Annotated in this window: 50 protein-coding genes; 23 read left to right on the plus strand and 27 right to left on the minus strand. The window is 72.5% G+C overall.

Translation table 11 applies throughout. The features are described from left to right. Window positions 1-93 precede the first annotated feature (93 nt). The 4 genes from ACGFMM_RS29435 to lipB form a co-directional block, all read right to left on the minus strand. Window positions 94-804, minus strand: a complete 711-nt coding sequence (locus tag ACGFMM_RS29435; RefSeq protein WP_393649498.1) for a DUF4191 domain-containing protein — start codon at window positions 802-804, stop codon at window positions 94-96. 10 nt (window positions 805-814) lie between these two features. Continuing rightward, a complete protein-coding gene (locus ACGFMM_RS29440) occupies window positions 815-1027 on the minus strand; it encodes a hypothetical protein (RefSeq protein WP_393649499.1) in 213 nt (70 codons plus the stop codon). Between the two features lie 270 nt (window positions 1028-1297). Next, window positions 1298-2263, minus strand: a complete 966-nt coding sequence (gene lipA, locus ACGFMM_RS29445) for a lipoyl synthase (RefSeq protein WP_393649500.1) — start codon at window positions 2261-2263, stop codon at window positions 1298-1300. Between the two features lie 114 nt (window positions 2264-2377). Continuing rightward, entirely contained in the window at window positions 2378-3193 is an 816-nt protein-coding gene (gene lipB, locus ACGFMM_RS29450) for a lipoyl(octanoyl) transferase LipB (protein WP_393649501.1), read from the minus strand. 382 nt (window positions 3194-3575) lie between these two features. Here lipB and ACGFMM_RS29455 point away from each other — a divergent pair, with 382 nt between their 5' ends. Then, entirely contained in the window at window positions 3576-5036 is a 1461-nt protein-coding gene (locus ACGFMM_RS29455; protein ID WP_393649502.1) for a regulator, read from the plus strand. On the opposite strand, the gene ACGFMM_RS29460 is transcribed toward ACGFMM_RS29455, so the two are convergent. Further along, complete coding sequence (locus ACGFMM_RS29460) at window positions 5033-6379, minus strand: NAD(P)/FAD-dependent oxidoreductase (RefSeq protein ID WP_393649503.1); 1347 nt, start codon at window positions 6377-6379, stop codon at window positions 5033-5035. The genes ACGFMM_RS29455 and ACGFMM_RS29460 overlap by 4 nt on opposite strands. A gap of 167 nt (window positions 6380-6546) precedes the next feature. Continuing rightward, a complete protein-coding gene (locus ACGFMM_RS29465) occupies window positions 6547-7440 on the minus strand; it encodes a TIGR01777 family oxidoreductase (protein WP_393649504.1) in 894 nt (297 codons plus the stop codon). Window positions 7441-7484: 44 nt separating this feature from the next. On the opposite strand from ACGFMM_RS29465, the gene ACGFMM_RS29470 reads away from it, so the two are divergent. Next, window positions 7485-7976 carry a GNAT family N-acetyltransferase gene (locus ACGFMM_RS29470; protein WP_393649505.1) on the plus strand — a complete coding sequence of 164 codons (492 nt, stop codon included), beginning with the start codon at window positions 7485-7487 and terminating at the stop codon, window positions 7974-7976. 42 nt (window positions 7977-8018) lie between these two features. On the opposite strand, the gene ACGFMM_RS29475 is transcribed toward ACGFMM_RS29470, so the two are convergent. Continuing rightward, window positions 8019-8651 (minus strand): TetR/AcrR family transcriptional regulator, encoded by a 633-nt coding sequence (locus ACGFMM_RS29475; RefSeq protein WP_393649506.1) that lies wholly within the window; start codon window positions 8649-8651, stop codon window positions 8019-8021. A 151-nt stretch (window positions 8652-8802) separates the two neighbouring features. Between ACGFMM_RS29475 and ACGFMM_RS29480 the strand changes: the two genes are divergently transcribed. Next, window positions 8803-9588 carry an SDR family NAD(P)-dependent oxidoreductase gene (locus ACGFMM_RS29480; protein ID WP_393649507.1) on the plus strand — a complete coding sequence of 262 codons (786 nt, stop codon included), beginning with the start codon at window positions 8803-8805 and terminating at the stop codon, window positions 9586-9588. 43 nt (window positions 9589-9631) lie between these two features. On the opposite strand, the gene ACGFMM_RS29485 is transcribed toward ACGFMM_RS29480, so the two are convergent. Continuing rightward, the gene (locus ACGFMM_RS29485) at window positions 9632-10150 is read right to left on the minus strand and encodes a DUF4240 domain-containing protein (protein WP_393649600.1); all 519 of its coding nucleotides are present in this window, start codon (window positions 10148-10150) and stop codon (window positions 9632-9634) included. A gap of 99 nt (window positions 10151-10249) precedes the next feature. On the opposite strand from ACGFMM_RS29485, the gene ACGFMM_RS29490 reads away from it, so the two are divergent. After that, window positions 10250-11179 (plus strand): SDR family oxidoreductase, encoded by a 930-nt coding sequence (locus tag ACGFMM_RS29490; RefSeq protein WP_393649508.1) that lies wholly within the window; start codon window positions 10250-10252, stop codon window positions 11177-11179. A 17-nt stretch (window positions 11180-11196) separates the two neighbouring features. Here ACGFMM_RS29490 and ACGFMM_RS29495 read toward each other — a convergent pair whose 3' ends face one another. The 6 genes from ACGFMM_RS29495 to ACGFMM_RS29520 all read right to left on the minus strand — a co-directional run bounded on the left by ACGFMM_RS29495 (window position 11197) and on the right by ACGFMM_RS29520 (window position 20943). Further along, a complete protein-coding gene (locus ACGFMM_RS29495) occupies window positions 11197-12159 on the minus strand; it encodes a helix-turn-helix transcriptional regulator (RefSeq protein WP_393649509.1) in 963 nt (320 codons plus the stop codon). 36 nt (window positions 12160-12195) lie between these two features. Then, complete coding sequence (gene aceE, locus ACGFMM_RS29500) at window positions 12196-14901, minus strand: pyruvate dehydrogenase (acetyl-transferring), homodimeric type (protein WP_393649510.1); 2706 nt, start codon at window positions 14899-14901, stop codon at window positions 12196-12198. 333 nt (window positions 14902-15234) lie between these two features. Beyond that, window positions 15235-15858, minus strand: a complete 624-nt coding sequence (locus ACGFMM_RS29505) for a GntR family transcriptional regulator (RefSeq protein ID WP_393649511.1) — start codon at window positions 15856-15858, stop codon at window positions 15235-15237. Between the two features lie 106 nt (window positions 15859-15964). Further along, the gene (gene sucB / locus ACGFMM_RS29510; RefSeq protein ID WP_393649512.1) at window positions 15965-17740 is read right to left on the minus strand and encodes a 2-oxoglutarate dehydrogenase, E2 component, dihydrolipoamide succinyltransferase; all 1776 of its coding nucleotides are present in this window, start codon (window positions 17738-17740) and stop codon (window positions 15965-15967) included. Window positions 17741-17803: 63 nt separating this feature from the next. Next, on the minus strand, window positions 17804-19192 hold the full coding sequence (gene lpdA, locus ACGFMM_RS29515) for a dihydrolipoyl dehydrogenase (protein ID WP_393649513.1): 1389 nt from the start codon (window positions 19190-19192) through the stop codon (window positions 17804-17806). 236 nt (window positions 19193-19428) lie between these two features. Further along, window positions 19429-20943, minus strand: a complete 1515-nt coding sequence (locus ACGFMM_RS29520) for a leucyl aminopeptidase (RefSeq protein ID WP_393649514.1) — start codon at window positions 20941-20943, stop codon at window positions 19429-19431. A gap of 276 nt (window positions 20944-21219) precedes the next feature. Here ACGFMM_RS29520 and ACGFMM_RS29525 point away from each other — a divergent pair, with 276 nt between their 5' ends. From ACGFMM_RS29525 to ACGFMM_RS29545, 5 genes are read left to right on the plus strand one after another with little or no spacing between them, the layout of a single operon-like run. Further along, complete coding sequence (locus ACGFMM_RS29525) at window positions 21220-23265, plus strand: hypothetical protein (protein WP_393649601.1); 2046 nt, start codon at window positions 21220-21222, stop codon at window positions 23263-23265. A gap of 31 nt (window positions 23266-23296) precedes the next feature. After that, complete coding sequence (gene pelF / locus ACGFMM_RS29530; RefSeq protein WP_393649515.1) at window positions 23297-24817, plus strand: GT4 family glycosyltransferase PelF; 1521 nt, start codon at window positions 23297-23299, stop codon at window positions 24815-24817. Continuing rightward, on the plus strand, window positions 24814-26298 hold the full coding sequence (locus tag ACGFMM_RS29535; protein ID WP_393649516.1) for a hypothetical protein: 1485 nt from the start codon (window positions 24814-24816) through the stop codon (window positions 26296-26298). Before pelF ends, ACGFMM_RS29535 begins: the two co-directional genes overlap by 4 nt. Window positions 26299-26313: 15 nt before the next feature. Continuing rightward, window positions 26314-26928, plus strand: coding sequence for a spherulation-specific family 4 protein (locus ACGFMM_RS29540; protein ID WP_393649602.1), 615 nt, complete (start codon window positions 26314-26316; stop codon window positions 26926-26928). Continuing rightward, window positions 26925-27707 carry an endo alpha-1,4 polygalactosaminidase gene (locus tag ACGFMM_RS29545; RefSeq protein ID WP_393649517.1) on the plus strand — a complete coding sequence of 261 codons (783 nt, stop codon included), beginning with the start codon at window positions 26925-26927 and terminating at the stop codon, window positions 27705-27707. Before ACGFMM_RS29540 ends, ACGFMM_RS29545 begins: the two co-directional genes overlap by 4 nt. A 3-nt stretch (window positions 27708-27710) precedes the next feature. On the opposite strand, the gene ACGFMM_RS29550 is transcribed toward ACGFMM_RS29545, so the two are convergent. Further along, on the minus strand, window positions 27711-28481 hold the full coding sequence (locus ACGFMM_RS29550) for an adenosylcobinamide-GDP ribazoletransferase (protein WP_393649518.1): 771 nt from the start codon (window positions 28479-28481) through the stop codon (window positions 27711-27713). 89 nt (window positions 28482-28570) lie between these two features. On the opposite strand from ACGFMM_RS29550, the gene ACGFMM_RS29555 reads away from it, so the two are divergent. After that, window positions 28571-29368: a hypothetical protein gene (locus ACGFMM_RS29555; protein ID WP_393649519.1), complete on the plus strand. Its 798-nt coding sequence runs from the start codon at window positions 28571-28573 to the stop codon at window positions 29366-29368. Here ACGFMM_RS29555 and ACGFMM_RS29560 read toward each other — a convergent pair. The 4 genes from ACGFMM_RS29560 to ACGFMM_RS29575 all read right to left on the minus strand — a co-directional run bounded on the left by ACGFMM_RS29560 (window position 29278) and on the right by ACGFMM_RS29575 (window position 34211). Then, window positions 29278-30009, minus strand: a complete 732-nt coding sequence (locus ACGFMM_RS29560; RefSeq protein WP_393649520.1) for a hypothetical protein — start codon at window positions 30007-30009, stop codon at window positions 29278-29280. The two genes, ACGFMM_RS29555 and ACGFMM_RS29560, sit on opposite strands and share 91 nt — an antisense overlap. Next, window positions 30006-31766 carry a phosphatidylglycerol lysyltransferase domain-containing protein gene (locus tag ACGFMM_RS29565; protein WP_393649521.1) on the minus strand — a complete coding sequence of 587 codons (1761 nt, stop codon included), beginning with the start codon at window positions 31764-31766 and terminating at the stop codon, window positions 30006-30008. The genes ACGFMM_RS29560 and ACGFMM_RS29565 overlap by 4 nt, the downstream gene beginning before the upstream one ends. Before the next feature lie 106 nt (window positions 31767-31872). After that, entirely contained in the window at window positions 31873-32940 is a 1068-nt protein-coding gene (cobT, locus tag ACGFMM_RS29570) for a nicotinate-nucleotide--dimethylbenzimidazole phosphoribosyltransferase (RefSeq protein WP_393649522.1), read from the minus strand. A 68-nt stretch (window positions 32941-33008) separates the two neighbouring features. Then, on the minus strand, window positions 33009-34211 hold the full coding sequence (locus ACGFMM_RS29575) for a bifunctional adenosylcobinamide kinase/adenosylcobinamide-phosphate guanylyltransferase (protein ID WP_393649523.1): 1203 nt from the start codon (window positions 34209-34211) through the stop codon (window positions 33009-33011). A 92-nt stretch (window positions 34212-34303) separates the two neighbouring features. On the opposite strand from ACGFMM_RS29575, the gene ACGFMM_RS29580 reads away from it, so the two are divergent. After that, a complete protein-coding gene (locus tag ACGFMM_RS29580) occupies window positions 34304-34510 on the plus strand; it encodes a hypothetical protein (protein ID WP_393649524.1) in 207 nt (68 codons plus the stop codon). A gap of 110 nt (window positions 34511-34620) precedes the next feature. Here the strand turns inward: ACGFMM_RS29580 and ACGFMM_RS29585 are convergent, their stop codons facing one another. The 3 genes from ACGFMM_RS29585 to ACGFMM_RS29595 form a co-directional block, all read right to left on the minus strand. After that, the gene (locus tag ACGFMM_RS29585) at window positions 34621-36363 is read right to left on the minus strand and encodes an ABC transporter ATP-binding protein (RefSeq protein ID WP_393649603.1); all 1743 of its coding nucleotides are present in this window, start codon (window positions 36361-36363) and stop codon (window positions 34621-34623) included. 112 nt (window positions 36364-36475) lie between these two features. Then, a complete protein-coding gene (locus ACGFMM_RS29590) occupies window positions 36476-37183 on the minus strand; it encodes a class I SAM-dependent methyltransferase (RefSeq protein ID WP_393649604.1) in 708 nt (235 codons plus the stop codon). An 80-nt stretch (window positions 37184-37263) separates the two neighbouring features. After that, window positions 37264-37860: a DUF3043 domain-containing protein gene (locus tag ACGFMM_RS29595; protein WP_393649525.1), complete on the minus strand. Its 597-nt coding sequence runs from the start codon at window positions 37858-37860 to the stop codon at window positions 37264-37266. Window positions 37861-38128: 268 nt separating this feature from the next. Between ACGFMM_RS29595 and ACGFMM_RS29600 the strand changes: the two genes are divergently transcribed. The 5 genes from ACGFMM_RS29600 (at window position 38129) to ACGFMM_RS29620 (ending at window position 44612) form a co-directional block, all read left to right on the plus strand. Beyond that, window positions 38129-38932, plus strand: a complete 804-nt coding sequence (locus ACGFMM_RS29600) for a PspA/IM30 family protein (RefSeq protein ID WP_393649526.1) — start codon at window positions 38129-38131, stop codon at window positions 38930-38932. A 26-nt stretch (window positions 38933-38958) separates the two neighbouring features. Beyond that, window positions 38959-39237: a hypothetical protein gene (locus tag ACGFMM_RS29605; RefSeq protein ID WP_393649527.1), complete on the plus strand. Its 279-nt coding sequence runs from the start codon at window positions 38959-38961 to the stop codon at window positions 39235-39237. A gap of 97 nt (window positions 39238-39334) precedes the next feature. After that, window positions 39335-40585, plus strand: coding sequence for a sensor histidine kinase (locus tag ACGFMM_RS29610; protein ID WP_393649528.1), 1251 nt, complete (start codon window positions 39335-39337; stop codon window positions 40583-40585). Beyond that, a complete protein-coding gene (locus ACGFMM_RS29615; protein WP_393649529.1) occupies window positions 40582-41268 on the plus strand; it encodes a response regulator in 687 nt (228 codons plus the stop codon). Before ACGFMM_RS29610 ends, ACGFMM_RS29615 begins: the two co-directional genes overlap by 4 nt. 167 nt (window positions 41269-41435) lie before the next feature. Further along, window positions 41436-44612, plus strand: coding sequence for an efflux RND transporter permease subunit (locus tag ACGFMM_RS29620; RefSeq protein ID WP_393649530.1), 3177 nt, complete (start codon window positions 41436-41438; stop codon window positions 44610-44612). Window positions 44613-44709: 97 nt separating this feature from the next. Here ACGFMM_RS29620 and nadA read toward each other — a convergent pair whose 3' ends face one another. Next, window positions 44710-45888, minus strand: a complete 1179-nt coding sequence (nadA, locus tag ACGFMM_RS29625; protein WP_393649531.1) for a quinolinate synthase NadA — start codon at window positions 45886-45888, stop codon at window positions 44710-44712. A gap of 291 nt (window positions 45889-46179) precedes the next feature. On the opposite strand from nadA, the gene ACGFMM_RS29630 reads away from it, so the two are divergent. Then, complete coding sequence (locus tag ACGFMM_RS29630) at window positions 46180-46536, plus strand: HesB/IscA family protein (RefSeq protein ID WP_393649532.1); 357 nt, start codon at window positions 46180-46182, stop codon at window positions 46534-46536. Between the two features lie 78 nt (window positions 46537-46614). On the opposite strand, the gene ACGFMM_RS29635 is transcribed toward ACGFMM_RS29630, so the two are convergent. Both ACGFMM_RS29635 and ACGFMM_RS29640 read right to left on the minus strand, forming a co-directional pair. Continuing rightward, window positions 46615-48078 (minus strand): hypothetical protein, encoded by a 1464-nt coding sequence (locus tag ACGFMM_RS29635; RefSeq protein WP_393649605.1) that lies wholly within the window; start codon window positions 48076-48078, stop codon window positions 46615-46617. Window positions 48079-48220: 142 nt separating this feature from the next. Next, window positions 48221-48421: a hypothetical protein gene (locus ACGFMM_RS29640; protein WP_393649533.1), complete on the minus strand. Its 201-nt coding sequence runs from the start codon at window positions 48419-48421 to the stop codon at window positions 48221-48223. 133 nt (window positions 48422-48554) lie between these two features. Between ACGFMM_RS29640 and ACGFMM_RS29645 the strand changes: the two genes are divergently transcribed. Then, on the plus strand, window positions 48555-49529 hold the full coding sequence (locus tag ACGFMM_RS29645; RefSeq protein WP_393649534.1) for a carbohydrate kinase family protein: 975 nt from the start codon (window positions 48555-48557) through the stop codon (window positions 49527-49529). 78 nt (window positions 49530-49607) lie between these two features. On the opposite strand, the gene ACGFMM_RS29650 is transcribed toward ACGFMM_RS29645, so the two are convergent. After that, complete coding sequence (locus ACGFMM_RS29650; RefSeq protein ID WP_393649535.1) at window positions 49608-50987, minus strand: cysteine desulfurase/sulfurtransferase TusA family protein; 1380 nt, start codon at window positions 50985-50987, stop codon at window positions 49608-49610. A 289-nt stretch (window positions 50988-51276) separates the two neighbouring features. Here ACGFMM_RS29650 and coxB point away from each other — a divergent pair, with 289 nt between their 5' ends. The 4 genes from coxB to ACGFMM_RS29670 all read left to right on the plus strand — a co-directional run bounded on the left by coxB (window position 51277) and on the right by ACGFMM_RS29670 (window position 55752). Beyond that, on the plus strand, window positions 51277-52242 hold the full coding sequence (coxB, locus tag ACGFMM_RS29655) for a cytochrome c oxidase subunit II (RefSeq protein ID WP_393649536.1): 966 nt from the start codon (window positions 51277-51279) through the stop codon (window positions 52240-52242). Then, window positions 52239-53972, plus strand: a complete 1734-nt coding sequence (gene ctaD / locus ACGFMM_RS29660; protein WP_393649537.1) for a cytochrome c oxidase subunit I — start codon at window positions 52239-52241, stop codon at window positions 53970-53972. Before coxB ends, ctaD begins: the two co-directional genes overlap by 4 nt. Beyond that, window positions 53969-54367 carry a cytochrome c oxidase subunit 4 gene (locus tag ACGFMM_RS29665; protein ID WP_393649538.1) on the plus strand — a complete coding sequence of 133 codons (399 nt, stop codon included), beginning with the start codon at window positions 53969-53971 and terminating at the stop codon, window positions 54365-54367. Before ctaD ends, ACGFMM_RS29665 begins: the two co-directional genes overlap by 4 nt. A 131-nt stretch (window positions 54368-54498) precedes the next feature. After that, window positions 54499-55752 carry an Ig-like domain-containing protein gene (locus tag ACGFMM_RS29670; protein ID WP_393649539.1) on the plus strand — a complete coding sequence of 418 codons (1254 nt, stop codon included), beginning with the start codon at window positions 54499-54501 and terminating at the stop codon, window positions 55750-55752. Window positions 55753-55764: 12 nt separating this feature from the next. Here the strand turns inward: ACGFMM_RS29670 and ACGFMM_RS29675 are convergent, their stop codons facing one another. Next, window positions 55765-56166: a hypothetical protein gene (locus ACGFMM_RS29675; RefSeq protein WP_393649540.1), complete on the minus strand. Its 402-nt coding sequence runs from the start codon at window positions 56164-56166 to the stop codon at window positions 55765-55767. Window positions 56167-56343: 177 nt separating this feature from the next. Between ACGFMM_RS29675 and ACGFMM_RS29680 the strand changes: the two genes are divergently transcribed. After that, a complete protein-coding gene (locus ACGFMM_RS29680; protein ID WP_393649541.1) occupies window positions 56344-56964 on the plus strand; it encodes a heme-copper oxidase subunit III in 621 nt (206 codons plus the stop codon). Window positions 56965-56995 lie beyond the last annotated feature (31 nt).

Below are 56995 nucleotides of genomic sequence, written 5' to 3' on the forward strand. Positions count from 1 at the left end.
GTATCCGAGAACTCGCACAATCCCCGGAAACAGGAGACGGGCGCCCCGGCCATCCGGCGGGGGCGCCCTTCTCGTGTTTCCGTGAAGTGTGCGTCAGCGCATCTTGCCGCCGCCGCGCGGCATCTTCATGCCCTTGGGCATCGGGCCCTTGGGTAGCGGCATGTTGCTCATCAGGTCGCCCATCGCGCGCAGCCGGTCGTTGGCCGCGGTGACCTGGGGGCCGGTGAGCACCCGCGGGTACTTGAGCATGGTGGTGCGCAGCTTGCCCAGCGGGACCTGGCCCTCGTCGTTGCCGACGATGATGTCGCGGACGGGGACGTCCACGAGGACCCGGGACATCTTCTTCTTCTCGGCCGCGAGCAGCGGCTTCACCCGGTTCGGGTTGCCCTCCGCGACCAGAACGATGCCCGCCCGGCCGACCGCGCGGTGCACGACGTCCTGGCTGCGGTTCATCGCGACCGCCGGGGTGGTGGTCCACTGCCGGCCGATGTTCTGCAGCACCGCGGCCGCCGCGCCCGGCTGGCCCTCCATCTGCCCGAAGGCCGCCTTCTCGGCGCGCCGGCCGAAGATGATCGCCATCGCCAGGAGCGCCAGGATGAATCCCAGGATGCCCAGATAGACCGGGTGCCCGATCGCGAAACCGATCCCGAGGAGGGCACCGAGAACGACGATGCCCACACCCGCGACGACGAGACCGACCTTCGGGTCGGCCTTCTTGGTCATCTTGTACGTCAGAACGATCTGCTTGAGTCGCCCGGGGTTCTCAGCGGCACCAGCGGTGTTCGTGTTTGCCTTCCTCGCCATGTCCTGAAGTTTACGTGGCGCTGGAAGCGCGCCCCGCCACGGCCTCCAGTACGTGCTCCGCCTCCACCCGGTCCTTGGCGCGGCGGCGGTCCTCCAGGACGGAGGTCCAGGCGTTGCGGCGGGCGGTGCGCTGCCCGCCTCGGAGCACTACGGCCTCCACGGCCCGCAGGGCGTCGGTCAGGGACGGGAACGCGGTGGCACGGACGTGCGTCGCGGCCTGCATGTCGGGGTCCTCCCTCAAAGAGCGGCTGAGGTGGGGGGGGGTGGCGGTGGCGGCGGTGAGTGATGCCAGGCTCACAGATTGGTGTTACCAGCGTGTGAGCCGATGGTCAAACACTGGTGAAACCTTGATGCGGCCGTCCGTACCAGCCCGGGGAACGACGACGCGGCCCGTACCCCGCTCCGACCTGCGGAGGGTGTACGGGCCGCGTCTTCCAAGCCGTTACCCGTCGGTAATCACTTGTGAGTGGATTCACACGACCTGCGGGGATCCTCAGACGACCCCGGGGAGGGTCGTCGCCCCGCGCCGCTCCATCGCCTGCTGGTACAGCCGGCCGGCGCGGTACGAGGAGCGGACCAGGGGGCCGGACATGACGCCGGAGAAGCCGATCTCGTCGGCCTCGTCCTTCAGCTCCACGAACTCCTGCGGCTTCACCCAGCGCTCCACGGGGTGGTGCCGGACGGACGGGCGCAGGTACTGCGTGATGGTGATGAGCTCGCAGCCGGCCGCGTGCAGCTGCTGCAGCGCCTCGCTGATCTCCTCGCGGGTCTCGCCCATGCCGAGGATCAGGTTCGACTTCGTGACCAGACCGTAGTCGCGGGCCTTGGTGATGACCTCGAGGGACCGCTCGTACCGGAAGCCGGGACGGATCCGCTTGAAGATCCGGGGCACGGTCTCGACGTTGTGCGCGAAGACCTCGGGGCGGGAGGCGAAGACCTCGTCCAGGAGCTCCGGCACCGCGTTGAAGTCGGGGGCGAGCAGCTCGACCTTGGTGCGGCCGGCCGCGCGCTCGGCGGTCTGCTGGTGGATCTGGCGGACCGTCTCCGCGTACAGCCAGGCGCCGCCGTCCTCCAGGTCGTCGCGGGCGACGCCGGTGATCGTGGCGTAGTTCAGGTCCATCGTGACGACGGACTCGCCGACGCGGCGGGGCTCGTCGCGGTCCAGCGCCTCGGGCTTGCCCGTGTCGATCTGGCAGAAGTCGCAGCGCCGGGTGCACTGGTCGCCGCCGATGAGGAAGGTCGCCTCGCGGTCCTCCCAGCACTCGAAGATGTTCGGACAGCCGGCTTCCTGGCAGACCGTGTGCAGGCCCTCGCTCTTCACGAGGTTCTGCATCTTCGTGTACTCGGGACCCATTTTCGCCCGGGTCTTGATCCACTCGGGCTTGCGCTCGATGGGGGTCTGGCTGTTGCGGACCTCCAGGCGCAGCATCTTGCGTCCGTCGGGTGCGACTGCGGACACATCGGCTCCCTGTAGCTTCGATTCTTCGGCGCACACCAGAGTACGCCCGTTATTTCGTTTGCCTTGCTTCGCGTGCTTACGTGTGGCCAACCTGTGGCCGACGCAGCTCATTCCCTAGGCGGACGCGGGGGCCGTCTCCGGCTCGCGCTCGATCTCCCGCGGCTTCAGGTCCGCGTGCTCCAGCACGTCACGCAGGTGCTTCTCCACCACCGGCAGGACCTCCTCGATCGTGATGTCCCGGCCCAGCTCGTTCGCGAGCGAGGCCACGCCCGCGTCGCGGATGCCGCACGGGATGATCTTGTCGAACCAGGTGTTGTCCGGGTTCACGTTGAAAGAGAAGCCGTGCATCGTGACGCCCTTGGCGACCCGGATGCCGATCGCCGCCAGTTTCCGGTCCTCGCGGCGCTGGCCGGCGTTGGACGGGGCGTACTCCGGGCCGTTCAGCCGCGGGTCGAACTCGTCGTCGGTCAGCCGCGGGTCGAAGTCCAGGCTCAGTCCGCCGAACGACGGGCGCTGCTCGACCGGGTCGCCCAGGACCCACACGCCGCTGCGGCCCTCGATCCGGGTGGTCTCCAGGCCGAACTCGGCGGACGTGCGGATCAGCGCCTCCTCCAGCCGGCGGACGTGCGCCACCACGTCGACCGGGCGCGGCAGCTTCATGATCGGGTAGCCGACCAGCTGGCCCGGACCGTGCCAGGTGATCTTCCCGCCGCGGTCCACGTCCACGACCGGCGTACCGTCCAGCGGGCGTTCGCTGTCCGCGGTCCGCCGCCCCGCCGTGTACACCGGCGGGTGCTCCAGGAGCAGGCAGGTGTCGGGGATCTCGTCGGCGAACCGGGCTGCGTGCACCTCGCGCTGCTCGTCCCATGCCACCTGGTACTCGACGGCCTTCCCGCCGAAGCCCATGCGGACGAATCGCAGCTCACTCACGGCCAAGCCTCCTCAACTGGTGCCGAGTCCCGGGGATCGGCCCGGGGCCGGCGCGGCACCATGCGTCATTCGCGCCCATGCCACTGTACGGCGGTGCCGCGCGTCCCCGGCGGGCCGGTGCGGACGGACGCCGGGGGTGACGACGGTCCGTGATCGCCGCGCTCCGTCCGGCCACGGAACGTGACGGCGTGTCCCGTCCTGTCCGACGCCCGGGCGCCGGGTTGCCGCTGGTCACCGCCCGGCGGCAACCCTCCCTCCCGTTCCTCACACGATCGGATGAATGTGGGGCGAAGGCGGCGGCGCGGGCGGTACGGGCCGCTACATTCGCGCCGTTCCATGAGGGCTGCCACCCGCGCCCGGAAGGCAGGAGACCGCACAGCTGATGACGGAACGACCCCCGCAGCGCATCCCGAACCGACAGCTCGCCGCCCTGATCGCCGAGGCGGGCTTCTCCAACGCGGGGCTGGCCAGAAGGGTCGACCAGCTCGGCCTGGAACACGGCCTCGACCTGCGGTACGACAAGACCTCCGTGACCCGCTGGCTCCGCGGCCAGCAGCCGCGCGGCACCACGCCCGCGCTGATCGCCGAGGTCTTCACAAGGCGGCTCGGCCGCCGGCTCTCCGCGCAGGACCTCGGGCTCGACGCCTGCGCGCCGGTGTACGCCGGGCTCGAGTTCGCGGCCACCCCCGAGGAGGCCGTCGACATCGTCAGCGGCCTGTGGCGCAAGGACTCCGGCAGCCACGCCGAGCTGCGCAAGATCGCCTTCACCCCGGCCGGGCTCGTCGTGCCCAGCCGCGACTGGCTGATCGGCCGGGCCGACGAACGGGTCGGCCGCGGCGAACCGGTCCCCGCCCCGCAGCCCGGCGCCGCCGGCATCCGTGTGCCGTCCCAGGGCCGCCTCTCGGTGCCCCGCCAGCGCGGCACCGACCGCGGCCCCGGCCAGCGGGTCTCCGCCGGCGACATCGCCGCCCTGCGCTCCGTCGGCGAGCTGTTCCGCACCCTCGACCACGCCTACGGCGGCGGCCACGCCCGCCAGGCCCTGGTCCGCTACCTGGAGCACGAGGCCGAGCCGATGCTGCGCGGCACGTACGGCGAGAACGTCGGCCGCCGGCTGTTCGCGGCCGCCGCGGACCTGACCCGGCTGGCCGGCTGGACCTCGTACGACATCGCCGCGCACGGCCTCGCCCAGCGGTACTTCGTGCAGGCGCTGCGGCTCTCCCAGGCCGCCGGAGACCGCGGCTACGGCTCGTACGTGCTGATCACCATGAGCCGGCAGGCCGTCTACCTCGGCCACGGCCGCGAGGCCGTGCAGCTCGCCCGGGTCGCCCAGCAGGGCGTCGGCAGCTCCGTGCCGCCCGCGGTGCAGGCGCTGCTGCACGCGGTCGAGGCCCGCGGGCACGGCGTCCTCGGCGAGGTACGGGCCTGCAGCGCCGCCCTCGCCCGCGCCGAGCGCGCCCTGGAGACGGCCCGGCCCGGCGACGACGTGCCGTACTGGGCGCGCTCCTTCGACGAGGCGCACCTCGCCGACGAGTCGGGCCACTGCCACCGCGACCTCCAGCAGTACCGGGCCGCCGCCCAGCACGCCGAGCGCTCGCTGCAGCTGCGCGCCCCCGGGTACGCCCGCAGCCGCCTGTTCTGCCGGATCGTCCTCGCCTCCGCCCGGCTCGGCCTCGGCGAGCTCGACCAGGCGTGCGCGCTGGGCGCGGAGGCGGCCCAGCAGGCCTCCGAGATGCGCTCGGCGCGCGCCCTGGAGTACGTGCGCGACTTCGAGCGCCGCCTGGAGCCGTACCGCGACGCGGCCCCCGTCCGCACGTACCGGGACCGCGTCGCGGCGCTCGGCTAGGCCGCCAGCGGCGCCTCCTGCCGGGACGGCTCCGTCTCACGGACGCCGAAGTCCCCGAGCAGGGCGCGCGCCGCTCGGCGGGCGGAGGCCAGGGCGGCCTGCGGGGTGCCGGTGCTGCGGTGGTCGCCGCAGACGTACAGGCCGGACAGGATCCGCACGGTGCGCTGCGGATCGTGCGGCGGCGGCATCGCCGGGATCGCCTCCGGGTCGTGGTGCAGGCCGAGCAGCTCCCAGTCGTCCGTCGAGCAGGAGTACAGCGTCGCCAGGTGCTTGCGCACCCGGCGCTCCACGTCGTCCGGCGGCGGGCCGAGCACCGTCGAGCTGACGAGGACCCGGCCGGCGGGGGCGCGCGAGGGGTCCACCGCGCTCATCACGGCGGTGTGCGCGACCGGGCCGTCCGGGTCGGACTCCAGGAGCAGCGCCGGCTCGGCGAACGGCGGCGGCACCGGCGCGGTGTGGTGCAGCACCGTGACCGTGCGGAAGTCCGGGACCCTGAGCCCGGGCAGCAGCTCCGCCGCGGCCCGGCCGCCGGTGGCCAGGACCACCGCGCGACAGCGGAACACCCCGTGCTCGGCGGTGGCGACCCGGCTGATCGACATGTCGGTGACCCGTACGCCGGTCAGCACCGTGCCCGTCGGCAGCTCGGCCTCCAGGAGTCGGGGCACCGTCACCGCCCCGCCCTCCGGCACGCACAGCCCGCCGCGGGCGAAGGCCCGCAGGGCCAGATCGGCGCAGCGGCTGGAGGTGCCGAGGTCGGGGTCGCCGAGCAGTGCGGCGAGCAGCGGCCGCAGGAAGCCCTGCACGGTACGGGCCGGCAGCCGGGCGCTCAGCGCGTCGAGCGCCGTCCGCTCCGGCCGGGCGAGGAGCCGGGGCACCGGGGTGGCCGCGAGCCGGGCGAGGGCCGCGCCGAGGCGGGCCTGGTCCAGCGAGCGGGGGGCGCTCGCGAGGGCGCGCGCCACGGTGAGCGCGCCCCCTACGCCCCAGAGGCCGTGCGCGGGCCGCTTTCCCCAGCGGCCCTGGTGCGTCCCCACATGCGGTGGCTCCATGGTCCTGACGAGCCGTCCGTCGTGGTGGACCAGCACCCCGGACGAGAACGGACGCAGCGTCAGACCGGCCAGGCCCGGCGTGCCGAGCAGCTCGGGCGCGGACGCCCCGAGCAACTGCCCCACCCGGTCGAGACGGAAGCCGTCCACGACCTCGGTGTCCATCCGTCCGCCCGTCCGGGCCGAGGCCTCCAGGACGGTGACGTTCAGTCCCGCGGCGGTCAGCCGGTGGGCCACGGACAGCCCCCCGATTCCGGCTCCGACGACGACGACGTCCGTGTGGCGTGCGCTACTGAGCACGAGCCCCTCCCCAGGTCGGCGCGACTGGTGGGAAGCTCATGCCCCCAACAGCCCGACGGAATGCCCGAGTTCGGATCGATCCCGGAGATCGAGCCTAGGAGCCGCGTCACCGCGGTGACCCCCAAGCGTCCGGAAAACCCGGAGCACGGGGGTCGCACAGAAAAGTGCTAGGCGGCGCGGATCGACTCGTCGATGGTCGGGAACGCGAAGGAGAAGCCCGAGTCCAGGAGGCGGGAGGGCAGGACGCGCTGGCTGCCGAGGACGTCGGCGGCGAAGTCGCCGAGCACCACGCGCAGCGCGGCCGCCGGGACCGGGAAGGGGGTGGGGCGGCGCAGGACGCGGCCCATCGCGGCGGTGACCTCGCGGTTGGTCACCGGCTCCGGGGCGGTGAGGTTGAACGGGCCGGACAGGCCCTCCGTGTCGAGGAGATGGCGCAGCGCGGCCACCTCGTCGTGCAGCGAGATGAAGCTCCAGTACTGGGCGCCATCGCCCAGCCGGCCCCCGAGCCCGGCCCTGAAGAGCGGGAACAGCCGCCCCCAGGCCCCGCCCCGGCGCGCCACCACCAGGCCGGTGCGGGCGTACGCGACGCGGATCCCGGCCTGCTCCGCCGGGGCCGCGGCGGCCTCCCACTCCACGCACACCGACGGCAGGAAGCCCTCGCCCGCCGGGGCGCTCTCGTCCACCGCGCGCGCCCCGGTGTCGCCGTAGTAGCCGAGCGCGGTGCCGCAGACCAGGACCCGGGGCGGCTGCGCCAGCGAGGCGACGGCCTGCGCGATCGCCCGGGTGCCGAGCACCCGGCTGTCCCGGATCTCCTGCTTGTACGCCGCGGTCAAGCGCCGCTCGCCGACGCCTGCCCCGGCCAGGTGCACGACCGCCTCGCAGCCCACCAGGCCCGCGGTGTCCACGTACAGCCGCTTCGGGTCCCACTCCACCTCGTCCGCGGTCCGCGCGGGGCGGCGCACGAGGCGGCACACCTCGTGGCCGTCGGCGCGCAGGGAGCGCACCAGGGCCTGGCCGATGAGTCCGGACGCGCCGGTGACCGCAATACGGGAACGCTGCATGCGCCCATCCTGCCCCGCCCGTCCCTCGTGGCACAGTTGCGGGCATGGAAACGCCGTCGATACGGATCGCCCGCCCCGCCGACCAGGCCGCCCTCGGGGAACTCGACCGTGCGGTCTGGTCCCCGCTGCACGCCGTGGTGCCCGCTCCGCAGCCGCCGTACGACCCCTTCTTCGACTCCACGCACCGGCCCGAGCACTACCTCGTCGCCGAGGGCGAGCAGGGCGTGATCGACGGCTATCTGCGGCTGGTCCGGCCCACCCCGCTCGCCTGCAACGCGCACGTCCGGCAGATCCAGGGCCTCGCCGTGGCCGGCCACGCCCGCGGCCGGGGCGTCGGCCGGGCGCTGCTGCGGGCCGCGTGCGACGAGGCGCGGCGGCAGGGCGCGCGCCGGATCACCCTGCGGGTCCTCGGCCACAACGCCCCGGCCCGGGCGCTGTACGAGGCGGAGGGCTTCACCGTCGAGGGCGTGCTGCCGGGGGAGTTCTTCCTCGAGGGCGGGTACGTGGACGACGTGCTGATGGGTCGGGCGCTCTAGAGCCCCGCCCCCGCCCGACACGTCAGCGGCTCGCCCCCGCCCTCACGTCAACGGGCGCATGCCGCCCATCAGTTCGCGCAGACAGCGGACCGCCAGCTCGGCCGGCGCCCCCTTCCCGCGTACCGGCGCGTCGGTCTCGGCCCAGGCCTCCAGGGCCACCCGGATCGCGTCCGTGGCCGCCGCCGCGGCGAGCCGTACCGCCAGCGGGTCCGCGTCCGGGCCCGCCAGTCCGGCCACCACGGCCCGCAGCTTCTCCTCCGACTCCTGGTTGACGCGGTACCAGACCGCCCGCAGCGCCGGGTCCGCCGCGGCGGACCGCAGCAGCCCGCGGGTGCGGCGCAGGCCCTCCGCCGCCGCCTCGTCCGCCCCGGCGAGCGCCTCCGCGATGGAGCGCTCCAGCGCCTCCGGCACCGTCGCCCCGGGCCCTTCGGCGGCGAGGGACTCCCGCCAGCGGTCCGCGCCGACCGCGAGGAGCGGCGCGACCGCGTCCTGCTTGGAGCGGAAGTACCGGTAGAAGGTGCGCAGCGCGACCCCCGCCCGCTGGGCGATGTCCTCGGCCGTCGTGCCGTCCGGTCCGTGCTCGGTGAAGAGCTCGGCGGCCGCGCGGGCGATGTCGAGCTGGGTCGCGGCCTTGCGCCGCTCGGTGAGGGAGAGAGAGGGGGTTTTGGTGCTCACCGGGCGAAGCCTACGCCCGTGTCCCGGGATCGTGCCGAAGGTGCACATCATGCAGAGGTGGCAAAACGTGTCACCCAGGCGTACGGTGTCTTGCGTACCGAGACAGGTCCGGGGCACCGGGACACCACGACAGCGAGAGGCGGACAGGGACATGAACCGCTACGAAGGCCGACGCGCACTGATCACCGGCGGCGGTTCCGGCATCGGCCAGGCCACCGTGCTGCGTCTGCTGGCGGAGGGCGGCACCGTCGTCGCCGCCGACGTCAGCGAGGCCGGACTGAAGGACACCGCGGCCAAGGCCGCCGCCGCCGCCGACCGCCTGACCACCCTCGTCGTCGACATCGCCGACGAGAACTCCGTACGCGCCGGCGTCGCCGCCGCCGTCGAGGCGCTCGGCGGCCTGGACGTGCTCGTCAACGCGGCCGGCATCCTGCGCTCCTCGCACACCCACGAGACCGGCCTGGACGCCTTCGAGCAGGTCATCCGGATCAACCTGACCGGCACCTTCCTCGTCATCCGCGAGGCGATCCCGGCGCTGCTGGAGGGCCACGACGCCGCCGTGGTCAACTTCTCCTCCACCTCGGCGATGTTCGCCCACCCCTACATGGCGGCCTACGCGGCCAGCAAGGGCGGCATCCAGTCCATGACGCACGCGCTCGCCGCCGAGTACGCCAAGCAGGGCATCCGCTTCACCGCCGTCCAGCCCGGCTCCATCTCCTCCGGCATGACCGACGGCAGCGGCGCCAGCCGGCAGTCCGCCGGCCCCGGCCTGCCCGAGGACGCCGACATGAGCCTGTTCATGAAGCTCGCCCCCGCCCTCGGCCAGGGCTTCGCCGGGCCGGAGACCGTCGCCGGCGTCGTCGCCATGCTGGCCGGCGTGGACGGCAGGTTCGTCACCGGCACCGAGATCCGCATCGACGGCGGCACGCACTACTGAAGGCCCCCCGTACCGGGACCGCTTCGGGGGACCCGCCCCCTCCTCATCCCCCGAAGCGGTCCCACAGCCGGGGGTACCGCGCCGCCAGCTCCGCGTCGTCCGTCACGTCGAACGCCACGCCCTCCGGCTCTCCCGGCTGCGGCGGGATGCCCAGCTCCGGGGCCTCCGTGCCGGTCAGCCGCTCGTACGCCTCGTCCGCCGCGTACCCCAGCTCCTCGCCGTCCCCGTCCAGCTCCTCGTCGAAGTCGCCGAGCAGCTCCGCGAGCGCGTCCGGATCGTGCACCGCGCCCTCGAACACCTCCCGGCCCTGGCCGATCAGCCAGCAACGGAAGTAGTCGAACGACTCCTCGCCCGCGCCGTCCATCAGCACCGACGCCGCGCCCCACAGATCCCAGCGGTAGGCCCGGTTGTAGCGCGCCTCGAAGTGACGGGCGAAGTCCAGGACGGCGTCCGGGTCCAGCTGCAGGAGCCGCTCGGTGAGCAGGTCCGCATGCTCCTCCGGATCGCCCTCCGCGGCCGACCGGGTGGAGTCGATCATGTCCCAGAACTCCGTCTCGTCCATCACGGGAACCAGCATCGGGCCTCGCCCAGGGCGACGCACCCGGAGCGACCGAAATGAAACCGGACAGCAGATGACGCCATTCGCTGTCACCGTCGAGACATGACTGCAGGAACGAAGCCGCTCAGCGGCAGGATCGCACTGGTCGCCGGCGCCACCCGGGGCGCGGGCCGCGCCATCGCCGTACAGCTCGGGACCGCCGGCGCCACCGTGTACGTGACCGGGCGCACCACCCGCGCGAAGGTCAGCGAGGTCGGGCGGAGCACCGAGACCATCGAGGAGACGGCCGAACTGGTCACGGCCGCCGGCGGCGAGGGCGTCGCCGTGCCCACCGACCATCTGGAGCCCGGCCAGGTCGCGGCGCTCGTCGACCGGATCGACCGGGAGCGGGGCCGGCTCGACGTCCTGGTGAACGACATCTGGGGCGGGGAGCACCTCGTCGCCGCCGGCTTCGGCAAGAAGATCCACGAGGTGAACCTCGCCGACGGGCTGCGGATGCTGGAGCTCGGCGTGAAGAGCCACCTCATCACCAGCGCCGCCGTCGTGCCGCTGCTGATCCGGAACCCGGGCGCCCTGCTAGTGGAGGTCACCGACGGCACCGCCGACTACAACGGCACGCACTACCGCGAGAACGTCTTCTACGACCTCGCCAAGAACGCCCCGATCCGGATGGCGTTCGGGCTCTCCCGCGACCTGGAGCCGTCCGGCGGCACGGCGGTGTCGGTCACGCCGGGCTGGCTGCGCTCGGAGCAGATGCTGGAGACGTTCGGGGTGAGTGAGGAGAACTGGCGCGACGCGACGGAGAAGATCCCCGGCTTCGGGATCTCCGAGTCGCCGGTGTACCTCGGCCGCGGGATCGCCGCGCTGGCCGCGGATCCGGACCGTGCCCGCTGGAACGGGCGGTCGCTGTCCAGCGGGCAGCTGGCGAAGGAGTACGGCTTCACCGACGCGGACGGCTCGCAGCCGGACTGCTGGACGTTCCTGCTGGCGCAGGAGGCGGCCGAGGGCGTGTCGCCGGCGGACTACCGCTGAGCCGGGGCGCCCGACGCCTACCCGTAGAGCTTCGCCCATCTCCTCGCGGCGTCCGTGAAGCGTTCCCGCAGGCTCGCCGGGGTCAGTACCTCCGCCTCGGGGCCCAGGGCCAGCAGTTGGGAGAGCGCCACCTCCTCGCTCTCCACCTTCAGCGTCGCCGTGAGGCGGCCGTCCGCGTCCCGCTCGGCCGTCGCCAGGGCCTCTTCCGCCGCCGCGCGGTCCGTCACGTACGGAAGGCGGCGGGCACCCGCCTCCGACAGGCGCAGCGTCACCTCGGCGCGCAGCAGCGAGCGGGCGAAGTCGGCGGACCGGTCGGACCAGAACGCCGGGAGGTCGAAGTCAGGGGAGCGGTCGAAGCGGTCCCCGGTCGTCGTCACCGCCGTGAAGCGGTCCACGCGGTACGTGCGCCAGGTCGCGCCCGCACGGGCGCAGACGTACCAGACCCCGGCCTTCAGGACGAGGCCGTACGGCTCCAGGTCCCGCGTCACCTCGCCGTCCGGGCGGCGGTAGCGGGCCTCGACGCGGTGGTCGGTCCAGACCGCCTCGGCCAGCGCGGGCAGCAGGTCCGGAGTCCGCGGCTCCTGGTACCAGCCGGGGGCGTCCAGGTGGAAGCGCTGGGCCGCCGAACTCGGGGCGTCCTTCAGGGCGGGGGAGAGCGCGGCCGCCAGCTTCAGCCGGGCCGTCGACGACGCGTCCTCCAGGCCCATGTCGCGCAGCGCGCCGGGCAGTCCGGACAGGAACAGCGCCTCGGCCTCGTCGCGCGCGAGACCTGTGAGCCGGGTGCGGTACCCGCCGATCAGCCGGTAGCCGCCGGCCCGGCCCCGGTCCGCATACACCGGAACCCCCGCCTCCGAGAGGGCGAGGGCATCACGGGTGATGGTCCGTTCGGACACTTCGAGCTCCGCCGCCAGCTCGGCCGCCGTCATCGACGGCCGGGACTGGAGCAGCAGCACCATCTTGATCAGGCGGGCGGCACGCATCCCCCCATGATGCGTGCCGCCACCGACACGGCCGGGTCAGAGGCCGTAGCGCTCCCGCGCCTCCTTGACCGCCGAGGCCGGGACCTCGCCGCGGCGGGCGAGCTGGGCCAGGGCCGCGACGACGATGGACTGCGCGTCCACGCCGAAGTGGCGGCGGGCCGCCTCGCGGGTGTCCGACAGGCCGAAGCCGTCGGCGCCCAGCGAGGACCAGTCCTGCTCGACCCACTGCGCGATCTGGTCCGGGACCTGGCGCATGTAGTCCGACACGGCCAGGACGGGGGACTCCACGCCCTCCAGCGCCTTGCGCACGTACGGCACCCGCTCCTCGCCGCGCAGCAGCGCCGCGTCGGCCTCCAGCGCGTCGCGCCGCAGCTCGGTCCACGAGGTGGCCGACCAGACGTCCGCGCCGACGCCCCACTCCTCGGCGAGCAGCTTCTGGGCCTGCAGGGCCCAGTGGATCGCCGTGCCGGAGCCGAGCAGCTGGATCCGCGAGGCGTTCGCCGGCAGCTCCAGACCGGCGGACTCGGCGGTGTTGAAGCGGTACAGGCCCTTGAGGATGCCCTCGTCGACGCCTGCCGGCTTGGCCGGCTGCGGCATCGGCTCGTTGTAGACGGTGAGGTAGTAGAAGACGTTCTGGTCCTCGCCCTCGGCCGCCTCGCCGTACATCTTGCGCAGACCGTCCTTGACGATCGCCGCGATCTCGTAGGCGAACGCCGGGTCGTAGCTCAGGGCGGCCGGGTTGGTCGCCGCGATCATCGGCGAGTGGCCGTCGGCGTGCTGCAGCCCCTCACCGGTCAGGGTGGTGCGGCCGGCGGTCGCGCCGACGAGGAAGCCGCGGCCGAGCTGGTCGCCGAGCTGCCACATCTGGTCGGCGGTCCGCTGCCAGCCGAACATCGAGTAGAAGATGTAGAAGGGGATCATCGCCTCGCCGTGCGTCGAGTACGACGTCGAGGCGGCGATGAAGTCGGCCATCGAGCCGGCCTCGGTGATGCCCTCGTTCAGGATCTGGCCGTTGACGGCCTCCTTGTAGTACATCAGCTGGTCGCGGTCGACCGGCTCGTACGTCTGGCCCTTCGGCGAGTAGATGCCGAGCGAGGGGAACAGCGACTCCATGCCGAAGGTGCGGGCCTCGTCCGGGACGATCGGGACCCAGCGCTTGCCGGTCTCCTTGTCGCGGACCAGGTCCTTGACCAGGCGCACGAAGGCCATGGTGGTGGCCACGTTCTGCGAGCCGGAGCCCTTGTCGAAGGAGGCGAAGGTCCGGTCGGCCGGGGCCGGCAGCGGGGCCAGCGCGTGGGTGCGGCGGGCCGGGGCCGGGCCGCCGAGGGCCGCGCGGCGCTCCTGCAGGTAGCGGACCTCCGCGGAGTCGGCGCCGGGGTGGCCGTAGGGGACCTGGCCGTCGACGAACTGCGCGTCGGAGATCGGCAGTTCGAGCAGGTCACGCATGTTCTTGAACTCGTCCGTGGACAGCTTCTTCATCTGGTGGTTCGCGTTCTTCGACGCGAAGCCCTCGCCCAGGGTGAAGCCCTTCACGGTCTGCGCCAGGATCACCGTCGGCGCGCCCTTGAACTCCAGTGCGGCCTTGTACGCGGCGTACACCTTGCGGGGCTCGTGACCGCCGCGGGAGAGGTGGAAGCACTCGAGGATCTTGTCGTCGCTCAGCAGCTTCGCCATCGCGGCGAGCGCCGGGTCCTTGCCGAAGAAGTCCTCGCGGATGTAGGCGGCGTCGCGGGTCTGGTACGTCTGGACCTGCGCGTCCGGCACCTCGCGGAGGCGGCGGACCAGGGCGCCGGTGGTGTCGAGCGCGAACAGCTCGTCCCAGGCGTTGCCCCACAGCGACTTCACGACGTTCCAGCCGGCGCCGCGGAACTGGGCCTCCAGCTCCTGCACGATCTTGAAGTTGGCGCGGACCGGGCCGTCGAGGCGCTGCAGGTTGCAGTTGATGACGAAGGTCAGGTTGTCCAGACCCTCGCGGGCCGCGAGCGCGAGGGCCGCGGTCGACTCGGGCTCGTCCATCTCGCCGTCGCCGAGGAAGGCCCACACGTGGGAGGCGGAGACGTCCTTGATGGCGCGGTTGGTCAGGTAGCGGTTGAAGCGTGCCTGGTAGATCGCGGAGAGCGGGCCGAGACCCATGGAGACGGTGGGGAACTCCCACAGCCAGGGGAGGCGCCGCGGGTGCGGGTAGGAGGGCAGGCCTGCGCCGCCGGACTCCTGCCGGAAGTTGTCGAGGTGGCCCTCGTTCAGGCGGCCGTCGAGGAAGGCGCGGGCGTAGATGCCGGGGGAGGCGTGGCCCTGGATGTACAGCTGGTCGCCGGAGCCGTCGGCCTCCTTCCCGCGGAAGAAGTGGTTGAAGCCGGTCTCGTAGAGCCAGGCCGCGGAGGCGAAGGTGGCGATGTGGCCGCCGACGCCGTGCTTGGCGCCGCGGGTGACCATCGCGGCCGCGTTCCAGCGGTTCCAGGCGGTGATCCGGCGCTCCATCTCCTCGTCGCCGCCGAACTCGGCGATCGACGGCTCGGCGGAGGTGGGGATGGTGTTGACGTAGTCGGTCTCCAGCAGCTTGGGCAGGGCCAGGCCCGCGCCCTCGGCGTGCTGGAGCGTGCGGCGCATCAGGTAGGCGGCCCGGTGGGGGCCGGCGGCCTTGGTGACAGCGTCCAGGGAGGCCGCCCACTCGGCGGTCTCCTCGGTGTCACGGTCCGGGAGCTGGTCGAGCTCGCTCGGAATCTTGCCTACGGGATCGGTCATGATCGCCGCCTTCCGGACAGGGGGGGTCGGGGGTGGAGAGGGAGCCTTGTCTGGCAGGACAGGGCGAACGGGCCGGGTGAGGCCCGCCGAAGACTGTAAGCCGTCGATCGATGATCGATCAAAGGGTTGAAGGGGAAAACCTCTCCGGATCGAGAAAGTCGGCACAGGGTGCCGCGAAATCGGGCACCGGGTGCCTTATTTTCGCAGGTGGGGAGCCGGATGAGAGACGGATCACACGCATGAGCGGGCCCGCCGGGGAGGCGGACCCGCTCACGGGACGACGACGATGTTCACGCCCGGAGGTCCGGACGCTCAGGCCTCAGGGCCCGACGCTCAGGCCCTGGGGGCGCAACCGAGGACGTGGGCCTTCACCAGGGCGCCGATCTCCGGGTCGCGGCGGCGGAAGGCCTCCACGAGGTCCTGGTGCTCCTCCGCGTACGACTTCTGGACCGTGCCCAGCCAGCGGATCGACAGCGCCGTGAAGACCTCGATGCCCAGGCCCTCCCAGGTGTGCAGCAGCACCGCGTTCCCGGCCGCCTTCACCAGCTCCCGGTGGAAGGCCACCGTGTGCCGCACCTGGGCCGTCCCGTCGGCCGTGGCGTCCGCCTCGTACAGCGCCGTCACGTGCGGCTCCAGGGCCGAGCAGTCGGCCGCCAGGCGCTCCGCCGCCAGCTCGGCGGCGATCTGCTCCAGACCGGCCCGGACGGGGTAGCTCTCCTCCAGGTCGGCCGCGGTCAGGTTCCGCACCCGGACGCCCTTGTTCGGCGCCGACTCGATCAGCCGCAGCGACTCCAGCTCCCGCAGCGCCTCGCGGACCGGGGTCTGGGAGACCTCCAGCTCCGTCGCGATCCGCCGCTCCACGATCCGCTCGCCCGGCTTCCAGCGACCGCTGACGATGCCCTCCACGATGTGCTCGCGGATCTGCTCGCGCAGCGAATGGACGACGGGCATGGTCATGGAGGCCGCTCCTTAGGAGTCTTCGACTCTTAGACAATACGGCGGTGTCCCCGTCCGGAAACACATCCGGACGGGGACACCGCAGGTGAGGCTCGTTACGTTGCCCTTACAGGCCGAGGTCCACCTCGAACTCGCCGGCCTCAAGGATCGCCTTGACGGCCGTCAGGTAGCGGGCGGCGTCGGCGCCGTCCACCAGACGGTGGTCGTACGACAGCGTCAGGTACGTCATGTCGCGGACGCCGATGACGGTGCCCTCGGCGGTCTCGATGACGGCCGGACGCTTGACCGTGGCGCCGATGCCCAGGATGGCGACCTGGTTCGGCGGCACGATGATCGTGTCGAACAGCGCACCGCGCGAGCCCGTGTTGGAGATGGTGAAGGTCGCGCCGGCCAGCTCGTCCGGGGTGATCTTGTTGCCGCGGACCTTGGCGGCCAGGTCGGCGGTGGCCTTGGAGATGCCGGCGATGTTGAGGTCGCCCGCACCCTTGATGACCGGGGTCATCAGGCCCTTCTCGGAGTCCACCGCGATACCGATGTTCTCGGTGTCGAAGTAGCTGATCGTGCCCTCGTCCTCGTTGATCCGGGCGTTGATGACCGGGTGGGCCTTCAGCGCCTGGGCCGCCGCCTTGACGAAGAACGGCATCGGGGAGAGCTTGACGCCCTCGCGGGCGGCGAACGCGTCCTTGGCGCGGGCGCGCAGCTTCATCAGCTTGGTGATGTCGACCTCGACGACCGAGGACAGCTGGGCCTGGCCGTGCAGCGCCTTCATCATGTTGTCGCCGATGACCTTGCGCATGCGGGTCATCTTGACCGTCTGACCACGCAGCGGGGAGACCTCCAGGGCGGGGGCCTTCGGCGCGGCAGCGGCGGCAGGGCCTGCGGCAGTCACAGCCGGGGCGGCAGCGGCGGCCTTCTTGGCCTCGGCGGCCGCGAGGACGTCCTGCTTGCGGATGCGGCCACCGACGCCGGAGCCCTTGACGCTGGCCAGGTCGACGCCGTTCTCCGAGGCCAGCTTGCGGACCAGCGGGGTCACGTACGCGCCGTCCTCCGCCGGCTCGGCGGCGGCGGGGGCGGGGGCGGCCGGGGCCTGGGCGACCGGGGCGGCGGGTGCGACCGGGGCCGGAGCGGCGACCGGGGCGGCCGGAGCCACCGGGGCGGGCGCCGGAGCCGGAACCGCGGGGGCGGCCGGGGCCGGAGCGGCGGCAGCGGGAGCCGGGGCGGCCGGAGCCGGAGCGGCGGCCGGAGCCGCGCCCGCGGCGCCGATGACGGCCAGCTTCGCGCCGACCTCGGCGGTCTCGTCCTCGGCGACGGTGATCTCCAGGAGAACGCCGGAGACCGGCGCCGGGATCTCGGTGTCGACCTTGTCCGTGGAGACCTCGAGCAGCGGCTCGTCGGCCTCGACGGTCTCGCCGACCGACTTCAGCCAGCGGGTGACGGTGCCCTCGGTGACCGACTCGCCCAGAGCGGGCAGGGTGACCTCGGTGCCGGAGGCGGCGACCCCTGCGGGGACAGAAGGGGCGGGGGCGGCCGGAGCCTCGGCCACGGGGGCCGGGGCGGCGGGGGCCTCGGCGACCGGCGCGGGGGCGGCGGCCGGGGCCGGAGCGGCCGCGGCGGCCGGAGCCGGGGCGGCGGCGGGCGCGCCCGTGCCGTCGTCGATGACCGCCAGCTCGGCGCCGACCTCGACGGTCTCGTCCTCGGCGACCTTGATGGAGGCGAGGATGCCCGACGCCGGGGCGGGGATCTCGGTGTCGACCTTGTCGGTCGAGACCTCGAGCAGCGGCTCGTCGGCCTCGACGCGCTCGCCCTCGGCCTTGAGCCAGCGGGTGACGGTGCCCTCGGTGACGCTCTCGCCGAGCGCCGGCAGGGTTACGGAAACCGACATGGTTTCGGTTGCTCCTAACGAATTGCGGTAAGTGGTCGTCGCGCCCGTGTGATGACGTGAGCGTCAGTCGTGGGAGTGGAGGGGCTTGCCGGCCAGGGCCAGGTGGGCCTCGCCGAGCGCCTCGTTCTGCGTCGGGTGGGCGTGGATGAGCTGCGCGACCTCGGCCGGCAGCGCCTCCCAGTTGTAGATCAGCTGCGCCTCGCCGACCTGCTCGCCCATGCGGTCACCGACCATGTGGACGCCGACCACGGCACCGTCCTTGACCTGGACGAGCTTGATCTCGCCCGCGGTCTTCAGGATCTTGCTCTTGCCGTTGCCCGCGAGGTTGTACTTCAGGGCGACGACCTTGTCCGCGCCGTAGATCTCCTTGGCCTTCGCCTCGGTGACGCCGACGGAGGCGACCTCGGGGTGGCAGTACGTCACCCGCGGCACGCCGTCGTAGTCGATCGGCACCGGCTTCAGACCGGCCAGGCGCTCGGCCACCAGAATGCCCTCGGCGAAGCCGACGTGAGCCAGCTGGAGGGTGGGGACGAGGTCGCCCACGGCCGAGATCGTCGGCACGTTCGTGCGCATGTACTCGTCGACCAGGACGTGACCGCGCTCCATGGCGACGCCCTGCTCCTCGTAGCCGAGACCCGCGGAGACCGGGCCGCGACCGATGGCGACCAGGAGGACCTCGGCCTCGAAGGTCTTGCCGTCGGCCAGCGTGACCTTCACACCGCTGTCGGTGTACTCGGCGGACTGGAAGAAGGTGCCGAGGTTGAACTTGATGCCCCGCTTGCGGAAGGCCCGCTCGAGCAGCTTGGAGCTGTTCTCGTCCTCGACCGGGACGAGGTGCTTCAGGCCCTCGATCACCGTCACGTCGGCGCCGAAGGACTTCCACGCGGAGGCGAACTCGACGCCGATGACGCCGCCGCCCAGGATGATCGCGGACTGCGGGACGCGGTCCAGGGTCAGCGCGTGGTCCGAGGACAGGATGCGGTTGCCGTCGATCTCGAGGCCCGGCAGCGACTTCGGCACGGAACCGGTGGCGAGCAGGATGTGACGGCCCTCGACGCGGCGGCCGTCCACGTCGACCGAGGTCGGGGAGGAGAGCCGGCCGTGGCCCTCGATGTACGTCACCTTGCGGGAGGCGACCAGACCCTGCAGGCCCTTGTACAGGCCCGAGATCACGTCGTCCTTGTACGCGTGCACGGCCTTGATGTCGATGCCCTCGAAGGAGGCCTTGACACCGAACTGCTCCGCCTCGCGCGCCTGGTCGGCGACCTCGCCGGCGTGCAGCAGCGCCTTCGTCGGGATGCAGCCGTTGTGCAGGCAGGTGCCGCCGAGCTTGTTCTTCTCGATCAGTGCGACGTCCAGGCCCAGCTGCGCTCCGCGCAGCGCCGCGGCGTAACCGCCGCTACCGCCGCCGAGGATCACTAGGTCGAAAACGGTGCTGGCGTCGTTCGCCACGTCACGTCCTCCATGCATGTGCGCCGTTCGCCGGTCGTCGACGACCGGGCGGCGGCTGGTGTCCGGCCGCTTTATCTCGGCCCTGTGGTGGGGGCCCTGTCCTGCCGAGAACCCATCTTCGCACTTGTTGCCGGAACACGGGACGCGGGGCCGCGCTCTGAGACCGGTGTGGGCGAAAACACCCCGCCCCCGGCCGTCGGGACCGGGGGCGGAGTGTGTCACCTGTGCGCGGGGACTCAGCCGAGGTCGCCCTCGGCGGTGTGCTCCGCCAGCTTCACCAGGGTGCGCACCGAGGAGCCGGTGCCGCCCTTGGGGGTGTAGCCGTACGGCGCGCCCTCGTGGTAGGCGGGGCCCGCGATGTCCAGGTGGGCCCAGGCGATGCCCTCGCCGACGAACTCCTTCAGGAACAGGCCGGCGACCAGGCCGCCGCCCATCCGCTCGCCCATGTTCGCGATGTCCGCGGTCGGCGAGTCCATGCCCTTGCGCAGGTCGGCCGGGAGCGGCATCGGCCAGGACGCCTCGCCGACCTCCTCCGCGATCTCGTGGATCTCGGTGCGGAAGGCGTCGTCGTTGGCCATGATCCCGAAGGTGCGGTTGCCGAGCGCGAGGACCATCGCGCCGGTCAGCGTCGCGACGTCGACGATCGCGTCCGGGTGCTCCTCGGAGGCCTTGGTCAGCGCGTCGGCCAGGACCAGCCGGCCCTCGGCGTCGGTGTTGAGGACCTCGACGGTCTTGCCGCTGTACATGCGCAGCACGTCGCCCGGGCGGGTGGCCGAGCCGGACGGCATGTTCTCGGCGAGCGCCAGCCAGCCGGTGACGTTCACGGCGAGGCCGAGGCGGGCGGCCGCGACGACGGCGGCGAACACGGCGGCCGCGCCGCTCATGTCGCACTTCATCGTCTCGTTGTGGCCGGCCGGCTTCAGCGAGATGCCGCCCGAGTCGTAGGTGATGCCCTTGCCGACCAGGGCCAGGGTCTTCTCCGCGTCGGGGTGCGTGTACGCGATCCTGACCAGGCGCGGGCCGCGCACGGCGCCCTGGCCGACGCCGAGGATGCCGCCGTAGCCGCCCTTCTCGAGCGCCTTCTCGTCGAGCACCTGGACCTTCAGGCCGTGCTCCTTGCCGGCGGCCTGCGCGGCCGCGGCGAAGGTCGCCGGGTACAGGTCGTTCGGCGGCATGTTGATCAGGTCGCGGGCGCGGTTGATCTCCTCGGCGACGATCTGCGCGCGCTCGGCCGCGGCCTTGAACGCCTTGTCGCGGGGCTTCGCGCCGAGCAGCGCCACCTCGGCCAGCGGCTTCTTGCCGTTCTTGCCGCTCTGGTCCTGGTACGCGGTGTAGGCGTACGCGCCGAGCAGCGCGCCCTCCGCGACCGCCTCGGCGTCCTCGACGGAGCCGGCAGGCAGCGCGAAGCCGGCCTTCTTCGAGCCGTGCAGGGTGCGGGAGGCGACGCCGGCGGCGCGGCGCAGGGCCTCGCCGGCGTAGTCCGCGCCGTCCTCGGGGGCGGAGCCGAGGCCGACGGCGAGCACGACGGGGGACTTCATGCCGGCGGGGGCGGGCAGCTTGGTCGCCTCACCCTCGGCGCCGGTGGCACCGAGCGTCTCCAGGACGGCGGCGAGCTTTCCGTCGAACGCCGCGTCCACGGCCTCGGCGCCGGGCGCGAGGACGAGGCCCTTGCCGGACTTGGCGACGCCGACCACGAGGGCGTCGGCGCGCAGCGTCGCCGCGCCGGCCGTGCTGAGAGTGAGAGCAGTCACGGTGGTGAATTCTCGCTTCCATTGAGTTCTGTGGCGGTCGAGGGATGGGCCGACCGTGCCCGCCGCATGGTATTTCGGCCGGGCAACCGCCGTGAACGAGCCTACGCTCGCTCGTCCGGTTCGCTCACGGGGGCAGCGGTTCACTCATCCGTGGTGTCTGTTCCATGTTTACCCCGCGGGCCGTACGGGCTCGGCCACACTCGCCTCGTCCACGCACCTGTCCGAGGGGGGAACCAGCCGATGGACCCGTCCCGCCTGTCCAGAACGGCCGTCCGCATGCCGCGCACCGCGTCCCGTGCACCCGGTGCCGCCCGCCGCGCGGCCCTGGCCGCCGCCGCACTGCTCGCCACCGTCGTCCCCACCGCGGGGCCGGCCGTCGCCGCGCCCGTCCCGCGGATCGACCTCACCGTCCTCGTGGTCGACGACGGCAGCGGCACCGTCGGCGCGATCACCGCCGAACTGCGCGACGCCGGCGTCCCGTACCGCACGCTCGACCTGAACGACCCCGGCCGTCCCGCCGTCGACGCCGGGTTCCTCAGCGACACCGTCGACGGCCGGCCGCGCGCGAAGTACCAGGGCGTGGTGCTGCCGCACGAGGCGCCGTTCGGCCCCGACTCGCCGGAGCAGGCCGCCCTCGCCGCGTACGAGCGGACCTACGGCATCCCGCAGGTCGACGCGTACACCTGGGCGCACCCCGGGGTCGGCCTCGACTACACCAGCGAGGGCGGCTGGTCCGGCGTCCTCGACGGCGTCACCGCCAGCCTCACCGCCGCCGGCCGGTCCGGGCCCTTCCGGCACCTCGACGGCCCGGTGACCTTCGAGGACAACGACCCGGCGGTCTCCGAGAGCTACGGCTACGCCGGCCGCCCCCGCGAGGGCTACACCAGCTACCTCGACCTGCCCGTGACCGGCGGCGGCCGGGCCAGCCTGATCGGCGAGTACGCCCGCGACGGCCGCCGCGAACTGGTCGTCACCTTCGCCTACAACCAGCACCAGCGGCAGTTCCGGGCGCTGGCCCGCGGCATCGTCGAATGGCTCACCCAGGGCGTCCACCTCGGCCGCAGCCGCAGCTACTTCTCCGTGCACGTCGACGACGTCTTCGCGCCGGACGCCCGCTGGAACACCGTTCGGAACTGCACTCCCGGCGACCTCGACTGCGCCGGCGGCGACGGGGCGGACGCCGACGCCATCCGCATGACCGCCGCCGACGCCGGGTACGCGGCCGCCTGGCAGAAGTCCGCCGGCTTCACCCTCGACCTGGTCTACAACGGCGGCCAGGGCGAGCAGTGGAAGACCGAGCACGGAGGCCGGGACGAGCTCAGCACCCGGCTGATCGCCGACCGGGCCCAGTACCGCTGGATCAACCACACCTACACGCACCCCTTCCTGGGCTGTGTGCAGGACAGCAGCACCGTCCCCTGGCAGTGCGCCAAGAACACCGCCGGCGCCACGCTGTGGACGAGCCGCTCGGAGATCTCCGCGCAGATCCGCAACAACCACAACTGGGCCGTCGGCAAGGGCATCTCCGTCGACCGCGCCGAACTCGTCACCGGCGAGCACTCCGGACTGAAGACCCTGCCGCAGCAGCCCGTCGACAACCCGAACCTCGCCGGCGCGCTCGCCGACAACGGCGTCCGGTGGCTCGCCTCCGACAACTCCCGCGAGCCCGCCCAGCGGACCGTCGGCGGCGCGAAGACCGTGCCCCGGCACCCGATGAACGTGTACTACAACGTCGGCACCGCCGCCGAGATGACCGACGAGTACAACTGGATCTACACCTCGCGCGCCGACGGCGGCAGCGGGATCTGCGAGTCGAACCCCAGCTCCACCTGCCTGCCCGCGCCGCTCGACCCGGCCACCGGCTACGCCCGGTACATCGTCCCGCAGGAGGCGCGCATCGCGCTCTCCCACGTCGTGGCGAACGACCCCCGCCCGCACTACGTCCACCAGTCCAACCTCGCCGAGGAGCGGCTGCTCTACCCCGTCCTCGACCGGGTCCTCGCCGACTACCGCGCCCTGTTCGCCGACAACACCCCGCTGGTCAACCCGCGCCAGCGCGACGCCGGGCTCGAACTGGAGCGCCGCGCGGCCTGGGCCAAGGCCCTCGCCGACGGCAGGGTCACCGCGTACCGGATCGGCGACACCGTCACCGTCCGCACGCCCTCCGGCGTCCTCGCCCCGCTCACCGCGCCCGAGGGCACGCGCAGGCAACTCCTGCTCGGCACCGCGGCGTTCGGGACGCCGTACGCCGGGGCCCGCTCGGACTGGACCGGTCCCGAGCCGCTGCAGGGCGCGATCACGCTCAAGCTCCCGACCACCTAGCAGCGCACGTACGTCCTGGGGGGACACGCACATGCCGGGCAGTGGCCGTCACGTCACCATGCTCACCGAAGGCACCTATCCGCACGTCCACGGGGGAGTCAGCACCTGGTGCGACCAGCTCGTCCGGGGCATGCCCGAGGTCGACTTCTCCGTACTCTCGCTCACCGGCAGCGGCCGCGAACCCGTCGGCTGGGAACTGCCGCCCAACGTCCGCCGCCACACCGTCTTCCCGCTCTGGGGCCCGCCGTCCGCGGCGGGCCCCCGCCGGCCCCTCGTCGGGCGGGAACGGCGCCGCTTCGTCGAGGCGTACGAGCGGTTCCTGCTGGCGCTGCTCGACCCGTCCGCCGGCTGCGACTTCGGCGAGGGCCTGTACGCGCTGGCCGCGCTCGCCCGGCGCGGACGGCTCACCTCCGCGCTGCGCAGCGAGGCGGTGCTGCGCTCCCTGATGTGGATCTGGTCCATGCCGCACCTGCCGACGGCCGCGGCCCGGCCCACCGTCCACGACGCCCTCACCGCCAACGACCTGCTGGAGCACGCCCTGCGGCCGCTGGCCGCACGGCTGTCGCCGGACGGGGTCGCGCACGCCGTCTCCAGCGGCCTCGCGACCCTGCCGGCGCTCGCCGCCCAGCACTTCGAGGGCGTGCCGTTCCTGCTCACCGAGCACGGCATCTATCTGCGCGAGCGCTACCTCGGCTACCGCACCGAGGCCCAGCGCTGGCCGGTGAAGGCGCTGCTGCTCGCGTTCTACCGGGAGCTCAACACCCTCGGGTACCGCAGGGCCGACCTGATCACCCCCTGCAACCAGTACAACCGGCGCTGGGAGGAGCGCGGGGGCGCGCCCGCCGAGCGCATCAGGACCGTCTACAACGGCGTCGACCCGCGGGCCTTCCCGTACGCCGGACCCGAGCCGGAGACGCCCACGCTGAGCTGGGCCGGGCGGATCGACCCCATCAAGGACCTGGAGACGCTGATCCGGGCGTACGCCATCGCCCGCGCCGAACTCCCGGAGCTGCGGCTGCGGTTGTTCGGCCCGGTGCCGGCCGGCGGCGAGGACTACCGGACCCGGCTGGAGAAGCTCGCGGCCGAACTGGGCGTGGCGCACGGGATCAGCTACGAGGGGCGGGTCACGGACGTGGCCCGCGCCTACGCGGCCGGGAACCTCGTCATGCTGTCCTCGATCAGCGAGGGCTTCCCCTTCTCGCTGATCGAGGCGATGTCCTGCGGCCGGGCCACCGTCTCCACCGACGTGGGCGGGGTGCGGGAGGCGGTCGGCGACACGGGCCTCGTGGTCCCGCCCCGCGAACCGGCGGTCATGGCCGCGGCCGTCGTGGACCTGCTGTGCGACGACGCCCGCCGGGCGGAGCTCGGCCGGCGGGCCCGGCAGCGGGTGGTCGACCGCTTCACCCTGCACCGCTCGGTCGACGGCTTCCGCGCCATCTACCGCGAACTGAGCGGCGAACCCCCGGCGCCCGAACGGGAGGTGGAGGACTGGACCGTGCGCCTCACCGACCCCTGGCGCGCGGACCTCGTCGGCGAAGGGAGCCTCGCATGAGCGGCTCCCTGTGGCTGGGGCCGCCCGGCGTCCGGCAGGACTCCCTGCCGGCGATCCCACGGCCGCGGGGCGGCGCGGAGGACCGCGGGCGCCCGGGCGGGAGCGACGACCAGGGGGCGGATCAGCGCCCGCTCGCCGCCGATCCCCTCGACGAACTCGCCGACCGGATCGGGCCGCTGGCGGCCGTCGCCGTGCACCCCGACGAGATCGCCGCGATCCTCGAGTCGGACGGGATGACCGACGAGCACATCCGGCTCACCTACGGGCGGCAGGACTCCTTCGCCCTGGGCGAGGAGTTGTACGTCCGGGTCGAGCGGCGCCACCCCGAGCCCGAGGCGCCGGCCGCCGCGCCCTGGTACGCCGGGCTCGGGGGCTGTCTGCTGCGCGGGCTTGTGTTCGCGCTGCCGGGACTGGCGTACGTGCTCGGCGGACCGCTGCTCGCCGGCCCGCCCGGCCGGTTCGCGCTGCCCGCCGGGACGGTGCCGCTGCTCGCCGGGGCCCTGGCCGGCTGGGTGTGGAACCAGGCGCTGTCCCACCGGGCGTACACCTGGCTCGGCCTCGGCGACCGGCCGGCCGCCGTGCGGACACTGCTCACCGGCGCGCCCGCCGGGGCGCTGGCCGGCGCCGTCGTCGCGGTCGCGGCGACCGGACCGGGGGAGTGGCGGGCGACCGCGTTCGCCGCCGGACAGTCGCTGTACCTGGCCGGGGCGACCGTGCTGCTGGTCCTCGGCCGCGAACGCGCCCTGCTGTACGCGCTCGCACCGCTCGCCGGGGCGCTGTTCTCCTTCCGGTACGACCTGCCGGACGCGCTCCGCGTCGCGCTGCTGCTCGCCTCGCTCGCCGCGACCGTCGTCTTCGCCGCGGTCGTGCTGCTCCCGGGCGCCCGCCCCGACCCGTCCCGCCGCGCCGGGCCGCCGCTCGCGGCCTCCCTGCCGTACGGCCTGTTCGGCCTCGGCACCGGCATGCTGGTGCTGTACGCGGCCGTCGGCGACGTGCTCGCCTCCGACGGCCCGGCCGACGTCGTCGCCGCCCCCTCGGCGGTGGCGCTCACGCTCTCGATGGGACCGGCCGAGTGGCTGCTGCACCGGTTCCGCGGCGAGAGCAGCGCCGGGCTGCGGCTCACCACGACCGCCCGCGCGTTCCGCCGGACCGCCGCGGTGACCCTGGCGCTCTGCCTCGTCGGCTACCTCGCCGTCCTGCTGGCGCTCGCCCTCGCCGGGACGCTCGCCTGGCCGGGCGCGGGCCCGCCCGACGCGGGGCGGCTGCTCGGGCTGCTGCTCGTCGGCGTCGCACTCTGGCTGGGGCTGCTGCTCCAGGCGTACGGCGCGGTGCTCGGCGCCGGGCTGGTCTGTCTGCTCGCCGCCGCCGCGCAGATGACCGCGCCCGCCGCGGCCGGACCGGCGATCACCGCGGCGGCGGCCGCTGTGCTCGGCGCCTGGAGTTGTGCTCTGCTGGTACGGCCGACTGCCCATCGAGCGTAGGGGGAGCCCGCCGTGATCCCGACCCTCCTGGTGCCGTACTACGAGCACCCCGCCGAACGCCCCGAGGCGTGGGCGGCGCTGGTGGCCGCCGCGCCCCGGCTGTACGGGGTGGTGCTCAACCCGGAGAGCGGTCCCGGCCGCGCCGCCGACCCGGCGTTCGCCGACGTCGCCGGCCGGCTGCGGGCGGCCGGGGTCCGGGTGCTCGGTTACACGGACGCCGACTACGGCCGCCGCCCGCACGGCGAGGTCGTCGCCGACCTGCTGCGGCACCGCGACTGGTACGGCGCCGACGGAGCGTTCCTCGACCAGGTGCCGACCGGGCCGGAGGCCGTCGCCCACTTCCGCCGGATCGCGGTGGCCGCCCGCGCCGCCGGGGCCCGCACCCTGGTGTTCAACCACGGGGCGCAGCCCCACCCCTCGTACGCGCCGCTGGCCGATCTGTTCGTCACCTTCGAAGGCCCCTGGGACAGTTACCGGGATCTGGACCTGCCGTCCGGCGACCGGCACTGCCACCTCGTGTACGCGGCCCCGGCGGACGCCCGGCTCACCTCGGCCGTGCAGTGTGCGGTGCCGGGCGGCGGGGCGCACCCGTGGGGCACGCTGCCGCACGCCCTGGAGGGCACCCGGTGAGACGTTTCCTCACTCTGCTCGCCGTCCTGCTGCTCGCCCTGACGGCCTGCACCTCCGCCCCGGACGACGACCGCTCGGGGGACCGCTGGCGCCCGGCGCCCGGCCTGGACTGGCAGTGGCAGCTCAGCGGCCGGCTCGACCCGGCCGTCGACGTCCCGGTGTACGACGTCGACGGCTTCGACCAGTCCGCCGCGACCGTCGCCGACCTGCACCGGCGCGGCCGCAAGGTGATCTGCTACCTGTCCACCGGCGCCTGGGAGGAATTCCGCCCCGACGCCGCGAAGTTCCCCGCGGCCGTGCTCGGGCGGGGCAACGGCTGGCCGGGCGAGCGCTGGCTCGACATCCGCCGCACCGACGTGCTCGAACCCCTGATGGCGGCCCGGATCGACATGTGCCGCGCCAAGGGCTTCGACGCCGTCGAGCCCGACAACATGGACGGCTACGCCAACCGCACCGGCTTCCCCCTGACCGCCGCCGACCAGCTCCGCTACAACCGGCTGATCGCCCGGCTGGCCCACGAGCGGGGCCTCGCCGTCGGGTTGAAGAACGACCTCGACCAGATCCCCGAACTGCTCCCGGACTTCGACTTCGCGGTCAACGAGCAGTGCGCCGAGTACGAGGAGTGCGAGCTGCTCGTTCCGTTCGTACGGGCCGGCAAGGCCGTCTTCCACGTCGAGTACGAGCTGCCGACCGGCGCGTTCTGCCCGCAGTCGCGCAAGTTGGGGCTGAGCTCGATGCTCAAGCGGTACGACCTGGGGGCCTGGCGCCGGCCCTGCTAGCCGCTACGGCCGGGCGAGGGTCAGCGCCACCAGCGCGGCGGTCGCCGCCGTCTCCTCCACCGCGCCGAACACGTCGCCGGTCACCCCGCCGAACCGGGCCACGCAGCGCCGCAGCAGCAGCGCCGCGGCGGCGAGGGCGGCGGCCGCGGCCAGCACATGGCGCAGCGCGTCGTACGGGGAGAACAGCCCGCCCGCGGCCGCGCAGCCGGCCAGGACCGCGGCGGTCGTCAGGGCGGCCGGGCCGGCCGGCACGGTGCCGGCGACCATCGCGCCCAGGCCCTCGGGCCGGGCGGCCGGGACACCGGAGCGGGAGGCGTGGGTGAGGGCGAGCCGGGCCACCACCGCGGCCAGCACCGCGGCGAGCGCGCCGCGCGCCCAGCCGTCGGCGTACAGCGCGGCCAGCGCGGCCACTTGGGCGAACAGGACGAACAGGAGGGTGATCACGCCGAACGGGCCGATGTCCGACTGCTTCATGATGCGCAGCGCGTCCTCGGCGGGCTTGCCGCTGCCGAGGCCGTCCGCGGTGTCCGCGAGCCCGTCGAGGTGCAGCCCGCGGGTGAGCAGTGCGGGGACGGCGGCCGAGGCCACGGCGGCGAGCAACGGGCCCGCGCCGAGCAGCAGCAGCGCCGCGCCGAGCCCGCCGGCGAGCAGCCCGACGACCAGGCCGGGCACGGGGGCCCAGAGCATGCCGGCCCGCGCCGCGTCCCGGTCCCAGCGGGTGACGCGGGCGGGGAGCACGGTGAGCGTGCCGAAGGCGAACCGTATGCCGACCATGTGCGGCACAGTAGCCGCCGCCCCCGACCGGTAAGTTACGCACAACACGGCAAAGGCGCACAAACGTGGGCGGAAGGGCTGGGCGTGGCATGGATCACTGGTTCCAACGCAACATCGTCGAGCCCGGAAAACTCCCGCTGCTGCTCGCGCTGGCCTCCTTCGTCCTGACCTTCGTGATCACCCGGACGATCACCCGGCTGATCCGGGCCGGGAAAGGGCCGTTCCGCAATGTCTCCGGCGCGGGCGGAGTGCACATCCACCATGTCGTCCCCGGCGTGGTCCTCACGCTCGTCGGCGGCTTCGGCGCGGTCGCCACCGGCCGGGAGGGCGTCGCCGCCGCCGTGTTCGCGGTGCTCTTCGGGATCGGGGCGGGCCTGGTCCTCGACGAGTTCGCGCTGATCCTGCACCTGGACGACGTGTACTGGAGCGACGACGGCCGCAAGAGCGTCGAGGTCGTCGTGCTCACCTTCTCCCTGGTGATTCTGACCCTGGCCGGCTTCTCGCCGCTGGGCGTCAACGAGGCCACCACCGAGGAGCGGGAGAACCGGGGGCTCTTCGCGCTCACCCTCGCGGTGAACTTCCTGTTCGTGCTCATCGCCCTGCTGAAGGGCAAGTTCCGGATGGCCGTCATCGGCACGCTGGTGCCGTTCGTGGCGATCGTCGGGGCGCTGCGGCTCGCCCGGCCCGGTTCGACGTGGGCCCGCAAGGCGTACCGGCGGCGGCCCAAGGCACGGGCGAAGGCGGGGCTGCGGGCCTACCGGCACGACCGGCGCTGGAACCGGGTCGTGCGGCGCTTTCAGGACGTGGTCGGCGGCTTCCAGGAGCGGGTCCCGCTCCGGTCCGGGCACGGCCCGGGCGGCGACGGCGGTCCGCCGGACGCCCGCTGACGCAGGGTCCGCACCGCGCAGACGGCCGCGATCGCGGCGATCGCCGCCAGGTGCTCCTTGCCGGCGAGGTTGCTCTTCACCAGCACCTCGACCACCATCGCCAGGACCACCAGGCCCCCGGTGAACCAGGCCCGGTACGTCCAGCACACGTACACCGCGAGGCCGACCACCGCCGCGGACGGGCCGGTGTCCACCACCTGCGCGTCCGAGGCGGGCAGCCCCAGCGGCGTGTCCGGGCCGAGGGCGATGCCGACCCGTGCGTACAGGGTCCCCGCCAGGGTCGCCAGATAGGCGACGCCCAGGGTCCGCCGTCGGCCCAGGCAGATCTCCGCGATCCCGAAGACCACCAGGATCTGGGCCAGCGCCCCCCAGACCGGCAGGTCGAGCGCCGGCACGAACAGCGACAGCGGGGTCCGCAGCAGCGCGAGCCACAGCGGGTCGGAGGCGCGTACCGCCCCGATGTTCTGGACGGGCTGGTAGCCCCAGTCCTGGTTCTGTATCAGCTGGAACAGGCCGGTGAGGCAGACCGCGGCCAAGGTCAGGGGTATCGCCCTCCATCGCCCGGTGACCAGCGCCGCGCGCACCGTCCCGTACAGCGGCCCCCATTCCCGGCGGGCGAGGTCCCCGGCGGACCGGGTCAACGGCTGCCTTCCAGGTGTCTGCGGTGCAGCCACTTCGGCAGCCCCGGGGCCTCCAGGAAGCCCTCGGCGCGGCCCGCCGCCAGGCCGATGCGCAGCAGGTCGGCGCTCTTCTCGAACAGCATGAATCGGGGCTCCCAGATCGGCCGGTACTTGGCGTTGGCGCGGTACAGCGACTCGATCTGCCACCAGCGGGAGAAGAAACTGAGCAGCGAACGCCACATCCGCAGCACCGGTCCCGCGCCGAGCCTCGCGCCACGTTCGAAGACGGAGCGGAACATCGCGAAGTTGAGCGAGACCTGCGTGATCCCGATCTCCTGGGCGTGCTGGAGGAGTTCGATGACCATGAACTCCATCAGGCCGTTGTCGGAGTCCCGGTCCCGGCGCATCAGGTCGAGCGACAGGCCCTTCGGGCCCCACGGCACGAAGGACAGCAGTGCCCGCAACTCGCCCTTCTCGTCCGTGCACTCGAGCATCACGCAGCGCCCGTCGGCCGGGTCGCCGAGCCGGCCGAGGGCCATGGAGAAGCCGCGCTCCGTCTCGCCGTCGCGCCAGTCGTCCGCCTTCGCCAGCAGGACGGTCATCTCGTCGTCGGGGATGTCCTCGTGGCGGCGGACCCGGACCTCGTACCCGGCCCGCTTGACGCGGTTGTACGCCTGCCGGACCGTGCGCATCGCACGGCCCTCCAGGGTGAACTCGGCGGTGTCCACGAGGGCCTCGTCGCCCAGCTCCAGGGCGTCGAGTCCGTGCCGGGCGTAGATCGTGCCGGCCTCCTCGCTCGCGCCCATCACGGCCGGGATCCAGCCGTGCTCCCTGGCCTCCGCCAGCCACGGCTCGATCGCGCCGGGCCAGGCCTCCGGGTCGCCGATCGGGTCGCCCGAGGCGAGCGAGACCCCGCCCACCACGCGGTACGCGACGGCGGCCTTCTCGCTCGGCGACCAGACCACGCTCTTCTCGCGGCGCAGCGCGAAGTAGCCCAGCGAGTCACGGTCGCCGTGCCGGTCGAGCAGCGCGCGCAGCTTGCGCTCGTCGTCCTCGGTGAGCGGGTCGACGGCCCGGCGGGACCGGAACGCGGCGAACAGTACGGCGAACAGCAGCAGGGTGGACAGCACGTTGATGGTGACGTCGACCCAGCCGGGCGTGGAGATCGCCGGGAACCGGGAGTCGTCGGCGGCCAGGGTGATCAGCCGCATCACACCGTACCGCCAGCGCTCCAGGAAGGTGGACGAGCCGGCGGCGGTGTTGGTGACGGTGACCAGGAAGGCGGCGAACAGCGAGGTCACCAGGAGGCCGACGAGGGCGACGACGGTGGCGAGCAGCGGGTTGGAACGGTCGCCCTTCGCGTAGAACTCCGTGCGGCCGAGGAGCAGTGCGACGACGAAGGCCGCTGTCAGGACCAGCGAGATCCAGTTCTGCGTGTGCTGCCGGATCTCCGGCAGGAACATCGCCAGCGCGAACAGCACCAGGAACAGGCCGCTCAGCACGAGGTTCAGGATCCAGGCGGCGCGCTTGCGGCGGCGCATGGTGACGGCGAGGAACAGCGTGAGGACGCCGGAGGCGAAACCCGCGGTGAGCAGGTACGGCGTGAAGTAGTCGTCCGTGTTGTGCCGGCGGAGGTCCTGGCCCAGCGAGACCCAGACCGCGCTGAGGAAGTTCACGAACGTGACCGCGCGCAGGTACCAGACGGCGAACGCGGCGGCGCGGCGCGAGCGCACGGTGCCGCGGGGCGCTGAATCGGTGGACAAACGGACCTCTCCCATGAAAAGCGAGCATATGGGGCACCGTCGGTCATGGCCGAGTGCCGCCGCGGCCCGTCACAGCGAATGTGCGACGGGCCGCGGCGGTACGCCTGAGCTGGCCTTTCGGTCAGCCCTCCTCGTCCGCGACCGGCACGTCGGCCGGACGCTCCGGCAGCTCGGCGGCGAGCGCCGCCGCGGCCTGGACGAGGGGCAGTGCGAGCAACGCCCCGGTTCCCTCACCCACTCGGACGCCGTGGTCGAGCAGAGGGTTGACCGCCATCCGGTCCAGCGCCTTGGCCTGCGCCGGCTCGCCGGAGAGCTGGCCGGCCAGCCACCAGTCCGGGGAACGGAACGCGGCCCGCTGCGCGACGAGACCGCAGGCCGCGCCGACCACGCCGTCCAGGATCACCGGCATCCGGCGCACCGCGCTCTGCAGCAGGAAGCCGGTCGTGGCGGCCAGGTCCGGGCCGCCGACGGCGGCGAGCAGCGCGAGCTGGTCGCCGAGGACGGGACGGGCGCGGCGCAGCGCGTCGCGGATCGCCGCGCACTTGCGCATCCACGCCAGGTCGTCGATCCCCGCGCCGCCGCGGCCGGTCACCACGGAGGCGTCCGTGCCGCACAGGGCGGCGACGAGGGTCGACGCGGCGGTGGTGCCGCCGACGCTCAGATCTCCCAGCACCACGAGATCGGTGCCCGAGTCCGCCTCCTCGTCGGCGATCGCCATGCCCAGCTCGACGGCGGCGTTCGCCTCCTCGAGGGTCATCGCGTCCTCGACGTCGATCCGCCCGGTCCCGCGGCGCACCCGGTGCCGTACGACCTCGGCGGGCAGCAGGGCGGGATCGCAGTCGAGGCCCGCGTCGACGACGCGCACCGGAACGTTCATGCGCCGGGCGAGCACCGCGACCGGGCTCGCTCCGTCCAGCACCTCCCGCACCAGCTCGTACGCGGTCCCCGCGGCCCGCCCGGACACCCCGAGCCCGGCCACCCCGTGGTCGCCCGCGAACAGCACCACACGCGGTTGCTCCACGGGCCGGACCGGCACCGCGGCCTGCGCGGCCGACAACCACTCGCCGAGCTCGTCCAGCCGCCCGAGCGCCCCGGCAGGAAGGCTCAGCCGCTCCCGGCGCGCCTCGGCGTCGTACCGTATCCCGCCGTCGGGTCGCTCGATCAGATCGGAGAAGTCGTCCAGGTTCAAGGGTCCGCCTTGTGCCGTCACTCGTCGTGGTCCAGGTCCGTAGCGTGAACGGTACCGTCAGAAAGTCGCTAGCCCCGCAGGACCACCGGCTGGCCCGCCGTCACCAGGACGAGCTGCTCGCACTCGTCGCCGAAGGCGGCGTTCAGACGGCCCAGTTCGTCGCGGAACCGGCGGCCCGAGGCGGTGGCCGGGACCACGCCCGCGCCGACCTCGTTGGTGACCGCCACGACCGTGCGGCGGGTCTCCCGCACCGCGGCGACCAGCTGCGCGATCCGCTCCCGCAGGGCCTCGCGGCCGCCGGACGACCAGCGTTCGTCGTCCCAGGCCCCGACCCGGTCCATGGCGTCCGTCAGCCACAGCGCCAGACAGTCGATCAGCAGCGCCGGGCCCTCCTCCGCGAGCAGCGGCACCAGGTCCGTCGTCTCCACGGTCCGCCAGGCCCCCGGGCGGCGATCCCGGTGCACCCCGATCCGCTCCGCCCACTCCGGGTCGCCCTCCCGCGTCCCGGAGGTCGCCACGTACACGACCTCCGGGAACGACTCCAGACGCCGCTCCGCCTCCAGGGACTTCCCCGACCGCGCCCCGCCGGTCACCAGCGTGCGCCGCGGGACCTCCGGGACGGTGCGGTACGCGCCGACCGTCACCGTCGTCCCGTCCGGCACCGCCCGGGCCCCCGCCGCCGCGAGCCGCCGGTCCAGCTCCGCGCCCGGCGGCACGTCGTGGTCCAGGTGCACCGCGACCACGTCCGTCGCCGGCCCCACCGCGCCCGAGGCCCGCAGCCGGGCCAGCGCGTCCGGCCGCCCGGTCACGTCCACGCAGACCGTGTCGTACGGCGGCCTGCCCCGCTCCGGCAGCCCGGCCGGCGCGCCGCCCGGCGGCAGGTACAGCAGCCGGTCCCCGTCCGGCGAGATCACCTCGTACCCCGTGCCCGGCGCGTCCATCGACACCGCCCGCACCGTATGCCCGCTGATCAGCGTCAGCTCCCGCCCGTCCGGCACCCGACCCGCCGTCGGCAGCCCCGGCGGCAGCTCCACCGCCGGCCCGTCGTGCGGATGCGTGAGCAGCACCTGCCGTACGCCGGTCAGCGAGTGCCCGGTCCGCGCCGCGGCCAGGGCCGCTCCCGGGGTCAGGTCGAGCAGCAGCGCCCCGTCGACGAGCAGCGCGGTCGCGGCCCGCGCGTACGGGCCGCGGGACAGGGCGCAGCGGGCGCAGGGGCAGTCGGGGCGGGGGAGCCCTTCGGGGGCTCCGGTGCCGAGCAGAGTCAGTTCCACGGTCACGATCCTCCCGCGTCCCCTGCGGGGGTGCGCGCCCGGCTACGCTGCGGGCAGGAAACCGATCATCCGGTGAGCTCCGGGAGGCGCGCATGGCATGGACGTGGCGGTTCGAGAAGACCGACGGCACCGAGGTCGAGCCCTCGGTCGTGCCGGAGGAGTTCACGACCCAGGGTGATGCCGAGTCCTGGATCGGCGAGTACTGGCGCGACCTCCTCGCGGGCGGCGCGGAGCAGGTCGTGCTCTTCGAGGACGCGACGAAGATCTACGGCCCGATGTCCCTGGACGCGGAGGCGTAGACACGGAGCCGGGGCGGGGGGGGGGGGGGCGGGGCCCCCCCCCCCCCCCCCCCGGGGGCCCCCCCCCCCCCCCCCCCCCCGCCCCGGCTCCCGGCTCAAGCCGCTCGCCGTCAGCCCGCGTCCGCCGCCAGGAACTGGGTCGCCGCGAGCTCCCCGTACAGGGCGTCGCCGGCCACCAGCTCCGCATGGGTGCCCACGGCCCGCACCCGGCCCGCGTCCATCACCACGATGCGGTCCGCCAGCGTCACCGTCGACAGCCGGTGCGCCACCACCAGGACCGTCGTCTCACGGGCCGCCTCGGCCACCGCGTCCCGCAGCGCCAGTTCGTTGACCGCGTCCAGCTGCGAGGTCGCCTCGTCCAGGAGCAGCAGCCGGGGCCTGCGCAGCAGCGCCCGGGCGATGGCGACGCGCTGCCGCTCACCACCGGAGAGCTTCGAGCCGCGATGGCCGACCACCGTGTCCAGGCCCTGCGGCAGCCGCTCCACGAGCCCGTCGAGCCGGGCCCGCACCAGCACCTCCGCCAGCTCCGCCTCCGTGGCCTCCGGCGCGGCGAACAGCAGGTTCTCGCGCAGCGTGCCGGACAGCACCGGCGCGTCCTGCTCCACGTACCCGATCGCCGCCCGCAGCTCCGCCAGCGGCCAGTCCCGCACATCCTTGCCGTCGACCAGGATCCGCCCGCCGGTCGCCTCGTAGAACCGCTCGATCAGCCCGAACACGGTCGTCTTGCCCGCGCCCGACGGCCCGACGAACGCGGTCATGCCCGCGCCCGGCACCGTGAACGAGACGCCCTGATGGACCGGCGGCAGATCCTCACGGTACGCGAACGACACGTCCTCGAAGACCACCGACGCCGAGGGCCCGCTCACCGCCGGCGCCCGCGGACCGGCACCTTCCGCCTCCTCCGTCTCCAGCCGCTCCGCCTCCAGGATCCGGGCGATCGCCGCCGAGCCCACCTGGTACTGCGTCGCCGCCTCGACCAGCTTCGAGACCGGCTCGATCAGGTAGAAGAGAAACAGCAGGAAGGCGATCAGCGAGGACACCGATATCGCGCCCGACGCGACCCGCGCCCCGCCGATCCCCAGCACCGCCAGGAACGACACCTGCACCGCGAGCCCGATCGACGAGCCCGCCAGCGACTGCCACTTCGCCGACTTCACGCCGTGCCGCCAGGCCCGCTCGGCCGCCGCGTCGACCACCGCCGTCTCCCGGACCTCCGCCCCCGACGCCTTGATCGTCCGGAACGCGCCGAACGCCCGCTCCAGCACGGTGGAGATCTCGCCGACCGCCTCCTGCGAGCGCCGCGTCGCCGCGGAGATCTTCGGCATCAGCAACGCCACCGCCCCGCCGATCAGCACGATCACCCCGAGCGTCACGCCCAGCAGCACCGGGTCCATCAGCGCCATCATCACGAGCGTGGCGAGGAACGCCAGACCGCCCGTCGCCGCCGACACCACCGACTGCGTCGTGACGGCGCGCAGCAGCGTCGTGTCGGAGGTGACCCGGGACATCAGGTCGCCGGGCTGGGTCTTCTCCACCTCCGGCAGCCGCAGCCGCAGCAGCCGCCCGATCAGGGTGCGGCGGGCGGCGAGCACCACGGACTCCGCGGTGCGCTCCAGGACGTACGAGCCGAGCGCCTCCACGGCCGTGCCGAACACCACGAGGGCGGTGAGGGCGAGAATGACGGCCGTGATCGACCGGCCCTCCCCGAGCCGGTCCACCAGTTCCTTCGCCGCGAGCGGCTGGGCGAGCCCGCTCGCCGCCCCGATCAGGGCCAGCAGCGCGCCGAGCGCCACGGCCCCGCGGTGCGGCCGGAAGTGCCCGTACAGGGCACGCCACACCTCGCGGGCGGGCACGTCGGGCGAGGCGGAGGGGTCTGCGGGGCGGCCGGGATCTCCGGCGTACTCGATGCTCACACGCGTCAGGACGCAGAACCCGTCCCCGTGCCTGACGCCGGGTGAGGACGGGTCAGCCGCGCACTCCGCACAGGTGCAGCAGCGCCGCGACCCGGCGGTACGGGTCCGTGCGGGCGGCCCGCTCCTCGGCGGCCAGCAGCCGCTCCAGCTCGTCCGCGGCCGGCAGTCCGGCGTCGTGCGGCAGGCCGTCGGTGAAGACCCGCACCCCGTACCAGGCGTGCAGCGGCGCCGCGATGCCGGCGAGGGTCGAGGTCAGCGCGCCGAGCCGGTCCGCGCGCACCGGCGCGCCGTACCGGTCCGCGTACGCGTCCGACTCGAAGGCCGCGAGCGCGCCCGGCCAGTCCCCGGCGAGCCCCGGCCGCATCGCCAGGGCCTCCGCGTTCCGCACCACGAGGGACAGCAGGCCGCCGGGGGCCAGCATCCGGGCCAGGCCGGCGAGCAGACCGTCCGGCTCCGGCACGTACATCAGTACGCCGTGGCAGAGCACCACGTCGAAGCTGCCCGGCAGGAAGTGCACGCCGGTGTCGCGGCCGTCGCCCTCGATCAGCCGGACCCGCTCGCGGATCCCGGCCGGCTCGCCGGCCAGCGCCTCACGGGCGGTCTTGAGCAGCTCGGGGTCGGCCTCCAGGCCGGTCACGGTGTGGCCGGCCCGGGCCAGGCGCAGCAGCTGCGCGCCGTGGCCCATGCCGACGTCGAGGATCCGCAGCCGCTGCCCCACGGGGTAGCGGGCGGCGAGCTGCTCGTCGAGCTGCCGGGCGATCAGCTCGTGCCGGACGGCGTCACGCAGCCCGGCACGGCCGAGGGCGGCCGCGTTCGGGTCCGGCGGGAAGTCCTCCGCGCTCAGGGCCGCTCTCCGCGCTTGACCTGAGGCTTCGGAAGCCGCAGCCGGCGCATCTGGAGGGTGCGCATGAGGCCGTAGGCCACCGCGCCGCGCTTCGGCTCGTTCGGGAAGCGCTCGTTCAGCTGCTTGCGCAGCCGGAAGGAGAGGAACACCGAGTCGATCACGATCATGACGATGATGCCGAGCCACAGCACCAGCGAGATCTGCTGGAGGTTGCCCGCGCGGATCATCGACAGCACGAGGATCACCACGGCCATCGGCAGGAAGAACTCCGCGACGGCGAAGCGCGAGTCGACGTAGTCGCGGACGAAACGGCGGACCGGGCCCTTGTCGCGGACGGGCAGGTAGCGCTCGTCACCGCTGCTCAGGGCCTCGCGCTGCTTCGCCAGCTCCTGGCGGCGCACCTCGCGCTGACGCTTCATGGCGTCCTTGCGGTCCGTCGGCGCTGTCTGCGCGCGTCGGCGCTGGGTCTGGGCCTCACTCCGCTTCGGGGTCGGGCGGCCCTTCGGGGCCTCGGGGTCGCGGGGCTGCTTGGAGAGGTCCGCCGTCACCTGGTCGGTGGGGGCCTTCTCATCCTTCGAACGGCTACGGAACACAAGGCCAAGGGTACGTGCTGACAGGAGTAGACCCCAGTGCGGGCGGGAACGATCCGCTAACGGCGTGCGTCTGTCCATGTAAGTCCGGACGACCCGTGCGCTTCCCTGACCCGTTCCTCCACCCTGGGCGGGATACGGGGCCCGCGCAGTCGTCCTTGGGGAGGAGCGCATCCGGCCCCGAACAGTGCGGTAATGGAGGCAGGAACCGTACTGTGGGTTCTGTTGGAGTGCTTGAGCCGAGTCCGTCAGAAGGGGGCGCGCGAAGCCCATGAGCGGTGTCATGAAGCGTATGGGGATGATCTTCCGCGCGAAGGCAAACAAGGCCCTTGACCGGGCCGAGGATCCGCGCGAGACCCTCGATTACTCCTACCAGAAGCAGCTGGAGCTGCTGCAGAAGGTGCGCCGGGGCGTGGCCGATGTCGCGACCTCGCGCAAGCGCCTGGAGCTGCAGCTGAACCAGCTCCAGAGCCAGTCCGCCAAGCTGGAGGACCAGGGCCGCAAGGCGCTGGCGCTCGGCCGCGAGGACCTCGCCCGCGAGGCGCTGTCCCGGCGGGCCGCGCTGCAGCAGCAGGTCTCCGACCTGGAGGTGCAGCACCAGACGCTGCAGGGCGAGGAGGAGAAGCTGACGCTCGCCTCCCAGCGGCTGCAGGCCAAGGTCGACGCCTTCCGCACCAAGAAGGAGACCATCAAGGCCACCTACACCGCGGCCCAGGCCCAGACCCGGATCGCGGAGTCCTTCTCGGGCATCTCCGAGGAGATGAGCGACGTCGGCGTGGCGATCCAGCGCGCCGAGGACAAGACCGCCCAGCTGCAGGCCCGGGCCGGCGCGATCGACGAGCTGCTGGCCTCCGGCGCCCTGGACGACCACTCCGGGCTCGCCAAGGACGACATCCAGGCCGAGCTGGACCGGCTCTCCGGTGGCACGGACGTCGAGCTGGAGCTCCAGCGGATGAAGGCGGAGCTGGCCGGCGGACCTTCCGCCTCGCAGCAGGCCATCGAGGGCGGTACGCAGGACCAGGCGCAGTCCCAGTCCTCGCAGCAGTCCTCCCGGCCGCGGTTCGACAAGCAGTAGCCCCGACACGAGCGTAAGGACGCGTCATGATCGTGAGGATCATGGGGGAGGGCCAGTGGGAAGTGGCGGACAGCCACTTCCCCGAGCTCAACAAGCTCGACGACGAACTGCTCGCCGAGATGGAGAGCGGCGACGGGGAGGCCTTCCGCCGCACCCTCGCCGCCCTCCTCGACGCGATCCGCCGGCTCGGCGAACCGCTGCCGGACGAAGCCCTCGAACCCTCCGAGCTGATCCTTCCGTCCCCGGACGCCACCCTCGCCGAGGTCCGTGAACTCCTCTCCGACGACGGCCTGATCCCAGGCTGACGCCGGCAGCCCCGCACTCCGGCCCGACGCCCCGCCCGCCCCCTCCGGGGCGGCGGGGCGTCGGCGCGTTCCGCCCCGCGGCCCGTGCCCCGTACCGTTGCTCGACGTGACGCCAATCGGAAGCGGGCTCTCCCGGAGTCGGGACTGGCTCCGCGCGCATCCCACCGCCTTCGACGCGGGCCTCGCCCTCGCCGTGCTCATCGCCATGATCACCGGCTCCTTCGCCGACCCGCACGGCGGCCCCAACGGCCCCACCTTCGGCACCCGCAGCCCCTCGGCGGTCAGCGTGGCGTTCATGGTGTGCGGCGCCGCCGCGCTCGTCCTGCGCCGGCGCGCACCGCGGGCCGTGCTCGCCGCGACGGTCGCCATCAGCCTGGCCGAGCTGGTCGTCGAGGACCCGCGGGCGCCCGTCGCGATGAGCGCGGTGGTCGCGCTGTACACCGTCGCCTCGCGCACCGACCGGCCCACCACCTGGCGGGTCGGCCTGGTCACCATGACCGTGCTGACCTGCTCGGCGATGTCCTTCGGCTCCTCGCCCTGGTACTCCCAGGAGAACATCGGGCTGTTCGCCTGGACCGGCATGGCGGCCGCCGCCGGCGACGCCGTGCGCAGCCGGCGGGCCTTCGTCGCCGCCATCCGCGAGCGGGCCGAGCGCGCCGAGCGCACCCGCGAGGAGGAGGCCCGGCGGCGGGTCGCCGAGGAGCGGCTGCGCATCGCCCGCGATCTGCACGATGTGGTCGCCCACCACATCGCCCTGGTCAACGTGCAGGCCGGGGTCGCCGCGCACGTCATGGACAAGCGCCCCGACCAGGCCAAGGAGGCCCTCGCGCACGTACGGGAGGCCAGCCGCTCCGCGCTCGACGAGCTGCGCGCCACGGTCGGGCTGCTGCGCCAGTCCGGCGACCCGGAGGCCCCCACCGAGCCGGCCCCCGGCCTCGCCCGCCTCGACGAACTGCTCGACACCTTCCGCAACGCCGGACTGCCCGTCGAGCTGGCCCGCACCGACGACGACGGCGGCCTGCCGGCGGCCGTCGACCTCGCCGCGTACCGGATCATCCAGGAGGCCCTGACCAACGTGCGCAAGCACGCCGGGCCGGACGCCCGCGCCGAGGTCAGCGTCGTCCGCGTGGGCCGCACCGTGGAGATCACCGTCCTCGACGACGGCGCCCCGCAGCCCGCCGCCGAGGACGCCGTCCCGGTCGGCGGCCACGGCCTGGTCGGCATGCGCGAACGGGCCGGCGCCCTCGGCGGCGCGCTGACCGCGGCCCCCCGGTACGGCGGCGGCTTCCGCGTGCAGGCGATACTGCCGGTGACCGCCCGCACCGGGGCGGACGGGGAGGACGCATGACCATCCGGGTACTGCTCGCCGACGACCAGGCCCTGCTCCGCAGCGCCTTCCGGGTCCTGGTCGACTCCGAACCCGACATGGAGGTCGTCGGGGAGGCCGCCGACGGCGCGCAGGCCGTCGTGCTCGCCCGCTCCACCAAGGCCGACGTCGTCCTGATGGACATCCGGATGCCCGGCACCGACGGACTGGCCGCCACCCGCGAGATCACCGCCGACCCGGAGCTCTCCCACGTCCGGATCGTCATGCTGACGACCTTCGAGGTGGACGAGTACGTGGTGCAGTCGCTGCGCGCTGGCGCGTCCGGCTTCCTCGGCAAGGGCGCCGAACCGGAGGAACTGCTCAACGCCATCCGGATCGCCGCGGCCGGCGAGGCCCTGCTCTCCCCGGCCGCCACCAAGGGGCTGATCGCCTCCTTCCTCGCCCAGGGCGGCGGGACGGACGGCGCCGACGGCGCGCGGGCGCACTCGGCGCGGCTGGCCGCGCTGACCGGCCGCGAGACGGAGGTGCTGGTCCTCGTCGCGGGCGGGCTGTCGAACGACGAGATCGCCGACCGCCTCGAGGTCAGCCCGCTCACCGTCAAGACGCATGTGAACCGGGCGATGGCCAAGCTGGGCGCCCGCGACCGGGCGCAATTGGTGGTCATCGCGTACGAATCGGGCCTGGTACGTCCAAGGGTGGAGTAGCCCGAGCGCCCGGCGTACTCCGAACGCGGTATGCGCGGGATAAGGATCTGGACCTGGGGCCGACGGAACGGCCCGCTCCGTGGCCGAGGGTATAAGCGGGCACCTGACTGAGCGCTTCGGGCGGGGCGCCCGCTTCCTGCGTACGTACGCCACAGAAGAGAGACCCCATGTCCTGGCTGTCCAGATTCAGCCTCGCGCAACGGGCCCTGATAGGGCTGATGTCGATCGTGGCGATCGTCTTCGGTGCGATCGCCATCCCGCAGCTCAAGCAGCAGCTCCTGCCCTCCATCGAACTGCCGATGGTGTCGGTCCTCGCCCCCTACCAGGGCGCGTCCCCGGACGTGGTCGAGAAGCAGGTCGTCGAACCGCTCGAGAACACCCTGAAGGCCGTCGACGGCATCAAGGGCATCACGGCCACCGCCTCCGAGGGCAACGCCGTCATCATGGCCACCTTCGACTACGGCGACGAGGGCACCAAGCAGCTCGTGGCCGACGTCCAGCAGGCCGTCAACCGGGCCCGGATCGCCCTGCCCGACTCCGTCGACCCGCAGGTCGTGGCCGGCTCCACGGACGACATCCCCACCGTCGTCCTCGCCGTCACCTCCGGCAAGGACCAGCAGGCGCTGGCCGACCAGCTGCAGCGCACGGTCGTCCCCGCCCTGGAGGACATCGACGGCGTCGGCCAGGTCTCCGTCGACGGCGTCCAGGAGCTCCAGGTCTCCGTCACCCCCGACGACGCGAAGCTCGCGGCCGCCGGGTTCAACGCCATGACCCTCGCCGAGGCCCTCAAGGCCGGCGGCGCGACCATCCCGGCCGGCTCCTTCTCCGAGGCCGGCAAGAGCCGCACCGTGCAGGTCGGCGGCGGCTTCACCTCGCTGCAGCAGATCCAGGACCTGCGGCTCACCCCGCCGACCGGCACGGTCGGCAGCCGGGCCGACGCCGACAAGGCCCCGCAGCCGGTCCGGCTCGGCGACGTGGCGACCGTGAAGCAGCAGGAGTCCGCCCGCGCCTCCATCACCCGTACCAACGGCAAGCCCAGCCTCGCCGTGATGGTCACCATGGACAAGGACGGCAGCGCCGTCGCCATCTCCGAGGCCGTCAAGGACACGCTGCCCGAGCTGCGGGCGGACCTCGGCTCCGGCGCCGAGCTGACCGTCGTCTCCGACCAGGGCCCGGCGGTCTCCAAGTCCATCTCCGGCCTCACCACGGAGGGCGCGCTCGGCCTGCTCTTCGCGGTGATCGTGATCCTGGTGTTCCTCGCCTCGATCCGCTCCACCCTCGTCACCGCGGTCTCCATCCCGCTGTCGGTGGTGCTGGCGCTGATCGTCCTGTGGACCAGGGACCTCTCCCTGAACATGCTCACCCTGGGCGCGCTCACCATCGCCATCGGCCGCGTCGTCGACGACTCGATCGTGGTCCTGGAGAACATCAAGCGGCACCTCGGCTACGGCGAGGAGCGCCAGGCGGCGATCATCACCGCGGTGCGCGAGGTGGCCGGCGCGGTCACCTCCTCCACCCTCACCACCGTCGCCGTCTTCCTGCCGATCGGTCTGGTCGGCGGCATGGTCGGCGAGCTGTTCGGCTCGTTCAGCCTGACCGTGACGGCGGCGCTGCTCGCCTCGCTGCTGGTCTCCCTGACGGTCGTGCCGGTGCTGTCGTACTGGTTCCTGCGCGCCCCCAAGGGCACCTCCGAGGACCCGGACGAGGCGCGCCGCGTGGCGGAGGAGAAGGAGGCCCGGAGCCGCATGCAGCGCATGTACGTCCCGGTCCTGCGCTTCGCGACCCGCCGCCGGCTCACCAGCGTGGCGATCGCGATCGTCGTCCTGATCGGCACCTTCGCCATGGCCCCGCTGCTGAAGACCAACTTCTTCGACCAGGGCGAGCAGGAGATCCTCTCCGTCAAGCAGGAGCTGGCCCCCGGCACCAGCCTGAGCGCGGCCGACGAGGCCGCGAAGAAGGTCGAGAAGGTGCTCGGCTCCACCAAGGGCGTCGAGGACTACCAGGTCACCGTCGGCTCGTCCGGCTTCATGGCCGCCTTCGGCGGCGGCACCGGCGCCAACCAGGCCTCGTACCAGGTCAAGCTGGCGGACTCGGCCTCGTACGAGAAGGTCCGCGAGGCGATCGACACCGAGCTGGCCAAGCTGGACGGCATCGGCGACACCACCATCGCGGCCGGCGACGGCTTCAACAACCAGGACCTCAGCGTCGTCGTCAAGGCGGGCGACCGCGACGTCCTGCAGAAGGCGTCCGAGGCCGTGCGCGCCGAGGTCGCGAAGCTCGACGACGTCACCGACGTCCAGAGCGACCTGGCCCAGTCCGTCCCGCGGATCTCGGTCAAGGCGACCCCGAAGGCGGCCGAGGCCGGCTTCAACGACACCACCCTCGGCCTGGCCGTGGCCCAGGCGGTCCGCGGCACCCCGGCCGGCACGGCGACCCTCGACGACACCGAGCGGGACGTCGTCATCACCTCGGCCAAGCCCGCCACCACCATGGCGCAGCTCAAGGCGCTGCCGCTCGGCCCGGTGAAGCTCGGCGACATCGCCGAGGTGAAGCTGGTGCCGGGCCCGGTCTCGATGACCCGGATCGACGGCGCCCGCGCCGCGACGATCAGCGCCAAGCCGACCGGCGACAACACCGGCGCGGTCAGCACCGAACTCCAGTCGAAGATCAACGCCCTGGATCTGCCGGAGGGCGCGACCGCGTCCATCGGCGGCGTCTCGGAGGACCAGTCGGAGGCCTTCCTCCAGCTCGGCCTGGCGATGCTCGCGGCGATCGCGATCGTCTTCATGCTGCTGGTCGCGACCTTCAAGTCGCTGATCCAGCCGCTGATCCTGCTGGTCTCCATCCCGTTCGCGGCGACCGGCGCGCTCGGCCTGCTGGTGATCACCGGCACCGCGATGGGCGTCCCGGCGATGATCGGCATGCTGATGCTGATCGGCATCGTGGTCACCAACGCGATCGTGCTGATCGACCTGATCAACCAGTACCGCGCACAGGGCCTCGGCATCGTCGAAGCGGTCGTCGAGGGCGGCCGGCACCGGCTCCGCCCGATCCTGATGACGGCCCTGGCGACGATCTTCGCGCTGCTCCCGATGGCGCTCGGTGTCACCGGTCAGGGCGGCTTCATCGCCCAGCCGCTGGCGGTGGTCGTGATCGGCGGCCTGGTCACCTCGACCCTGCTGACCCTCCTCCTGGTCCCGACCCTCTACGCGATGGTGGAGCTCCGCAAGGAGCGCCGCGCGAAGAAGAAGGCGGCCAAGCGCGCCAAGAAGAACGGCGACGGCCTCGACAACCCGGAGCAGCCGGAGACGACCCCGCTGGAGGGCTCGCTCCTGGACGCCTGACCCGCCGGCGCACACGACGGTGCCCCGCAGCCGCCCGGCTGCGGGGCACCGTTCGTTCCCGGGTGACGTCGTTCCCCGGGGTGACGTCGTCCCGGGGTTACGGAAGCGCCAGCATCCGCTCCAGGGCGAGCTTGGCGAAGCTCTCCGTCTCCTTGTCGACCTCGATGCGGTTGACCAGGTTGCCCTCGGCCAGCGACTCCAGGGTCCAGACCAGGTGCGGCAGGTCGATGCGGTTCATCGTGGAGCAGAAGCAGACCGTCTTGTCGAGGAAGACGATCTCCTTGCCCTCCGGGGCGAATCGGTTCGCCAGGCGGCGGACCAGGTTCAGCTCCGTGCCGATCGCCCACTTCGAGCCGGCCGGGGCCGCCTCCAGGGTCTTGATGATGTACTCCGTCGAGCCGACGTAGTCGGCCGCGGCGACGACCTCGTGCTTGCACTCCGGGTGGACCAGGACGTTCACGCCCGGGACCCGCTCGCGGACGTCGTTGACCGAGTCCAGCGAGAAGCGGCCGTGCACCGAGCAGTGCCCGCGCCACAGGATCATCTTGGCGGCGCGCAGCTCCTCGGCGGTCAGGCCGCCGTTCGGCTTGTGCGGGTTGTAGACCACACAGTCGTCCAGGGACATGCCCATGTCGCGGACGGCGGTGTTCCGGCCCAGGTGCTGGTCCGGCAGGAAGAGCACCTTCTCGCCCTGCTCGAAGGCCCAGTCGAGCGCCTTCTTCGCGTTGGAGGACGTGCAGATGGTGCCGCCGTGCTTGCCGGTGAAGGCCTTGATGTCGGCCGAGGAGTTCATGTACGAGACGGGCACGGTGACGTCGGCGATGCCGGCCTCGGTCAGCACGTCCCAGCACTCGGCGACCTGCTCGGCGGTGGCCATGTCGGCCATGGAGCAGCCGGCGGCCAGGTCGGGCAGCACGACCTTCTGGTCGTCGTCGGTGAGGATGTCGGCCGACTCGGCCATGAAGTGCACACCGCAGAAGACGATGTACTCGGCCTCCGGACGGGCGGCCGCGTCACGGGCGAGCTTGAAGGAGTCGCCGGTGACGTCGGCGAACTGGATGACCTCGTCGCGCTGGTAGTGGTGGCCGAGGACGAAGACCTTGTCGCCGAGCTTCTCCTTGGCCGCGCGGGCGCGCGCCACCAGGTCCGGGTCGGACGGCGAGGGCAGGTCGCCCGGGCACTCCACGCCACGCTCGCTCTTGGGGTCGGCGTCACGGCCGAGCAGCAGCAGGGCGAGCGGCGTCGGCTGGACGTCCAGGGGCTGGGCGGTGGTCACGTCACGCACCCTTTCTTCTTCGGCGGAGATCGTTTCTGCGACAGACGCAGGTCGTCGGCGGCGGTTTCGCTTATCGTCGAAATGACGCTATCTATCATAACTGCTTCACGTCACTTTGACGATGGCCATAGTGTCGGTGTGACGAATTCCCCGTCGCCGTCGCGGTGCCTCTACTTCCGGCGGTGTGCGAGCATGAAGGGGAAAGACTAGGGCTCCACCCGGAATGGATCCGGGGCCCCGCCGGTTGCAAACGTCGGCAAGCAGTCTCCGTACAAACCGGGAGAGAAGCAGATGTCCGTATCGGACGAGAAGACCACTGTCAGCGACGGCATCCTCCTGTCCGACGCCGCCGCGGCCAAGGTCAAGGGCCTGCTCGAGCAGGAAGGCCGCGACGACCTCGCGCTGCGCGTCGCCGTACAGCCCGGTGGCTGCTCCGGCCTCCGTTACCAGCTCTTCTTCGACGAGCGCTCGCTCGACGGCGACGTCGTCAAGGACTTCGACGGCGTCAAGGTCGTCACCGACCGCATGAGCGCCCCGTACCTCGGCGGCGCCTCGATCGACTTCGTCGACACCATCGAGAAGCAGGGCTTCACGATCGACAACCCGAACGCCACGGGCTCCTGCGCCTGCGGCGACTCGTTCAGCTAGGCCGTACGTACGCCGAAGGCGGCGGTCCGGGGATCCCGGGCCGCCGCCTTCGGCGTGTCCGCGTGCTGCTTCCGCGTGCTACTTCGGTCCCTGCCGCGGTACCAGCGCTCCGCTCGCCGCGTCCACGACCTGCCGGTCGCCCAGCGGCGCCTTCAGCGTCACCGACTTGGTGATCTCCACGGCCATCATGATGCAGGCCCGGTCAGGCTGCCGCGGGGTCTCCGTGATCGTCAGCGTCACCCTGCCGGCGCTCTCCGCCGCCGTGAGCCCGTAGTCGCTGCACACCCCGCCCCAGAAGGTCGCGCTCAGTGTCCGCCCGGCGCCGTCCACCGCGTACGACTGGAGCTGCTGCGGCGGGGCCGCGTCGTCGGAGGGGATCGGCACCGGCTTCGTCGGGGCCGGCTTCGGCTTCGGGGTCAGGAACTCCGGCGCCACCGCCGTCTGCACCACCGTGTGCGTGGCCTCCGTGCCCTTCGGGGCGACCTCGAACAGCCAGGACGGCACCAGCGCCTCCCGGCCGCCGGCGAACTGCGCGGCCAGCCCGAGCACCGCCTTCGTCACGGTCAGCTCCTGCGCGGGGGCCCGTTCGAACGTCACCTGGCAGGGGGCCTCGGGCTTCGCCTTCCGCCCGTCCGAGGCGGCCGGCGGGTCCGTGGCGCAGCCGCCGATGTCCACCGGGCCCGTGCCCCGGGACGCCTCGTTCAGAGCGGCCAGGGCCTTCTCCGCGCCGATCACCGGGTACGTCGCCGACTTCACCGGCTCCTTCAGCCGCCCGCTGCCGCCGGCCAGCTCGCCGTCCGGGCCCACCCGCAGTCCGGTCGCCCAGCCGTACGTGGGCAGCCCGCCGAACACCGGGTCGGCGTTCACCACCCGCTCGTCGCCCATCACCTGGCCGGCGCGCACCTTGGCGTCGTCCTGGCCGAGGGCCTTGAGGACCGGCGCCGCGGCCGCCTTCGCCTGCGCCTCGCTCACCGGCGCGCCGCCGGGCAGCCGCTTCGCGCCCGGAGGCGCGCACTTCGTGCCCTCCAGACACGCGTCACTCCGCTGCGTGCCGCCCACCCGGGTGAACGTCCACGAACCCGGCGCGTCCACGGCCACGTCGAGCCGCGCGCCCGTGCCGTCCTTCTCCGGGGCGATCCGCCACTGCCCGCCGCTCAGCCGGGGCGTGCCCGAGACGCCCAGCGCCTTCGCCAGCTCGCTCACCTCGGCGGCGGTCACCTTGCCCTGCGGGCGCAGCACCGGAGCCTTGTCGGGGCCCTTCGGCAGGGTGCCGGACGCCTTGTACACCGAGCCGCTCGGGTCCGGTTCGCCCGGGGCGATCCCCGGGCCGCCCGGCGTGCCGCCGCGGGCGTCGAGCGCCAGGGGCGGGGGATCGCCGGCCGCGTCCGCGAGGGCCGCCTTGTCGTCCGCGGCGCCGCCCGCCGCGGTGCTCGCCCAGTACGCGCCGCCGCCGCCGACCAGCAGCGCGGCCGCCGCGACCGACGCCACGACCAGCCGGGACCGCCGCCGGGGCGCGTCGTCCGTGCCGCTCGCGACGGTCACGTCAGGTGTGTCGGGCGTGCCCGGCGTGTCCGGTGTGGGGTCCGTACCGCTCACCGCATCGCTCCTTCGTCCTTCGTGCTCCTCCGACAGGAGACACCGGTGGGACGGAACGGGCGGGCGAGCGGTTCCCTCGGACCGTCCGCTAGCCGCCGATCACGGCGTCGGCCAGCCGCGCCGAGGCGGGCGAGACGACAATCCGGTGGATCAGCGCGGGGGAGACGGGGGAGGGGGCGGCGTCCGAGGGGGTGACCCAGTGCGGGGCCATCCTGGCGCAGTCGCCGCGGAGCTCGGCCAGAGTGATCTCGGACTCGTCGCGCTCGCGGGGAGCGGTGTGGTTCGCCATAGGCGCACCGTAAGCATGTCCGGGCCGTCGAAAAAAGACCTACTCTGGGGTAGTTTCCGCTGTTCGGCGCGAACCCTCTCACCGGATAGCGTGGATCGTCAACGCCTTTTCGTATCCGTCAGGAGCGCCAGCCGTGCGTATCGCAGTCACCGGCTCCATCGCCACCGACCACCTCATGACCTTCCCCGGAAGGTTCGCCGACCAGCTCGTCGCGGACCAGCTGCACACGGTCTCGCTGTCCTTCCTGGTCGACAACCTCGATGTGCGCAGGGGAGGCGTGGGCCCGAACATCTGCTTCGGCATGGGCCAGCTCGGCGGCAACCCCATCCTCGTGGGCGCGGCCGGGTACGACTTCGACGAGTACCGCGCCTGGCTCGACCGGCACGGCGTGGACACCGACTCGGTCCGGATCTCCGAGGTGCTGCACACCGCCCGCTTCGTCTGCACCACGGACAAGGACCACAACCAGATCGGCTCCTTCTACACCGGCGCGATGAGCGAGGCCCGGCTGATCGAGCTCAAGGCCGTCGCCGACCGGGTCGGCGGGCTCGACCTGGTGCTCATCGGCGCGGACGACCCGGAGGCGATGCTCCGCCACACCGAGGAGTGCCGCACCCGGGGCATCCCGTTCGCCGCGGACTTCTCGCAGCAGATCGCCCGTATGAACGGCGACGAGATCCGCACCCTGCTCGACGGCGCCGCCTACCTCTTCTCCAACGAGTACGAGAAGGGCCTCATCGAGTCCAAGACCGGCTGGACCGAGCAGGAGATCCTCGGCCGGGTCGGGTGCCGCGTCACCACCCTCGGCTCGCGCGGCGTCCGCATCGAGCGGGTCGGCGAGCCGGCCATCGAGGTCGGCTGCCCGGAGGAGGAGGCCAAGGTCGACCCGACCGGCGTCGGCGACGCGTTCCGCGCGGGCTTCCTGACCGGGCTGCAGTGGGGCGTCGGCATGGAGCGCGCGGCTCAGGTCGGCTGCATGCTCGCCACGCTCGTGATCGAGACGCTGGGCACGCAGGAGTACACGCTGCGGCGCGCCCACTTCATGGACCGCTTCACCAAGGCGTACGGCCACGAGGCCGCGACGGAGGTCCGCACCCACCTGGGCTGACGCCCGGAGCGGTACGGGGCGGGCGCGGGGCGCGGAGGCGTTGCGGCCGATCGCGCGTCCCCGCGCTCCTGCGGCCGCTCACGACACGCGGCGGACGACGTAGGCCCTGCCGCCCTTCGGGGACGGCTGCTCGCCCACGTACTCCTGGCCTCGCATCTCGCACCAGGCCGGGATGTCGAGGCGGGCCGCCTCGTCGTCCGCCAGGACCGTGACCGTCGCGCCCACCGGGACGTCGCCGATCACCTTCGCCAGTTCGATCACCGGGATCGGGCAGCGCCGGCCCAGGGCGTCCACCACCAGGGTGTCCTCCGCCGGGCGGACCTCCGCCGCGGGGGCGCCCAGCTGCTCGCGGATCCCCGCCACCACGCCCGGCAGCACCTCCAGGAACCGGTCCACGTGCGCCTCCGTCGTGCCCGTCGGCAGCGACACGCGGACGTTCCCCTCGCTCAGCACGCCCATCGCGCGCAGCACATGGCTGGGCGTCAGCGTCGAGCTCGTGCACGAGGAACCGGACGAAACGGAGAAGCCGGCCCGGTCCAGCTCCGAGAGCACGGTCTCCCCGTCGACATAGAGACAGGAGAAGGTGACCAGGTGCGGCAGCCGCCGCACCGGGTCGCCCACCACCTCCACGTCCGGGACCAACTGCGGGACCCGCGTCCGGATACGGTCGACGAGGGCCCGCAGCCGGGCCGACTCCGCCGCCGCCTCGTCCCGTACCGCCCGCAGCGAGGCCGCCGCCGCCACGATCCCGGGGATGTTCTCGAAGCCCGGCGCCCGGCCCGACTCCCGTTCGTCCGCCGGGCCTTGGGCCGCGAACCGCACTCCCTTGCGCACCGCGAGCAGCCCCACCCCGGCCGGCCCGCCCCACTTGTGCGCGCTGCCCGCGAGCAGCGACCAGCCCTCCGCGACCCGGCCCCAGCCCAGCGACTGCGCCGCGTCCACGAGCAGCGGCACACCCGCCTCCCGGCACGCCGCGGCGACCTCGGCGACCGGCTGCTCGGTGCCCACCTCGTGGTTGGCCGACTGGAGGCAGGCCAGAGCGGTGTCCGGGGTCAGTGAGGCCGCGAAGGCCGCCGCGTCCACCGTCCCGTACCGGTCCACCGGCACCTGCGCCACCGACCCGCCGGCCGCCTCGTGCACCTCGCCGGCGTGCAGTACGGAGGAATGCTCCACCGCCGAGACCACCAGCCGGGACCCGACGCGCCGGCGGCCCGCGAGCGCCCCCGCGATCCCGGAGTGCACCGCGCGCGTCCCCGAAGGAGTGAACACCAGCTCGTCGGGGCGGCAGCCCACCGCCTCCGCCGCCGTCTCCCGCGCCGCGTCGAGCAGCAGCCGGGCGCGCCGCCCCTCCCGGTACAGCCGGGCCGGGTCGGCCCACCCCTCGTCCAGGGCGGCCTGCAGCGCCTGACGGGCGACGGGGTGCAGCGGAGCGGCGGAAGCGGCGTCGAAGTAAGGCATCCGGACACGCTAGCCCGCACCGGGCGAGGGGTCGTCAGTTGCCCTCGCCGCGCCGCCGATCCGTCCCCCGAAGGGGCACCTGCACCCCTCCCCGGAACGCGGCGGTCCACCCCTTCGGGGACTCGGACGGCGCGTTGGGCACCCTCCCCGCGCGACCCCAAATAGCGTCCAGTAGGGTTTGGTCCGCATAAACATCCAAACCCCTGCCCGCGGCCGGGGCGGCGACCGACCAGCGAGACGGACGGCCGTGGCCGACCTACGCGGGCCGAGACTCTCGGGAAGGCGCTACGTGAGTCCCAACGGCTCCGACCGCTCGTCGCGGCGCCCGATGCGGCGGAAGCTGCCGCAGGTGCTGACTGCGGGCCTGATCCTGGCGACAGCCACCGGCTGCTCGTACAACTGGGAAGACTTCCCCCGCCTGGGCATGCCCACCCCGGTGACCGAAGAGGCACCGCGGATCCTCTCCCTCTGGCAGGGCTCGTGGGCGGCAGCGCTCGCCACGGGCGTGCTGGTCTGGGGCCTGATCCTGTGGTCGGTCTTCTTCCACCGGCGCACGCGCACCAAGGTCGAGGTTCCTCCGCAGACCCGTTACAACATGCCCATCGAGGCCCTGTACACGGTGACGCCTCTCATCATCGTGTCGGTGCTCTTCTACTTCACCGCGCGCGACGAGTCGAAGCTCCTCTCACTCGCTCCCAAGCCCACCCACACCATCAACGTGGTCGGCTACCAGTGGAGCTGGGGCTTCAACTACATCGAGAACGTCCCCGGTGTGAAGGGCGATGCCCAGAAGGCCCCGAACCTGGCGGCCATCCCGGACAAGTTCCGGGAGGACTTCCCGGCCAACGCCGGCGGCGTCTACGACTTCGGCATCCCGGGCACCCGGAACCCGCAGACCGGCAACCCGGGCCCGACGCTGTGGCTGCCGAAGGGGGAGAAGGTCCGGTTCGTCCTGACCTCCCGTGACGTCATCCACTCCTTCTGGGTCGTCCCCTTCCTCATGAAGCAGGACGTCATCCCCGGGCACACCAACGCCTTCGAGGTGACCCCGACGCAGGAGGGCACCTTCATGGGCAAGTGTGCCGAGCTGTGCGGTGTCGACCACTCCCGGATGCTCCTCAACGTCAAGGTGGTCTCCCCGGAGCGCTACCAGCAGCACCTGAAGGAGCTGGCGGAGAAGGGGCAGACCGGCTACATCCCGTCGGGCATTGAGCAGACGGACCCGGCCAGGAATGCGGAGACGAACAAACTGTGAGCATCCTCAACGAACCCCAGGGTGCCGCCGCAGCGACCGACTCGTACGAGAACGAGCTGCCGGTACGGCGTAAGCAGCCCGGCAATGTCGTGGTGAAGTGGCTCACCACCACCGATCACAAGACGATCGGCACGCTCTACCTGGTCACGTCGTTCGTGTTCTTCTGCATCGGCGGTCTGATGGCGCTCTTCATGCGCGCCGAGCTGGCCCGTCCGGGTACGCAGATCATGTCGAACGAGCAGTTCAACCAGGCGTTCACGATGCACGGCACGATCATGCTGCTGATGTTCGCGACGCCGCTGTTCGCCGGTTTCGCGAACTGGATCATGCCGCTGCAGATCGGCGCGCCCGACGTGGCGTTCCCGCGGCTGAACATGTTCGCCTACTGGCTGTACCTCTTCGGCTCGATCATCGCGGTGGCCGGCTTCCTCACCCCGCAGGGTGCCGCCGACTTCGGCTGGTTCGCCTACTCCCCGCTGTCGGACGCGGTCCGCTCGCCGGGCGTCGGCGCCGACATGTGGATCATGGGTCTGGCCTTCTCCGGCTTCGGCACGATCCTCGGCTCGGTCAACTTCATCACCACGATCATCTGCATGCGCGCCCCGGGCATGACGATGTTCCGCATGCCGATCTTCGTCTGGAACGTGCTGCTGACCGGTGTCCTGGTCCTGCTCGCCTTCCCGGTCCTCGCCGCGGCGCTGTTCGCCCTGGAGTCGGACCGCAAGTTCGGGTCGCACATCTTCGACCCGTCCAACGGCGGCGCGCTGCTCTGGCAGCACCTGTTCTGGTTCTTCGGTCACCCCGAGGTGTACATCATCGCGCTGCCGTTCTTCGGCATCGTCTCGGAGATCATCCCGGTCTTCAGCCGCAAGCCGATGTTCGGTTACATCGGTCTGGTGGCCGCGACCATCGCGATCGCCGGTCTGTCCGTGACCGTGTGGGCCCACCACATGTACGTCACCGGCGGAGTGCTACTGCCGTTCTTCTCCTTCATGACGTTCCTCATCGCCGTACCGACCGGTGTGAAGTTCTTCAACTGGATCGGCACGATGTGGAAGGGCTCGCTGTCCTTCGAGACGCCGATGCTCTGGACGATCGGCTTCCTGGTCACCTTCACCTTCGGTGGTCTGACCGGCGTCATCCTGGCCTCGCCGCCGATGGACTTCCACGTCTCCGACTCGTACTTCGTGGTGGCCCACTTCCACTACGTGGTCTTCGGCACCGTCGTCTTCGCGATGTTCGCCGGCTTCCACTTCTGGTGGCCGAAGTTCACCGGCAAGATGCTGGACGAGCGCCTCGGCAAGATGACCTTCTGGACGCTGTTCATCGGCTTCCACGGCACGTTCCTGGTCCAGCACTGGCTGGGTGCCGAGGGCATGCCGCGCCGTTACGCGGACTACCTGGACGCCGACGGCTTCACCGCCCTGAACACGATCTCGACGATCTCCTCGTTCCTGCTCGGTCTGTCGATCCTGCCGTTCATGTACAACGTCTGGAAGACCGCCAAGTACGGCAAGAAGATCGAGGTCGACGACCCGTGGGGCTACGGCCGCTCGCTCGAGTGGGCGACCTCCTGCCCGCCGCCGCGGCACAACTTCCTCACCCTGCCGCGGATCCGGTCCGAATCCCCGGCGTTCGACCTGCACCACCCCGAGATCGCCGCTCTCGACCAGCTCGAGAACCACGGCAGCGAGAAGGCTCTCGCGGGTGAGAAGGAGACCGGCAAGTGAAGATCCAAGGCAAGATGTTCATCTGGCTGAGCGTCTTCATCCTCGCCATGGCCGTGCTCTACGGCGTGTGGTCGAAGGAGCCGGCCGGTACCACCGCGCTGTTCCTGGCGTTCGCCCTCTGCATCATGGTCGGCTACTACCTGGCCTTCACGGCCAAGCGGGTCGACGCCATGGCTCAGGACAACAAGGAGGCCGACGTCGCGGACGAGGCCGGTGAGGTCGGCTTCTTCGCGCCGCACAGCTGGCAGCCGCTGTCGCTGGCCGCCGGTGGCGCGCTGGCCTTCCTCGCCGTCGCGGTGGGCTGGTGGATCCTGTACTTCTCCGCTCCGCTGATCCTGGTCGGCATCTTCGGCTGGGTGTTCGAGTTCTACCGGGGCGAGAACCAGAACCAGTAGCACCGCGCAGTACCACCCCCGCGGCACCGCGGGTCCCCGAGGGGCCCGGACACTTCGTCAACGAAGTGTCCGGGCCCCTCGTTTGCACCACTGGGCGCGCTGCCGCGAAGGAATGTTCTTACGGTGATGTCATGAACGACACGCCGCGCATTCGGACTGTTTTCAGCTGCACCCTGCTCGCCGCCGCGGTGACCGCCGTGGCGAGCGGCTGCAGCGGTGCGGACGGCCATCCGCTGTCGGCGAAGCCTTACGACGCCACCAGCCAGGTCACCTTCAACACCCCCTCGGGGACCGGACGGGTGAACCCGGCCAAGCCCCTGGAGGTGACCGCCAAGGGCGGCGACGGCCGGATCACCGACGTCACCGCCGTCGACGAGGCGGGCCGCCATCTGGCCGGCGAACTCTCCGCGGACGGCGCCCGCTGGCGCTCCACGGCCTCTCTGACGGCCGGGACGCGTTACACCGTCCGGGTGGCCACCGAGGACGGCGACGGCGCCCCAGGCGTCCGTACGCTCGTGTTCGAGACGTCCCCGACCAAGGGGGCGCTGGTGGTGAAATTCGGCCCGGAGGCGGGCAAGTACGGCGTCGGGCAGCCGCTCACCGCCGAGCTGAACCGCCCGGTGAAGGGCAAGGCCGCCCGTGCGATCGTCGAGCGGGCCCTGAAGGTCCGCTCCAGCCCCGCCGTCGAGGGCGCCTGGTACTGGGTCGACGACAAGAAGCTGCACTACCGGCCGAAGGCGTACTGGCCCACCGGCACGGCGATCGAGGTCAGCGGCAACCTGGCAGGACTGAAGGTCGCCGACGGGCTGTACGGCGCCCCGGCCAAGCCGCTGAAGCTCACCATCGGCGACCGCATCGAGGCCGTCGCCGACGCCGGCTCGTACTCCATGACGGTCCGCAAGAACGGGAAAGTGATCAAAACCATTCCGGTGACCACCGGCAAACCGGGCTTCTCCACCCGCAACGGCATCAAGGTGGTGCTGGGCAAGGAGTACTTCGTCCGGATGCGCAGCACCACCGTCGGCATCGCGGACGGCAGCTCCGAGTCGTACGACCTGCCCGTCTACTACGCGACTCGGGTCACCTGGAGCGGTGAATACGTGCACGCCGCGCCCTGGTCCGTCGGCTCGCAGGGCTACGCCAACGTCAGCCACGGCTGTGTCGGCATGTCGACCGGCAACGCCCAGTGGTTCTTCGAGACCGTGCGCCCCGGCGACATCGTCCGCACGGTCAACAGCGCCGGCGCGACCATGGACACCTTCGGCAACGGCTTCGGCGACTGGAACATGCCCTGGGAGACGTGGGTCAAGGGCAGCGCCCTGACCGGGAACGCCGGAATCCAGGTGATCCCGGCCTCCACCGCCCGCCTGAAGCCCTCCGTCTGACCCCCGAAAGGGTTACGCGTCCACCGAGAGCCGGGCCCGCAGCAGCCCCGCCAGGGCGTCGGTGAAGTCCACCGGCTCCACCGGCAGGGTGACCGCCGCGTCCGCCCGGCTCCACGTGGCCAGCCAGGCGTCCTGGGGGCGCCCGATCAGCAGCAGCACCGGCGGGCACCGGAAGATCTCGTCCTTGATCTGCCGGCAGACGCCCATGCCGCCCGCCGGGACGGCCTCGCCGTCCAGGACGCAGACGTCGATCCCGCCCGCCTCCAGCCTCTTGAGGACCGCGGGCAGCGTCGCGCACTCGACGAACTCCACCGGGGGGACGTCGGAGGCGGGCCTGCGCCCGGCCGCCAGCCGCACCTGCTCCCGCGTGTTCGCGTCGTCGCTGTAGACCAGGACCGTGGCGCTCGACTGCATCGTTCCTCCGTGAAGGTCATCAACCGATGCGCCGGATGCTACTCCGACCCACACCCCGTCAACAGCCGTTCAACACCTGTTCGAAGGGTGCTTCGCTGGGCCGTTCGGGCTGGACACGAGGGCCTGACACTCCGAACGGCACCCCCCGGAGTGAGGGCGGGATAAGCGACCGACATAATGTCGGTCGTGGCGACAGCAACGACAGTAGATACCGGGCACGCGCACCCGTCGGTCAATCGACCGAACCTCACCAGCGTCGGAACCATCATCTGGCTGAGTTCCGAGCTGATGTTCTTCGCGGCCCTCTTCGCGATGTACTTCACCCTGCGATCCGTGATGGGTGCCGAGTTCTGGACGGAAAAGGCCGACGCCTTGAACTTCCCGTTCTCGGCGACCAACACCACGATCCTGGTGCTCTCCTCCCTCACCTGCCAGCTCGGCGTCTTCGCCGCGGAGCGGGGCGATGTGAAGAAGCTCCGGACGTGGTTCATCATCACGTTCGTGATGGGTGCGATCTTCATCGGCGGCCAGGTCTTCGAGTACACCGAGCTGGTCAAGCACGAGGGGCTCTCGCTCTCGTCGGACCCGTACGGCTCCGTGTTCTACCTGACCACCGGCTTCCACGGCCTGCACGTGACGGGCGGTCTCATCGCCTTCCTGCTGGTCCTGGGCCGGACGTACGCCGCCAAGAGGTTCACTCACGAGCAGGCAACCGCCGCCATCGTCGTGTCCTACTACTGGCACTTCGTCGATGTCGTCTGGATCGGCCTCTTCGCCACGATCTACATGATCAAGTAGTCGGGTCGCCGCCTCAGGCGAACCGAGACAT

The sequence above is a fragment of the Streptomyces sp. NPDC048604 genome, from assembly GCF_043199435.1.
In the GTDB taxonomy this organism is placed as follows: Bacteria; Actinomycetota; Actinomycetes; order Streptomycetales; family Streptomycetaceae; genus Streptomyces.

Coding starts and splice junctions, on each gene's coding strand:
- ACGFMM_RS29435 (WP_393649498.1), bottom strand. CDS start 804: ATGGCGAGGAAGGCAAACACGAACACCGCTGGTGCCGCTGAGAACCCC.
- ACGFMM_RS29555 (WP_393649519.1), top strand. CDS start 28,571: ATGGATCACTGGTTCCAACGCAACATCGTCGAGCCCGGAAAACTCCCG.
- ACGFMM_RS29465 (WP_393649504.1), bottom strand. CDS start 7,440: ATGCAGCGTTCCCGTATTGCGGTCACCGGCGCGTCCGGACTCATCGGC.
- sucB (WP_393649512.1), bottom strand. CDS start 17,740: ATGTCGGTTTCCGTAACCCTGCCGGCGCTCGGCGAGAGCGTCACCGAG.
- ACGFMM_RS29455 (WP_393649502.1), top strand. CDS start 3,576: ATGACGGAACGACCCCCGCAGCGCATCCCGAACCGACAGCTCGCCGCC.
- aceE (WP_393649510.1), bottom strand. CDS start 14,901: ATGACCGATCCCGTAGGCAAGATTCCGAGCGAGCTCGACCAGCTCCCG.
- ACGFMM_RS29605 (WP_393649527.1), top strand. CDS start 38,959: ATGATCGTGAGGATCATGGGGGAGGGCCAGTGGGAAGTGGCGGACAGC.
- ACGFMM_RS29620 (WP_393649530.1), top strand. CDS start 41,436: ATGTCCTGGCTGTCCAGATTCAGCCTCGCGCAACGGGCCCTGATAGGG.
- ACGFMM_RS29565 (WP_393649521.1), bottom strand. CDS start 31,766: ATGGGAGAGGTCCGTTTGTCCACCGATTCAGCGCCCCGCGGCACCGTG.
- ACGFMM_RS29550 (WP_393649518.1), bottom strand. CDS start 28,481: ATGGTCGGCATACGGTTCGCCTTCGGCACGCTCACCGTGCTCCCCGCC.
- ACGFMM_RS29680 (WP_393649541.1), top strand. CDS start 56,344: ATGTCGGTCGTGGCGACAGCAACGACAGTAGATACCGGGCACGCGCAC.
- ACGFMM_RS29640 (WP_393649533.1), bottom strand. CDS start 48,421: ATGGCGAACCACACCGCTCCCCGCGAGCGCGACGAGTCCGAGATCACT.
- pelF (WP_393649515.1), top strand. CDS start 23,297: ATGCCGGGCAGTGGCCGTCACGTCACCATGCTCACCGAAGGCACCTAT.
- ACGFMM_RS29670 (WP_393649539.1), top strand. CDS start 54,499: ATGAACGACACGCCGCGCATTCGGACTGTTTTCAGCTGCACCCTGCTC.
- ACGFMM_RS29490 (WP_393649508.1), top strand. CDS start 10,250: ATGACTGCAGGAACGAAGCCGCTCAGCGGCAGGATCGCACTGGTCGCC.
- ACGFMM_RS29650 (WP_393649535.1), bottom strand. CDS start 50,987: ATGCCTTACTTCGACGCCGCTTCCGCCGCTCCGCTGCACCCCGTCGCC.
- ACGFMM_RS29615 (WP_393649529.1), top strand. CDS start 40,582: ATGACCATCCGGGTACTGCTCGCCGACGACCAGGCCCTGCTCCGCAGC.
- ACGFMM_RS29675 (WP_393649540.1), bottom strand. CDS start 56,166: ATGCAGTCGAGCGCCACGGTCCTGGTCTACAGCGACGACGCGAACACG.
- ACGFMM_RS29525 (WP_393649601.1), top strand. CDS start 21,220: ATGCCGCGCACCGCGTCCCGTGCACCCGGTGCCGCCCGCCGCGCGGCC.
- ACGFMM_RS29440 (WP_393649499.1), bottom strand. CDS start 1,027: ATGCAGGCCGCGACGCACGTCCGTGCCACCGCGTTCCCGTCCCTGACC.
- ACGFMM_RS29495 (WP_393649509.1), bottom strand. CDS start 12,159: ATGCGTGCCGCCCGCCTGATCAAGATGGTGCTGCTGCTCCAGTCCCGG.
- ACGFMM_RS29505 (WP_393649511.1), bottom strand. CDS start 15,858: ATGACCATGCCCGTCGTCCATTCGCTGCGCGAGCAGATCCGCGAGCAC.
- ACGFMM_RS29630 (WP_393649532.1), top strand. CDS start 46,180: ATGTCCGTATCGGACGAGAAGACCACTGTCAGCGACGGCATCCTCCTG.
- ACGFMM_RS29580 (WP_393649524.1), top strand. CDS start 34,304: ATGGCATGGACGTGGCGGTTCGAGAAGACCGACGGCACCGAGGTCGAG.
- ACGFMM_RS29480 (WP_393649507.1), top strand. CDS start 8,803: ATGAACCGCTACGAAGGCCGACGCGCACTGATCACCGGCGGCGGTTCC.
- ACGFMM_RS29535 (WP_393649516.1), top strand. CDS start 24,814: ATGAGCGGCTCCCTGTGGCTGGGGCCGCCCGGCGTCCGGCAGGACTCC.
- ACGFMM_RS29485 (WP_393649600.1), bottom strand. CDS start 10,150: ATGGACGAGACGGAGTTCTGGGACATGATCGACTCCACCCGGTCGGCC.
- ACGFMM_RS29470 (WP_393649505.1), top strand. CDS start 7,485: ATGGAAACGCCGTCGATACGGATCGCCCGCCCCGCCGACCAGGCCGCC.
- ACGFMM_RS29600 (WP_393649526.1), top strand. CDS start 38,129: ATGAGCGGTGTCATGAAGCGTATGGGGATGATCTTCCGCGCGAAGGCA.